We start from the raw sequence: 57,671 nt of genomic DNA on the forward strand, positions 1-57,671 counted from the left end.
GAACGAGTCCCCATACCCTCGTTCGGCCAGACGCGCCGTCGCTGTTTGCGTTTGTGCCGTATAATGACCGTTACCTATGACGCGATACAAAAGAAAGGTGTTTGCCCATGCAGGCACAGAAGGCGGAGGGAACCCGCGACCTTATCGGCGCCGAGATGCGCGCCTGGCAAAAGATGCAGCAGATTGCGGCCGGCGTGTTCGAGCCGTTTGGTTTTAAACCCATCGAGACGCCCGCGATCGAGCAGGTGGATGTGTTTGTCCACGGTATCGGCCAGTCGACCGACGTCGTGCGCAAGGAAATGTTCCGCGTGTTCAGCGGTGCCAACCTGGAGCGCGTCTTTACCGAGGGCACCGACACCAAACTCAAGCCCAAGCAGCGCCTGGCGCTTCGCCCCGAGGGCACGGCCGGCGTGGTGCGCGCCGTCGTCGAGAACAATCTGGTGCCCCAAGGCTCCACGCCGTTTAAGGCGTACTACGCCGAGGCCATGTTCCGTGGCGAGCGTCCCCAGAAGGGCCGCCTGCGCCAGTTCCACCAGGTGGGCATCGAGTGGCTCGGCGCTCCCGATCCGGCGGCAGACGCCGAGTGCATCATCATGCTCATGGAGTTCTACAAGCGCCTGGGCTTCGATCTTTCCAAGCTTCGTCTGCTTATCAACTCGATGGGTGACGCCCAGTGCCGTCCGGCTTACCGCGAGCAGGTTAAGCAGTTCATTCTCGATCACGCCGACGAGATGTGCGATGAGTGCCGTGAGCGCGCCGAGCTCAACCCGCTGCGTGCCTTCGACTGCAAGAACGACCATTGCCGCGAGATCATGGCCGAGGCCCCGCTGATGGGCGACAACCTGTGCGACGAGTGCCGCGAGCACTACGAGCAGGTCAAGCGCTATCTGGATGCCGCCGGTATCGAGTATGTCGAGGATCCCACCTTGGTGCGCGGCCTGGACTACTACACCCGTACCGTCTTTGAGGTCGAGGCCCCTGGCGCCGGCGTCGGCTCCATCGGCGGCGGCGGCCGCTACGACGGCCTGGTCGAGCTCGAGGGCGGCAAGCCTACGGCCGGCGTCGGCTTCGCCGTCGGTTTTGAGCGCGCCCTGCTGGCCTTGCAGGCCTTTGGCAGCGACCTGGGTGCCGATGAGGCCCCGTGTGTTTATGTCGCCAACGCCGGCAAGGAGCTGCGCCAGAACGTCTTTGCCATTACGCAGGAGCTTCGCGCCGCAGGCATCGTGACCGAGGCCGACTATCAGGGCCGTTCGCTCAAGGCCCAGTTTAAGCAGGCCGATAAGGTGGGCGCCAAGCTCATCCTGGTCCTGGGCGGCGACGAGCTTGCCGCCGGCAAGGTCAAGGTGCGCGACATGGAGAGCCATGACGAGGTACTGGTCGATCTGGCCAACGTCGTCGAGGCGGTTCGCGAGCGCCTGTAGCGCATCTTTTGAGCTGCGGACCCGCTTGAGTGTCCCGTTCATTGCGAGCGATTGTTACGGGGGTGTTTCGCATTTATGCGGAATGCCCCCGTTTGTGTATGCCGTCCACCGAGAAATACGACCATTTAGGGCAAAAACCCTTGCAATGCAGAAAATACTTTTGTGTGGTAAAGCGCAATCAGTGTCGAAAGTATTTCTCAAGCGCCTATAATGAATACCGCATGTTACGTGCATAGAAGGAGGAATGGGAGGAAACGTGGCTGAGAACCTAAGCAACCAGTCTGTACCCGAAGCCGCGGCGCGCGTCGCTGCCGTGGTCAACCGCCTCGTTAACCGAATCGGCTCGAATGCCGAGTCCAGGGAGCGTCTCGCCGAGATCGAGATCCCCGAGGAGCTGCGCGACAATCTGGCGTTGTTCCTACGCCTGGAGCGTCGTGTGCTTAGCGAGTATGATCCCGAGATCGCGGACCTGTTCGACAAAATCCTGTCGGCCGAGATTGTGGCCAATGCCGGCAACCCCGGTACCCGCGCTGCCGACGAGGCCGTCGACGAGCAGGGCGTGCCCACCGCCGACGAGCCCACCGCCGTGGCGTTTCGCGAGGTCGTCGATCTGATCGACAGTCTGCCGCTCGATAAGCAGCAGGTCATCGTTCGCGCCTTTACGAGCTTCTTCCACCTGGCAAACCTGTCGGAGGAGAACTACCGTGTGGCGCAGCTGCGCGAGCGCGAGGCCGGTGCGTCGACCGATACCGAGGTCGATCCTGCCAACGAGCTCACCGTCGCCTATCACCAGCTGGTGAATGAGCTGGGCGTCGAGGGCGCCAATGAGCTGCTCGGCAAGCTTGAGTTCCATCCCGTCTTTACCGCGCATCCCACCGAGGCCCGTCGCAAGGCCGTCGAGGGCAAGATTCGCCGTATCTCCAACCTGCTGGAGGAGCGTCCGCGTCTGGGCGGCTCCGACCTGGTGGAGAACGAGCGCCATATGCTGCAGGAGATCGACGCCCTGGTGCGTACGAGCCCCATCGCGCTCAAGAAGCCCACGCCGGTCGAGGAAGCCGATACCATCATCGACATCTTCGATAACACGCTGTTCGACGTCATCCCCGTCATCTATCGTCGCTTTGACGACTGGGTGCTGGGCGACAAGGCCGGTACCGTGCCGCCGCTGTGCCCGGCGTTCTTCCATCCCGGCAGCTGGATTGGTTCCGACCGCGACGGTAACCCCAACGTCACCGCCAAGGTGAGCCGTGAGGTCGCCGCCAAGTACTTCACCCACATGGTGCTCAAGCTCGAGGACAAGTGCCGCCGCATCGGCCGCAACCTCACGCTCGAGGCCACCTACAGCAAGCCGTCTGCCGAGCTCATCAACCTGTGGAACCATCAGGTCGAGATGAGCGCCCAGTACACCGCACGTGCTGAACTGATCTCCGAGCACGAGCCGCATCGCGCCGTCATGCTCGTCATGGCCGACCGTCTGAACGCCACCGTGCGTCGCATCACCGACACCATGTACCACAGCGCCGATGAGTTCCTGGAGGACCTGCGCGTCGTCCAGCGCTCGCTGGCCGCCTGCGGTGCCGTCCGTGCTGCCTACGGTCCGGTCCAGACCATCATCTGGCAGGTCGAGTCCTTCGGCTTCCATATGGTCGAGATGGAGTTCCGTCAGCACTCCGTGGTGCACGCCCGCGCCCTCAAGGATATCCACGAGAACGGTATCCATGGCGACCTGCAGCCCATGACGCGCGAGGTCATCGATACCTTCCGCGCTATCGGCTCCATCCAGAAGCGCTACGGCAAGAAGATGGCGCATCGCTACATCATCTCGTTCACCAAGAGCGCCCAGCATGTGGCCGACGTCTTTGAGCTTGCCCACCTGTCCTTTGCACACGAGGAGGATGTCCCCGAGCTCGACGTGATCCCGCTGTTTGAGCAGCTCGAGGACCTCGAGGGCTGCATCGACGTGCTCGACCAGATGCTTACGCTGCCCGTGGTGCAAAAGCGCCTTGCCCAGACCAACCGCCGCATGGAGGTCATGCTGGGCTATTCCGACTCCTCCAAGGACGCCGGTCCTACCACGGCCATGCTCGCGCTGCACTCCGCGCAGGAGCGCATCGCCAAGTGGGCCGAGAAGAACGATATCGACCTGGTGCTCATGCACGGTCGCGGCGGTGCCGTGGGCCGTGGCGGCGGCCCGGCCAACAAGGCCGTGCTGGCGCAGCCCAAGGGTTCGGTCAACTGCTTCTTTAAGCTCACCGAGCAGGGCGAAGTCATCTTTGCCCGTTACGGCAACCGCACGCTGGCTCAGCGTCATGTTGAGTCCGTTGCCGCCGCAACGCTTTTGCAGTCGGCTCCGAGTGTCGAGAAGACCAACACCGAGACCACGCAGAAGTTCTGGAATATGGCCGAGAAGCTCAACGCAGCAAGCCATGAGCGCTATCTGGACCTGCTGAATACCGAGGACTTTACACCGTGGTTCTCGACCGTGACGCCGCTGACCGAGGTCGGTCTGCTGCCGATCGGCTCGCGTCCCGCCAAGCGCGGCTTGGGTGCCAAGTCGCTCGACGACCTGCGTACCATTCCGTGGATCTTTAGCTGGAGCCAGGCGCGCATCAATCTGGCCGCTTGGTACGGCCTAGGCACCGCCTGCGAGCAGCTGGGCGACCTTGACCAGCTTAAGGCTGCCTACCAGGAGTGGCCGTTCTTCCGCACCTTTATCGACAACATCGAGATGTCGATCGCCAAGACCGACCAGCGCATCGCCAAGATGTATCTGCACCTGGGCGATCGCCAGGATCTGTCCGAGAAGGTCTTTACCGAGATGCAGCTCACCCGTAAGTGGGTCCTTGCCATCGTCGGTGACGAGTGGCCGCTGCAGCGTCGTCGCGTGCTCGGCTGCGCCGTTCGCGTGCGCAACCCCTATGTTGATGCCCTGTCCATCGCCCAGGTCCGCGCCCTTCGCGAGGTGCGTATGAACCAGGACGAGATGGCCGAGGAGAAGAAGGCCGAGTACATGAGCCTGATTCTTTCGACTGTGACCGGCGTCTCGGCAGGATTGCAAAACACGGGGTAATCGATAGCCCTGTAGTCGTCCGGGCCCGCCATTAGTTTACTTTTAGGCACGTCCTCGGACATGCAAGAAGCCCTCGCTGCGCACTTCGTGCGGCGAGGGCTTCTCGCGTCCTGCGGAGTGTGCCTAAAAGTAAACTAATGGCGGGCCCTACGATGTCCGGTCTTCGGCGGATTACTGCTGGGGAAAAGATAGCGCGCTTCGCGCACTTTGATGGGGTTTCGTGCTGCGGAATGCATTCAGAGGGAAACCCATCGGGTCCCTTCGTCCTCGGTCTTCGGGGATTACAGCTGAGGGGAGAATGGCGCGCTTCGCGCGTTTTGGATGGGGTCTATCCTGGTGGCGCATTTGGCGCTTCTCGCCTTACGACTGTTCCGGCCGCGGTCCTTTTTGGGATCGCGGCCGTTTTGTTGAAGGTCAAATATGAACGTTGTGTTAATGAGTCGGTGGACGGTGGTGTTTTTCGGTGAACGGCGTATCCTTCCAACGGTTTGACTAGTGTGTCAGTTGAAAGGAAGAGGGCGCTCGTCAATGTTTGAATGTGAACTGCCGTTTGACCACAAGACGTTGCATCTGGAGCTCGAGGACAAGAACTTCGCGGGTGTGATGGAAGGTCATCAAAACGAGTTTAAGACTACGAAATCGCAGGAAAAACTGGTAGAGGAGTCGCTTGCCAACCCTTATGGCTCACCTTCGCTCGAGGAGCTTTGTGCTGGTAAAAAGAACATCGTCATCATCAGCTCCGACCATACGCGTCCCGTTCCCTCGCGTGTGACGATGCCTATTCTGCTGCATCACATTCATGCCGCTGCGCCCGAGGCTCGTGTGCGTATTTTGGTTGCTACGGGTATGCACCGTCCGTCGACGCACGAGGAGCTCGTCAACAAGTATGGCGAGGACATCGTTGCCAACGAGGAAATCGTTATGCATGTCGCAACCGACGACAGCATGATGAAGAAGATCGGCACCCTGCCTTCTGGTGGCGAGTGCATCATCAACAAGATCGCTGCCGATTGCGACCTGCTTCTTGCCGAGGGCTTCATTGAGCCGCACTTCTTTGCCGGCTTCTCTGGCAGCCGAAAGTCTGTCCTGCCCGGCATCGCCAGCTATAAGACCATCATGTACAACCACAACGGTCAGTTTGTGAACGACTCCCATTCGCGTGCCGGCAACCTGTGCCACAACCACGTGAGCGAGGATATGTTCGCCGCTGCCGAGATGGCTCACCTTGCCTTTGTGCTTAACGTGGTGCTCAACGGCAAGCACGAGGTCATTGGCTCCTTTGCCGGTGACATCCACAAGGCACACGAGGCTGGCTGCGAGTTCGTGAAGAGCCTTGCCGGCGTTGAACCCGTCGAGTGCGAGATTGCCATCACCACCAACGGTGGTTACCCGCTCGACCAGAACATCTACCAGGCCGTGAAGGGCATGTGCGCTGCCGAGGCCACGCTTCCCGAGGGCGGCGTGATCATCGATGTCGCCGGCTGCGCCGACGGTCACGGCGGCGAGGGCTTCTATCACAACATCGCCGACAACGATCCGGCGGAGTTTGAGCGTGCCTGCATCGATCGCCCCAAGGACGAGACCCTGCCCGATCAGTGGACGAGCCAGATTTTTGCTCGCATCCTGGCACATCACCCTGTGATCATGGTTACCGACCTGTGCGACCACCAGATGCTCAAGGATATGCACATGACGCCGGTTAACACCCTCGAGGAGGCGCTCAAGCTCGCCTTTGAGATGAAGGGTGCCGACGCCAAGGTCGCCGTCATCCCCGATGGCCTGGGTGTTGTCGTCGCCCAGCACTAGTGCGCAGCTTAAACGAATCGTTTGTAACCAATAAGAAAGATAAGGTTTTATGCTTACCAAACTCCTCTGCGAATTCGGCGCGACGGCCCTCATGATTGTCTTTGGCGTGGGCGTGCACTGCGATACCGTGCTCAAAGGCACCAAGTATCAGGGCTCTGGCCATATGTTTGCCATCACCACTTGGTCTTTTGGCATCTCGGTCTGCCTGTTTGTCTTTGGCGGCGCCGTGTGCATGAACCCCGCTATGGTGCTTGCCCAGTGCATCGTCGGTCTGGTGCCGTGGGGCAACTGCATCCCCTTCATGCTTGCCGATATGCTCGGCGGCTTTGTGGGTGCTGTGATCGCTTGGTTTATGTATGCCGATGAGTTCAAGGCTTCCGAAGGCGTCGTCGATCCCATTGCCCAGCGCAACATCTTCTCGACCAACCCCACCACCGAGGGTACGAACTATGCCCGCAACTTCTTCTGCGAGGCCATCTGCACCTTTGTGTTCATTAGCGCCATCCTTGCTGCTGCTAGCCGTGCTGGTGAGGACGTTCTGATGCTCGCTATCTGCGTCGGCCTGATCGTTTGGGCCGTTGGCATGGGCATGGGCGGCATCACCGGCTTCGCCATGAACCAGGCACGTGACCTTGGTCCCCGCCTTGCTTATCAGGTGCTGCCGATTAAGAACAAGGCCGACAATAACTGGAAGTACGGTCTGCTTGTTCCTGGTATCGCGCCGTTTGTCGGTGCTATTGTGGCAGCGCTGTTTGTGCATGGCTTCTTGGGCATGTTCTAGTCGAAGGACGGCTCTATAAGGTTCGGGCTCGGCAAGGGTTTACTTTCCAACGCGTCCTCGGACATGCAAAAAGGCTCGCTGCGCACTTTGTGCGGCGAGCCTTTTTGCGTCCTGCGGAATGCGTTGGAAAGTAAACCCTTGCCGAGCCCTGGGCATTCTTGGCTGTGTTCGAACAAGCAACCCAACATATATATCTGAATTTGGATGGGAGGGGCGCTTTGCTTTTGGGTGCTCTTACAAGAAAGCGTAACTTGGGGATGGGGTGGGCGCTTTGTTGGGATGGCACTTTGGGGTGGGGTCTTACTTAGGTGAACAGGGGTTGTATGGCCGATAGGTAGTCTTTGGCTACGTTGGATTTGTTGGCTTGGAAGTTGTTCCAGGCCCACCATTGGACCATTCCTACGAAGCTTGAGGCTATGTGATGGAGGAGGAAGCTGCGGTCCATGGTGCCGGCTGGGCCTGTGGGATCGATGGGGACGGTTTCGGCCGCGAGCGACATGATGGTCTTGCGGAGGCTGTCGGCGAAGACGCGTGAGCCGGCGCCGGATACAAGGGCCCTCACGCCCTGACGGCGTTCCCACAGGTTGCTAAGGATATGCTCGACCTGCACGAATGGGTCGTCGAGCGGTGTGCCATCGTCGTCGAGGGCGTGGGTACAGATGTCGCTCACGAGCTCGGACAGTAGGTCGTCTTTGCTCTTAAAGAGGCCGTAGAATGTCGCGCGGCCTACGTGAGCGCGTGCGATGATGTCGCCGACAGTGATCTTGCCGTAATCTTCCTCGCACAGGAGCTCGGAGAACGCCGCGACGATCGCGGCACGGCTTTTGGCCTTGCGGGCATCCATGGCTATGCGTCTGCGTGAACGAGCAGGCAGCGAAGCATACCGGAGCAACCCTCGTAGGGGCGCTTACCGGCGCCGTAGCCGACGGCCTCGATGCGGTAGCGGGCCGGCAGGTGCTCGGACGTGCGCAGTGCGGCGACGATGGCGGCGCCCGTGGGCGTCACGAGCTCGCCGGCGACCGGTGCGGGCGTGAGGGCGATATTGCCTGCTTGGCATAGGCTGACGACGGCGGGCACCGGGATGGGCATAAGGCCGTGGGCGCAGTGGATGGTACCGTGACCCTCGGAGAGCGACTCAACCACGATGTCTTCGATGCTCAGGTCGTCGAGGCAGATGGCGACCGAGCAGACATCGACGATGGAGTCGACGGCGCCCACCTCGTGGAACATGACGGTCTCGGGCGTTTTGCCGTGTGCCTTGGCCTCGGCGGCAGCCAGCGCGGTAAAGATGGCGAGAGCGCGGCGCTTGGCACCGCCACTCAGCTGCGAGCCGTCGATGATGGCGGTGACGTCTGTCAAAGAACGGTGGTGATGATGGTGGGCGTGATGGTGGCCCTCGTGGCCATGACCGTGAGCCTCATGGCCATGCTCGTGGCAGTGTTCGTGCTCGTGCTCGTCATGGTCATGATGGTGGTGCTCATGCATATGCTCGACAGCTGCTTCGTTGCCGTAGAGCCAGGCCATATCGTGATCGTGGTTCTCGAGCTCCTCTGCAAGCTGGACGTCGAAATCGCAGGCGTCGATGCCATGCTTGTTTACGCGCGTCACGGCGATCGTAAAGCCGTCGACCGGCAGCGTGGCGAGCTGTTCGCGCAGGTGCTCCTCGCTGGCGCCCAGGTCGAGCAGAGCCGCGACGGTCATATCGCCGCTGATGCCCGAGGTTCCGTCGATGATAAGCGTGTGCTGGTGGTTGGACATGGAATGCTCCTTAGCGGGCGCAGGGCGTGCCGGCGCTCAGATGATTGATAAGACTTGCCTGATAGGCGGCGCCAAAGCCGTTGTCGATATTGACGACCGAGACGCCGCTGGCGCAGGAGTTGAGCATGGCGAGCAGCGCGGCCACGCCACCAAAGTTCGCGCCGTAGCCCACGCTGGTGGGAACGGCGATGACCGGGCAACTCACCAGGCCGCCGATGACGCTTGCCAGGGCGCCTTCCATGCCGGCGATGGCGATGACCACCTGCGCCTGGGCAAGTTCCTCAGCATGAGCGAGCAGGCGGTGCAAGCCGGCGACACCTACGTCGTAGAGGCGATCGACTTCGTTGCCGTAGAACTCGGCCGTCAATGCGGCTTCTTTCGCGACGGGCAAGTCGCTCGTGCCGGCGCAGGCGACGACGATACGCCCGTTGCCGGTGGGGGAGGGCTTGCCGCCCACGAGGGCGAGCTGGGCGTCCGGGACATATCCCAGGTCGATGCCGTTGCCGAGAAGCTCAGCGGTGCGCGCGGCTTTTTCGGCATCCAGGCGCGTGACCAGGATGCGCTCCTGGCCGGCATCGCGCAGCGCTTCGATAATGGCGGCAATTTGCTCGGCGGTTTTACCGGCACCGTAGACAACCTCGCCGGCCCCCTGGCGCACCCCGCGCGAAAGATCGAGCTGCGCAAAGCCCAAATCGGCGGTCGGAGCCGTCTGGATGCGTGTGAGGGCGGCGGCAGGCGTGACTGCTCCGTCGGCAACATCGCTCAGCAATTGCTCAAGATCTCGCTTATCCATATATATGTTCCCTTCGACGGCGCAAAGTCTAGCACTCAAAGGGTATATTTCCGAACACTAAGATAAAATTGTTCGGAAACCATAGGACAGACTGATTCAATTGTTAGACGAATCGGCTAGTCACGCAGGATGATGTCCATGGCGAGCATCAGGTTGCGCTCGTCGATGGCAAACGGGGCGGTCTCGCGCGTCTTGGGCTTGGCACAAAATGCGATGCCCGTGCCCGCGGCCTGAATCATGGGGATGTCGTTGGCGCCGTCGCCGATCGCGACGGTATGGGCCATATCGACACCGCACTCAACTGCCCAATCCAGCATCTGGATAAGCTTGGACTCCTTGGTCACGATGTCTGCCGCCAGCTTGCCGGTGAGCTTGCCGTCTACGACTTCCAGGCGGTTAGCCAGGCAAAAGTCGATGCCCGCGGCAGCCACGATCTTGTCGGCAACCTCGTGGAAGCCGCCGCTCACGACGCCGACCTTCCAGCCCTTGCTGTGCGCCGAGCGCACAAGCTCCAGCGCGCCGGGGGTAAACGTCACGCGCTCAAAGGTGCGCTCGAACACGCTCTCGTCCAGGCCGGCAAGCAGCCCCACGCGCTCCTCGAGCGCTTGCTTAAAGTCAAGCTCGCCGCGCATGGCGCGCTCGGTAATCTGCGCCACTTGCTCGCCCACGCCGGCTTCCTCGCCCAACAGGTCGATGACCTCCTGGTTGATGAGGGTGGAGTCGATATCCATAACGATGAGGCGTGCAGACATGTTGGGCCTTTCCGGGTGCAGTTGTATTGGGGCACATTGTCGCACGCGGCGCGCCTCGGCGACAGTCGCGGTGCGCCAATTGTTTCGTCTCCGTCAAGTCTTTGGGCAGGAGCTACTTTTTCGCGGCACATCGACGCGGGTGCGATAAGATAGAACGCCATGTCCGGCTGCGCGGTTTACGCAGGCCGGGCGAATCTGTACGACGCCGCCCGGAACGACACGGGGCGGCACAGATCCATAAAGGAGGATCACTGGTATGAGCCAGACCCGTCCCATCGACGAGCATTCCATGCACACCCGTACCTGCGGCGAGCTTCGCCGCGAGAACGTGGGCGAAGAGGTCACCCTCACCGGTTGGGTGAGCCGTCGCCGCGACCACGGTGGCCTTATTTTCTGCGACCTTCGCGACCGTGAGGGCATTACGCAACTCACCTTCGACCCCGAGCATTCTGACGGCGATGCCTTTAAGATCGCCGAGACCATGCGTCCCGAGTGGCCCATCAAGATTCACGGCGTCGTGCGCGCCCGTGGCGACGAGACCACCAACACCAAGCTCGCCACCGGCGAGATCGAGGTCCTGACCGACCATGCCGAGGTGCTCAATACGTCCGTCACCCCGCCGTTCCAGATCGAGGATGGCATCGAGACCAGCGAGGACACCCGTCTGCGCTATCGCTATCTGGACCTCCGTCGTCCCGAGATGATGGCCAACCTCAAGCTGCGCTCCGACTTCACCTTTGCCATTCGCGAGGCACTGCACAACCGTGAGTTCATGGAGGTCGAGACGCCCTCCCTGTTTAAGTCCACGCCCGAGGGCGCCCGCGACTTCATCGTTCCCAGCCGCATCCAGCCGGGCAACTTCTACGCTCTGCCGCAGTCCCCGCAGCTTCTGAAGCAGCTGCTCATGGTCGGCGGCGTCGAGCGCTACTACCAGGTTGCCAAGTGCTTCCGCGACGAGGACCTGCGCGCCGACCGTCAGCCCGAGTTCACCCAGGTCGATATCGAGATGTCTTTCGTGGACCAGAACGATGTCATGAGCGCGCTCGAAGAGGTCCTGTCCGATGCCTTCGGCCGCATGGGTGTCGAGATGCCCACGCCGCTGCGCCGCATGGATTACTGGGAGGCCATGGACACCTATGGCTCCGACAAGCCCGATACCCGCTATGGCATGCACCTGGTCGACCTGACCGACATCTTTGCCAACTCCAAGTTCAAGGTCTTTGCGACTGCCGCAAACGAGGAGGGCTCTGTCGTCAAGGCCATCAACGCCAAGGGTGCCGGTGCCTGGGCGCGTGCCAAGATCGATAAGCTCGCCGGTGTGGCTTCCACGTTTGGCGCTAAGGGCCTGGCTTGGATCGCCTTCCGCGAGGACGGTTCCATCAACAGCCCCATCGTCAAGTTCTTCTCGGACGAGGAGATGGCCGCTCTGCGCGAGCGCATGGACGTCGAGCCCGGCGACCTCGTGATGTTCGCCGCCGGCCCGCGCCTGCTTTCCGACGAGATCCTGGGCGGCATGCGCTCCCACATGGCCAACGCGCTCGAGATCAAGCGCGAGGGTCACGACTTCCTGTGGGTCGTCAACTTCCCGCTGTTCCACTGGGACGAGGACCGCAAGGCCTATGCAGCCGAGCATCAGCCCTTTACCCTGCCGACCGAGACTGACATCGCCAAGATCGAGGCTGACCCGCTGGCAGCCGGCTCCTGCACCTACGACTTTGTCATGGACGGCTTTGAGGCCGGTGGCGGCGGTATGCGTATCCACAACGCCGAGATGCAGATGTCCATGCTCAAGCTTCTGGGCTTTACCGAGGAGCGCGCCGAGTCTCAGTTTGGCTTCCTCATGGAGGCCCTCAAGTTTGGTGCGCCCCCGATGGGCGGCTTCGCTCTGGGCCTGGATCGCGTGTGCATGCTGCTCACCGGCTCCGACTCCATCCGCGACGTCATGGCGTTCCCCAAGACGGCCAGCGGCTCCGATCTCATGTCGGGCGCCCCGAGTGCCGTTTCCGGCGCCCAGCTCAAGGACGTCAGCCTGCGCCTGATGTAGGCGAGCGGCTACATATTGCCCGCAACGAGGGAAGGACGTGTGCCTTCCCTCGTTTTTTATACGCCGATGTTGCGAGGGTATGGGTTGACCGGGCATAGCGGAAAGCCCGGCCCAGTTTCCTACAGTGAGTCTCTCTGAACGAGCTGCATGTGCATGACGGTGGTGGTGGGCGCGGCACCGTTAATCATATCGAGCGCAATGCCTGCGGCCTTGCGGCCTTCCTCACAAAGCGGCTGACGAATGGTCGTCAACGCGGGGACGCTGCGAGCTGCGACCTCGTGGTCATCGAAGCCCACGACCGAAACGTCTTTGGGTACGCTAATTCCCGCTTCGTTGAATGCGGCGATAACGCCGGTTGCGATACGGTCCGATCCGCATAGCACGCCGTCGGCATGTATTTCGCGCGCGAGCAGCCGCCGCGTGGCTTGGTAGCCGTCTCCGCTGCTCCATCCGGTATAGATGACATTTTCATCTGGAAGGCTTTCGCCCAAAATTGCACGGTAGCCGCGAAGGCGGTCGACGACGGCGGGGTTATCCTGCGGCCCCAGCACGGCAACGATGTCCTTGCGCCCGCGATCTTTCATAGCGAGCGCCGCAAAGCGTCCGCCCTCTTCGTCGTCGGAGTAGACCGTCGAGAACACATCGCGATAGGGGTGGCCCTCGAGCTGGCCGCACAACACGGTGGGTACGCCCAGCTCACGCAGCACCTCGAGCAGCTCACTGCCCTTGTAGGGCGAGACGTCGATGACGGCGTCAAACGAGCGACGCTCAAAATGCTCGCGTGCGCGATTGCGCTCATGCGAGGAAGATGCCTGCAGGATCACGGGTAGGTAAGACGACTCCGAAAGTTCCTCGGTAATGCCGCTTAAAAACTCACTGTAGGTGGGATCGCTAAACAGCTCGCTCAAAGGCTCGGTAACCAGTACGGCGATAATTTCCGTGCGTCCGACGGCGAGCGCCCGGCCGCGTGCGTTGGGTACAAAATTGACTTCCTTGGCAGCCGCGCGGACGCGCTTTTTAGTTTCCTCGCTAATGCGGGGGGAGTCGTTGAGGGCACGCGATGCCGTGGAGCGCGAAACACCGGCAGCTGCAGCAACCTCGGCAAGCGTCGGTGCGGTGCGAACTGGTTGGGTCATGGTGTCTCCTGGAAAAAGCGGTCGATGTTGTCACTGATACGGGCTGGTGCGGATACAGCTTACTATAGTGCGCCTGAACAGCGTTCATGATATCCGGCCACTGGTGGCATTTCACGTTCAAGCTGCTGTTGAACATGGCTTGCAAGGGTGGGGCATAGATGGGCGCGGCCGTTGTCCGCCGCCTGGGAATGCTGTTTTGCGCTGAGTTTCGATACGCAGGGTGACATAAGTTCCGCGGTTGTACAACCGGTTGCACCGTTAATCCGGCGAAATCGACCGTTCAGCGGACAACCGGTTGCACAGGTTTTTGCATCGCCCGTAAGATAAGGACAACCGGTTGCACAAGAATCACTACGATGACGAAGGAGCATCACCATGGACGCCATTAACGATTGGGAAAACCAAGCGCTCACCCACAGGAACCGCCTGGCACCCCATGCGTACTTTATGGGTTATGAGACCGCCGATCTCGCCGCTACGTACAGCCGCGAGCTGTCGCGCGGATTTGTCCAGCTGTCCGGCTCGTGGCAGTTCCGCCTTTTTGAGGGCCCCGCGGCCGTCTCCAACGAGGCACTTTGCACGTACGAGCCCGAGTGGGATCACGTGGAGGTTCCGCACCTGTGGCAGGTAGACGGCTATGGCAACCTTGCCTACACCGACGAGGGTTTTCCGTTCCCAGTGGACCAGCCGTTCGTTCCCTCCGACGACCCCACGGGCGTCTACCAGCGCATCGTCAACCTTCCTGCCGTGCCTGCCGGCGCTCGCGAGATCATTCGCTTCGACGGTATCGAGAGCTACGGCGAGCTGTATGTCAACGGCAAGTTTATCGGCATGACCAAGGGTTCGCGCCTGTCCGCCGAGTTTGACGTAACCGACGCGCTCGTCGAGGGCGACAACCTGATTGCGGTCAAGGTTCTGCAGTACAGCGATGGTAGCTACATCGAGGACCAGGACATGTGGTGGGCATCGGGCATCTTCCGCGATGTGTACCTCATGCAGCGTCCCGCCGCGCATCTGGTCGACTTTAGGTTCCGCACGCACCGCGAGGGCGATGCCGCTCTGGTCACGCTCGATACGGTTGCCGAGGGCGCAAGCCGCGTTGTGTATACGCTCAGCGATGGCCAGAATGTGGTCGCTACGGGCGAGTGCGTCGACGGCCATGCCGAGTGCAGCGTTGCCGATGCCCACTTCTGGAACCCCGAGGACCCCTTCCTCTATGACCTTACGCTTGAGGTCTACGACGGCGACGAGGTCAGCGAGTACGTTCCGCATCGCCAAGGCCTTGCCGAGGTGACGGTCGAGGGCAATCATATCTACCTCAACGGCACCTACTTTAAGATGCATGGCGTCAACCGCCATGACCACGACGATCACAAGTGCCGCGCTGTGGGCCTCGATCGCATGCGCCGCGACCTGGAGCTCATGAAGCAGCACAACATCAACGCGGTGCGCACATCCCACTACGCCAACGACCCGCGCTTCTACGAGCTGTGCGATGAGTATGGCATCATGCTGGTCGCCGAGACCGATATGGAGAGCCACGGCTTCGAGAATATCGGCAACATCGCCCTGGTCACCGACGACCCTGCCTGGGAGCCGGCCTACGTCGACCGTGTTGAGCGCCTGGTGATGCAGGAGCGCAATCACGCCTGCATCATTATGTGGTCGATGGGCAACGAGAGCGGCTATGGCTGCAACATCCGCGCGATGTACGCCAAGGCTCACGAGCTCGACGGTCGTCCGGTCCACTACGAGGAGGACCGCAACGCCGATACCGTCGACGTCATTTCCACCATGTACTCCCGCGTGTCGCAGATGAACGACTTTGGCGAGCATCCGTTCCCTAAGCCGCGCATCAACTGCGAGTACGGCCACTCTATGGGTAATGGTCCCGGAGGCCTGTCCGAGTACCAGGAGGTCTTCGATCGCTGGGATTGCATCCAGGGCCAGTTTATTTGGGAATGGTGCGACCACGGTCTGGCTGCTGTGACCGAGGACGGCGTTGCCTACGACATGTATGGCGGCGACAACGGCGATTACCCCAACAACAGCAACTTCTGCATCGATGGCATGGTGTTCCCTTGGCAGCAGCCGAGCCCGGGCCTTACTGAGTATGGCCAGGTTATCTGCCCGGTTCGCATGGCCTACGATGCCGAGTCGGGCGAGCTGACCGTCACCAACAAGCGTTGGTTCACCACCCTCGAGGATGTTTGCCTGTCGGCCGAGACCCTGGTGGACGGCGACGTGGTCAGCCGCAAGACGCTCATGCCCGGTGCGGTTGCCCCCGGCGAGTCCGTCCAGCTGCCACTGGTGATTCGCGAGGCCGCAGTGGGCGAGACCCTGCTGACCGTGCACGCCTACACAATGGCGGCTCACGCCTGGTGCGAGCCGATGTTCCAGCTGGGTGCAAGCCAGTTTGCCATCGCAAACCATCCGGCGCCGGCCATCGCGGCTCCCATTCGTCCTGAGCTTACGGTCGAGGAGACCGAGCAGGAGATTCGCATTCACTCCCTCAACGGCGAGCTGACCTTCAACAAGGTTAACGGTACCGTGAGCGAGTGGAAGGCATCCGGCCGCGACGTCATCGCCTCCGGTCCCCAGGTTGGTTTTTGGCATCCGCTCGTCGATAACCACGCCCAGGAGTACGACTCCCTGTGGAAGGACAACTTCATCGATGTGATGCAGACGTCTACCCGCAAGGTTTCTTGGAAGCAGGATGGCAACGCGGTCGTCGTTACCGTGAGCCAGCGCATCGCTCCTCCCGTCCGTGCGTTTGGCATGCGCGTCGAGCTTGTCTACACCGTGCTTCCGAGCGGTCGCGTCGACCTCAAGGTTTCCGGCGAGCCCTACGGCGATTACTCGGACATCATCCCGCGCATCGGCATCTCCTTCGAGGTTCCCGGTTGCGATCGTGCCGTTGAGTGGTACGGCCACGGCCCGGGCGAGAACTATCCGGACTCGCTGCGCGCCAACCCGGTCGGTCATTACCGCACTACGGTCGACGACATGTTCACGCCCTACGTTATGCCTCAGGACTGCGCCAACCGCGAGGGCACCCGCTGGGTTGCCCTGCGCTCTAGCCACGGTGACGGCGTGCTGGTGACCCGTCCGGTCGATGCCGCCTCCAACCCGTTCTCGTTCTCGGCATGGCCCTATAGTTGCGAGGCCATCGATAGCGCCAAGCACGTCTACGACCTTGTCAAGGGCGATACGGTCACGGTCAACATCAACGACCAGCTGCTCGGCCTTGGCTCGAACTCTTGGGGTTCCGAGGTGCTCGACTCCTATCGCACCCGTTTTGAGAGCTTCAGCTTTGAGGTGTCCCTGCGACCGCTGACGTCTGCCGATCTGGCTCAGGCGCTGGCACCCATTAAGGAGGCATAAGTCATGCATGTATTTAACTCGCGTGCCGACTTCGACGCCCAGATGAAGTCCGTCAAGAAGTGGATGCGTACCGGACAGGCGCTCGATGGTGTTGCCGACCTGCAGCACGACGTGGCGTACTCCATCGGCGACTCGTTGGTGTACTGGTGGGTCTATGCCCGCGAGGCCGCAACCGCCGATCTGGTCGGTCACCGTCGCTACCATGCCGTGCTCGCCCCGCTCGACGGCGACCTGACCGTCGAGGTTGCCCCCAAGGCAGGCCTCACCTGCACGCGCGCCTACAGCGATATCGATGATCGTGAGCGCTTTGAGGGTACGGGGGAGACCGTGACGATTCCCGCCGGCGGCGTTGCCGTCGTCGAGATCGACGAGGCCTACCGTGTCGTGGACGATGCCGCGGATTCCCGCGTCGTGGTACTGCACGTGACGGTTGAAGGTTATTCCTTCCCCAACAAGTAGTATTCGTCCGTTTGGACGTTTGCTTTGCGCCGTTAAGGGGGATGGCTTTGTTGACTCCCTTTTCCCCATCCCCCCTAGCAGGTGTGCTGTCCACGATTGCGCTTGCAGTCCGGACGGTTTTAGATGAGATATAACGGATGATTGGGAGGGCTTATGAGCTCTGAAAAACGAGGAACGATTGGTTCGTTCGCTCTGCTGGGCATGACGGTCGCCGCCGTGTTCGGTATCAAGAACATCATCAACAACAACGCGGCCATCGGCTTGGCGGCTGCGCCGTCGTTCTTCTTCGCCACACTTTTGTACTTTGTCCCCTATACTCTGGTTACCGCCGAGTTTGTCGGTCTTAATAAGGACTCCGAGTCTGGTGTGTACGCATGGGTTAAGACTTCGATGGGTGGTCGCTGGGCGTTCCTGACGGCATTTAGCTACTGGTTCGTTAACCTGTTCTACTTTGCATCCGTCCTGCCCAACGTCATCATCTACGCGAGCTACGTGTTCCTTGGTGCCAACGCCGAGCTCTCGCAGCTGTGGATCACCATTATCGAGATCGTCGTCTTTGCTATCGCCACGTGGGTTTCGACCAAGGGCGCTAAGTGGATCGGCTCCATTTCCTCCTTCGGCTCGACCGCGGCTCTCGGCCTGACCGCTGTGTTCATCTTGCTGTCCCTGGCTGCTGCCTTTGGCGGCGTCGAGTTCGCTACGGCTCCTACCCCCGCTAACATGGCTCCCGACATGAGCAACTTCGCAACTATGTGGGGCTTCTTCGGTACGCTTGCCTGGATTATCCAGGGCGTTGGCGGCGCTGAGTCTGTCGGCGTGTTCCTTAACGACCTTAAGGGCGGCGTCAAGGCCTTCGTGCGCACCGTCGTTATCGCCGGCCTGACCATCGGCCTTCTGTACGCAGGCGCTTCGCTGCTGGTCAACCTGTTCATTCCCGAGGGCGGCGTTGCCATCTCCACCGGTATCTTCGACGTATTCGGCGCTGTCTTTGCCCACTTTGGCATTCCCATGGAAGTGTCCACGCGCGTCATTGGCCTGATCCTTCTCGCTGCCACGCTGGGCTCCCTCATGATGTGGACCTCTGCTCCCATCAAGGTCTTCTTCACCGAGATCCCCAAGGGCGTCTTTGGTAGCAAGATCGTCGAGCTCAACGAGCACGGCATTCCCGCCCGCGCCGCTTGGCTGCAGTTCGCCATCGTCGTCCCCATCCTGATCATCCCGGCCTTGGGCTCTGGTAACCTCGACGACCTGCTCATGATCGTCACCAACATGACGGCCGCCACTGCTCTGCTCCCGCCGCTGCTGATCCTGCTTGCCTACTTTATGCTGCGCAAGAACTTCGACGCCGCTCCCCGTGACTTCCGCATGGGCTCGCGCAGCTTTGGTCTGGTCGTTGCCGCATTCCTGCTTGTGGTCTTCTGCTTTGTGCTTGTCTGCGGCACCATCCCGCTCGATCAGCCGCTGTGGCTGACGCTGGTCTACAACGTTGGCGGTGTGGTTGTCTTCCTGGGCCTTGCCGTGATGTGGTACAACCGCTATATCAACCGTCTGCGCGAGACCGATCCCGAGGCCGCCGAGAGCGAGCTGCGCCCCTCCGTCCTCGACATGATGGAGTAGCGGCTAGGATTAATCTACGGCTGTGGAATAAATCGATTCCCTTTCCTAAGGAGGGGCCTTACGAGGCCCCTCCCTTTGTGTTTTGGGGCATGGTTTTGGACCCCGTGGTCAAAAAATGCCAAATATGAGTACTGTTGCAAAAGAGGTGTCATATTTTTCGGCCTGTTCTGAGCAAAAACGGGCTTAAAATCAATTTATATAACCCCTTTTAAAGGGCGTTTGACGGCTTTCAACCTCTTCGAATCGCTCAAAGGAGGCAATTTGCTCTCGATTTTGCTGCTACTAAATTGGTGACAGTACTCATATTTGCCACTTTTTGCCCACGAGGTGTTCAGAGGAGCTCTCGACAAGCATCTAACGCTACAATAACTACCACGTGTCTGGGTTTGCCAGCCGAATGAGCGATACCGCGGGAGGGGACATGGTCGAGTTTACAAAGACGATTAAAGATCCGTTGGGACTGCATGCCCGCCCGGTCGCGCTACTCTACGACATCATCGCCAAGCATCGTAGCGACGTGTCGGTCAGCATCGGCGACCGCCATACCGATGGCCGTGACGTGATGGGCCTCATGGCGCTTTACGGCGAATGTGGCGAGGACATCGTCTTTCGCGTTTCAGGCGTAGACGAGGCCTCGTGCGTCACGTCGATCAGAAACCTCTCGCTCTAAACGCAACAAGGGACTGCGGACAGTCCCTTTGTCACATCTCTAGGAGGCGCACTTTGCGGTGCCTCTTTTGTTTCGTATAGGAAACTTTTTCGAAAACTGAATAGAGACCCTTTCAAAAAAGTTAACCACATGTTAGTTTACTAAAGCGAACATAGACGTGGTTAACTTTTACCGCGTCGATGTTGAGGACGAACCGACGTTAGGAGCTCACTCATGTCTTGCGGACCGCAGATGCCGGCCATGCCGCTTTCGATGGTAAAGGCGGGCGAAACCGTGCGCGTGTCTCGGGTAAAGGGCAATGAGGACATGAAGCACCACCTCAAGGACCTTGGCTTTGTCGAGGGCAGCGAGATTCACGTGGTGAGCTCGAGTGGTGCCAATATCATCGTCACCGTGCTGGGCGCACGTTTTGGCATCGATTCCAAGGTTGCCATGCACATCATGACCGTCGGTTAGTCCGCAGCATTTCATTAAAACCGAAAGGGGGACAAGAGGATGAAGACGTTGGGTGACGTTAAGGTAGGCGAGAGCTCTACCATCGTCAAGCTTCACGGTGAGGGCGCGCTGCGCCGCCACCTTATGGACCTGGGGCTCATCAAGGGCACTTCGTTCAAGGTCGTAAAGGTTGCGCCGCTCGGTGATCCGGTCGAGATCAACGTGCGCGGCTACGAGCTTTCCATCCGCAAGGAGGAAGCGGCCGTCGTCGAGGTTCAGTAAGGGCTCGCGGCGTGTATTTCTGCATATAAAGTTAGGTTTTTCTAACTTAATGCAGCATCTTTGAAGCACATTATCCAACCTGCGCGGAGATGACAGCGCGGGCACACAAGGAAGAAGGATTGAATGACGGATTCTCAGATCCATGTCGCGCTTGCGGGTAACCCCAACTGCGGCAAGACCACGCTTTTCAACCTGATCACCGGCGCCAACGGCTACGTTGGCAACTGGCCCGGCGTCACGGTTGAGAAAAAGGAAGCCAAGCTCCTAAGCGACAAGAACGTTACCATCACGGACCTCCCTGGCATCTACTCGCTTTCCCCCTACAGCCCCGAGGAGCAATGCTCGCGCGATTACCTCATGAGCGGCGAGCCCGATGTCGTCGTCCAGGTCGTCGACGCCACCAACCTCGAGCGCAACCTGTATCTGGCACTTCAGGTCATTGAGACCGGTCTGCCCGTGGTCGTCGCCCTCAACATGGCCGACTTGGTCGAGAAGAACGGCGATAAGATCGACACGGACAAGCTCTCCAAGAAGCTCGGTTGCCCGGTCGTGATGATCTCGGCCCTCAAGAACAAGGGCATCAAGGAACTGTTCGAGCAGGTCAAGAAGTCCGCTGCTTCCAAGGGCCAGGTGCCGGAGCACAAGTTCGATTCCTCCATCGAGGACGTTCTGGACCACATCCAGAACAACCTGCCTGCGAGCGTTTCCGCCAGCAAGCGTCGCTACTACGCCGTCAAGCTGTTCGAGCGCGATACGGATGCCTGCAAACTCATCAACCTCACCAAGGAGAAGGCGGCTCGTGTGGAGCAGCTGGTCGCCCAGTGCGAGCAGGATTGCGATGACGATGCCGAGTCCATCATCACCGGTGAGCGCTATGGTGTGATCGCGCACATCGTCGATGAGTGCCTCACCAAGGCTCCGGCCAAGATGAGCACTTCCGAGAAGATCGACCGTGTGGTTACCAACCGCATTCTGGGCCTGCCGATCTTCGTAGTCATTATGTTCTGCGTGTACTACATCGCCGTTTCCACCCTGGGCGGTACGGTGACCGACTTCACCAACGACCAGCTCTTTGGCACCGACGGTTGGTACGTGCTCGGTCAGGGCCGCGACGCCTACGATGCGGCCGTCGAGGCCGTGGGCGAGGACGCTGCCGATTCGATCGACCCGGCACAGTACGGCCCGTATGTTCCGGGTATTACCACCATGGTGCACGATGCCCTCGTGGCGGGCGGCACCGAGGACGGTGGCCTGGTCGATTCGCTGGTCTGCGACGGTATCGTCGGCGGCCTGGGCGCCATCTTCGGCTTCGTGCCGCAGATGTTCCTGCTCTTTGTGATGTTGTCCTTCCTGGAGGATTGCGGCTATATGGCCCGCGTCGCCTTCATCATGGACCGCGTGTTCCGCCGCTTTGGCCTGTCCGGTAAGTCCTTTATCCCCATGCTCGTGTCCTCGGGCTGCGGCGTCCCCGGCGTCATGGCCACTAAGACCATCGAGAACGAGAAGGACCGCCGCATGACGGTCATGACCACCACGTTCATTCCCTGTGGCGCCAAGCTGCCGATCATTGCCCTGCTCATGGGTTCCATCATCGGCGATTCTTCCACCACCGCCGCGTGGATCAGCCCGCTCTTCTACTTCCTGGGCGTCTTTGCCGTCATCGCTTCGGGCCTCATGCTCAAGAAGACCAAGCTCTTCGCCGGCCGCCCGACGCCGTTCGTTATGGAGCTCCCCGCTTACCACTTCCCGGCGATCCGCTCTTGGGCGCTGCACGTGTGGGAGCGCTGCTTCGCCTTTATCAAGAAGGCCGGCACGGTCATCTTTGCGTCCACCGTCGTCGTTTGGTTCCTCTCCAACTTTGGTAGCTACAACGGCGCCTTTGGCTACCTGCCTTCCATGGAGGGCATCCCCGAGGAGTTCATGGATTACTCCGTGCTTGCCATGTTCGGCAACCTGGTCGCTTTGATCTTCGCCCCGCTCGGCTTTAGCACCTGGCAGGCCACCGCACTGACCGTCTCTGGCCTCGTCGCCAAGGAGAACGTTGTCGCCACCGCCGGCTCGCTGCTCTCCGTTGCCGACGCCGGCGAGACCGACCCGAGCCTGTGGACCGCGTTTGCGGCTATGTTCCCGACCATGGGCGCTTGCGTCGCCTTTGGTGCCTTCAACCTGCTGTGCGCTCCGTGCTTTGCCGCTATCGGCACCATCCGTAACCAGATGAACTCCGGTAAGTGGACCGCGATTGCCATCGGCTACGAGTGTGCCTTTGCTTGGGTCATCGGCCTGTTCATCAACCAGTTCTATAACCTGCTTGTTCTTGGGCAGTTTGGTATCTGGACGGTTGTGGCCATCGTGCTGCTGGCTGCGATGCTCTTCCAGATCTTCCGTCCCATGCCCAAGCATGCATGGACCGACGAGGACGAGACCAACACCGCTTCTGCCACGGTTTCCGCCTAAGTCCGAATAAGGATTAGCCCCTTTTCACGAGCCCGGGTGTCCCAGCGACACTCGGGCTTTTTGGTGCAATGGGGGACAGATTGCTTTGCTCCAGAAGTTAAGATGTGACGTTTCCGCAGATAAAACCGACCAAAATAAACCTGTCCCTTTTTGGCAGGTGGAGAATGGGGTAAAGTAAGTGGTGGTTAACTAGAGGAGGCTTTCTATGGCACCTATCGATATTGTTGTGCTGGCCGTTATCGCCATTGCGTTTGTCGCCGTGTGCGTGCGCATTTATCGCAAGGGCACCTGCGCCGACTGCGCTCAAGGTGGCGTTTGCACGGGACATTGCTCCAACAAAAAGACCTGCGCCGCACTTAAGGGCGTAGACAAAATTGCCGAAGACTTGGGCCGCGGTATCAAATAAGGTCTAGACATCCAAGCGCCTCGCGAGCATCCGTTCGCGGGGCGCTTTGCGCATTTGGGCGCGAGCGCGGCGAGTTGAAGAGTATTTTTGGGGTATCGTTACCTGTACTGTTAATTGGCAACTTATCTATAACGGAGTATCCCCATGAGCGCTCGCGTAACCATGAAGGACATAGCCGCCGAGCTTGGCGTTTCCATCAATACCGTGCACAAGGCCCTGACGGGAAAGGCCGGCGTGAGCGAATCCGTGCGCGCCAAGGTGAACGCCAAGGCCGAGGCCATGGGCTATCACCGCAACACAAGTGCCTCAAGCCTGCGCCGCAAGGACATCAATCTGGTGTTTTGCCTGCCCCGCGCATCGCGCGAGGGAGCGTACTTTTTCCGTTACCTGTGGGAAGGCTGCAATCGCTTTGAACAGGAGGTCATCGACCAGGGCATTACGGTTGAGCGTGTTGAATTTGGCGTGGGCGGCTACGCTGATGCGCTCGAGCAAATCGACGAGCGTTTGCAGGTGGGCGAGAAGATCGATGGCTTGCTCGCCTATGCGCCGGGCGACGATCGTGCAACTGAGCTTTTGGGGCAGATTGCCGAGGCGGGCGTGACGATCGAGCTCGTCGACGGCGACCGTCCGCACCTCGACCGTCTGGGCGCCAGTCTGGCTGATTATTCAACGGCGGGCAGCCTGATGGCCGAGCAGGCGGTCAACTTGGTTCACGCCGCTGGTGTCGATGCCCGCGTGCTCCTGCTAGCGGGCGACCCCTATACCGATTCACACTATCTAACCGCCCGTGCCTTCCACAATTACCTGCGCGAACGAGATATTCCATGGCAGGTCGAGGACCTTGCCGGTGCCCATGCGCAAGTCAAACAGCTCAAGCATGAGCTCGAAAAGCGCTTGAGTGCGCCGGACGCCCCTGAGCTCATTTGTAGCGTTTTTGCCGTTGGTTCCGAAGTGGTTGCCGATGCGCTTGTCTCGAGCGGCAAGGCCGGTCAGGTTATGGTGATCGGCAACGACCTGTTTCCCGAAAGCGCCCTGGCCTTGCGCCGCGGTATCTTTACCAATATTGTCTATAAGGACCCGACGAGCCTGGCGTATCGCGGCGCTAAGACGCTGGGCGATTATCTGCTGTGGGGAAGGACCCCGACGGTGCCCGTCCAGAAGGGCGCCGTCGAGATGGTATTTGCCAGCAATGTCGATCGCTACTGCGAACTTGCGGGAATTTAGTCGATCGGGCAGGTACCCCCTCTTGCGACGTGCATTTTTGGGAGTATTCAGCATTGGCATGCCCTGAATGAGGCGCAGAACGACTGTTTTAAGTGCCGCCGGTGGCGTATTTCGCCGTCGGCGGCACTTTTTATGCCGATCGGACGCAATATGCGCACCAAACGGGGCGCCGAGGACGGCGCGCGGCGCGCTTCGATGCTGAATACTCCCAAAAATGCACGTCGGAACATGACCCACCTGAGCAAAAGCGCTCAAGTTCGGTGTTCGGGGACGCCAACCGGTCCGCAATACATGCAAGTCACAGCTCCGGCAACCGTTGAACGGGCAAAACCTACCGTTCACCCCATGGTGGTTAGGTGAACGTTCACCTTTTGAGTTGCAATGGATTAGTATAGTGAACGTTCACCTAAAGGATAACGAGCGCGCCATGCGCCCGCCTTGCCAGCAAAGGGGCTGTTTGATGAAAAACTTTATGGACGATCAGGATTTCCTGCTGAGCACCAAGACCGGCGAGGAGCTGTTCCACAACTTTGCCAAGGGCATGCCCATCGTCGACTACCACTGCCACATTTCCCCCAAGGAGATTTGGGAGGACAAGCGTTTCGAGAACATCACCGAGGTTTGGCTGGGCGGCGACCACTACAAGTGGCGCCTGATGCGCGCCAACGGCGTCGACGAGCGTTTTATCACTGGCGATGCCCCTGCTCGCGAGAAGTTCCAAAAGTGGGCCGAGACCCTGGGTCGCTGCGTTGGCAACCCCGTCTTTGAGTGGAGCCACCTGGAGCTTAAGCGCTACTTTGGCTACGAGGGCGTCCTCAACGGCAAGACCGCCCAGGAGGTCTGGGACCTTGCCAACGCCAAGCTCGCCGAGGCCAGCTTTACCTGCCGCAACCTAATCAAGCAGTCCAACGTCCGCATGATCTGCACTACCGACGACCCCGCCGACAGCTTTGAGTGGCACAAGAAGATTGCTGCCGATGACAGTTTTGACGTTCAGGTCGTTCCCGCCATGCGTCCCGACGCCGCTCTGCGTATCGAGCGCGGTCAGGAGTTTGCCGACTACTGCAAGCACCTCTCCGAGGTTGCCGGCGTTGAGGTCAGCGACTTCGAGGGCATGAAGTCTGCCATCTCCAAGCGCTACGACGTTGCTCACGAGCTGGGCTGCCGCGCCTCCGACCACGCACTCGATTACGTTATGTACGTCCCGGCTACCGCCGATGAGATCGAGGCCATCTTTGCCAAGGGTCTGGCTGCTGAGCCGCTTACCGAGGAAGAGATCCTCAAGTACAAGACTGCCTTTATGCAGTTCGTTGCCGGCGAGTATGTCCGTCTGGGCTGGGCCATGCAGCTGCACTTTGGCTGCAAGCGCGACAACAACCGCGCCATGTTTGCCAAGCTCGGCCCCGATACCGGCTACGATTGCATCTCCAACTACACGCCGTCCGACCAGCTTGCCGATTTCCTCAACTCCATTCAGGAGACCTGCGGCTTGCCCAAGACCATCTTGTACAGCCTGAACCCCATCGATAACACCATGATCGATACCGTGATGGGCTGCTTCCAGGAGGCTCCGACCGCCGGTAAGATCCAGAACGGTTCTGCCTGGTGGTTCAACGACAACGAGGTCGGTATGCGCGAGCAGCTCACGGCCCTGGCAAACGAGGGCGTGCTGGGCAACTTTGTGGGCATGCTTACCGACTCCCGCTCCTTCCTGTCCTACCCGCGTCACGAGTACTTCCGTCGCGTGCTGTGCAGCGTGATCGGCGAGTGGGTTGAGCAGGGCAAGTATCCGGCCGACATGGAGCTGCTGGGCACCATCGTGCGCGACATCAGCTACAACAATGCGGTCCGCTACTTTGGCTTTGATCTGGATACCGTCGAGGCATAAGCCTGCATCGAATCACATCGAACACGGGAGCGCCGTTGCCACACACGGCGCCCCCGTTTTGCCTGCACGCTAACAGCTATCTAAGGAGAGACACAGATGGAGAACATCAGCTACGATGCGCTCGAGAAGATCGGTTACAAGGGCTATCTGCTGCCCAAGGACGCTCCCGAGAAGGTTCTACAGTTTGGCGAGGGCAATTTCCTGCGCGCCTTCGTCGACCGTTTCTTTGACATGGGCAACGAGGCCACCGGCTGGAACGGCAAGGTTGTCATGGTGCAGCCCATCAGCGGCGCCTTTGGCTTTGCCGATGGCATCAATGCTCAGGACGACCTGTACACCGTGCTGGTGCGCGGCAAGGAGAACGGCAATACGGTTGACGAGTCCCGCGTGATCAGCGCCTGCAGCCGCTGCCTCAACCCGTATCGCGAGGACGACTATCGCGCCATGATGGAGGTCGCCGTCTCCGACAGCCTGGAGATCATCGTCTCCAACACCACCGAGGCCGGTATCGCCTACGACCCGTCCTGCAAGGCCGACGACATGCCGCCCGCGAGCTTCCCTGCCAAGCTTGCCCAGGTCCTTCACGCCCGCTGGGCCGCCGGCAAGCCGGGCGTTATCGTGCTCGCCTGCGAGCTCATCGATCACAACGGTGAGGAGCTGCTGCGCATCATGAACCAGTACGTGAGCGACTGGGGCTGGGAGGACGAGTTTGCGCAGTGGATGGCCAACGACTGCACCGTCTGCACCACGCTCGTCGACACTATCGTCCCCGGCCGCATCCGGGACCCCAAGGAGGCCGCTGCCGTGGCCGAGCGCCTGGGCTACGAGGATCCCTTCCTGGCCGTGCGCGAGCCCTTCCAGATGTGGGGTATCCAGGGCGACGAGTCGCTTGCCGAGAAGCTTCCCTTCGTAAAGGCCGGCCTGCCGGGCGTCTTTGTTACCCCCGATGTCACGCCGTACAAGAAGCGCAAAGTCCGCATCCTCAACGGTGCCCATACCGCCTTTGTTCCGGGCTCTTGGGTTGCCGGCTTTGATATCGTGCGCGACTGCATGCATGACGAGACTGTTCGCGGCTTCATGAACACCATGCTCTACGACGAGGTCATCCCGACGCTTGCCGCCGACCTGGACGTCGAGGACTGCAAGGCCTTTGCTGCCGCCGTCGAGAACCGCTTCGACAACCCGTTTATCGACCACGCGCTGCTCTCCATTTGCCTCAACTCCACCGCCAAATGGCGTGCTCGCGACCTGCCCACGCTCAAGGACTATGTTGCCGAGACCGGCAACCTGCCCAAGTGCCTGGCGACGAGCCTCGCTACGCTCATTGCCTTCTATACTCAGGAGCTCGTTGCTCGCGAGGGCGATGGCCTGCACCTGCGCCGTGCCGACGGCACCGAGTACACCGCTCAGGACGATGCCTTCGTGCTCGATTTCTACGCCGCCCACGCCGGTGCAGACGATGCCGAGCTGGTGCACGACGTGCTCACCAATGAGCAAATGTGGGGCGAGGACCTTACGCAGATCACCGGTCTCGAGGAGTTTGTCGTCAACGCGCTCACCGTCGTGCGTGTCGAGGGCGCCAAGCAGGCCTTCGCCAACGCTCAGGCGTAAATTCCCGGTGCAGGCGCCAGACGGCTTGCCCGCGCCTCGACTTCTGCTCAACCTGTAGGGTTAGGACCATTTGTAATGAACACTATCCAGATCAATCCGGCCGATAACGTGATCGTCGCGCTGTCGCCGCTTGCCAAGGGCGCCGCCGTCGCGGTTCCCGGGGTGGGCGAGGTCGTTGCCGCGGAGGATATTCCGCAGGGCCACAAGATGGCCGTGCGTGCCATTGCGGCGGGGGAGGACGTCGTCAAGTACGGTCTTCCTATCGGCCACGTGACGGGCGACATCCAGCCCGGTCAGTGGCTTCATACGCATAACGTCAAGACCAACCTTTCGGGCGAGGTCGAGTACGCTTACAACCCGACGCATCCGGTTGTTGAGCCGGTTGAGCCCGAGACCTTTATGGGCTTCCGTCGCGCCGACGGTCGCGCCGCCACGCGCAACGAGCTGTGGATTATCCCCACGGTCGGCTGCGTCAACGAGGTCGCGCGCGCCATGTGCGAGCAGGCTCAGGATCTGGTCGAGGGTTCGCTGGAGGGCGTTTACTACTTCCCGCATCCCTTTGGCTGTTCCCAGACCGGCGCCGACCACGCCCAGACACGCCGTCTGCTGGTGGCGCTTTCGCGTCACGCAAACGCTGCGGGTGTGCTGTTCCTATCGCTCGGTTGTGAAAACTGCACGCACCAGCAGGTGCTCGACGAGCTCGGTGACTTCGATCACGAGCGCGTTCGCTTCCTCACCTGCCAGGATGTAGCCGACGAGCAGGTCGAGGGCCACAAGATCCTGTCCGAGCTGGCCGACCTGGCCAAGCGGGCCAAGCGTGAGCCCATTCCCGCCTCCGAACTGGTCATTGGCCTTAAGTGCGGTGGCTCTGACGGTCTTTCGGGCATTACCGCCAACCCCACGATCGGTCGCGTGAGCGATATGGTCGTAGCCCGCGGTGGCACGTCGGTGCTCACCGAGGTGCCCGAGATGTTTGGCGCGGAGAGCATTCTGCTCGATCGTTGCGAGAGCCAGGACGTCTTTGACGCCGCCTCCGACATGCTCAACGGCTTCAAGGACTACTTCATTAGCCACGGCGAGGTCGTCTATGAGAACCCGAGCCCCGGCAACAAGGATGGCGGCATCACCACGCTCGAGGACAAGAGCTGCGGCTGCGTGCAAAAGGGCGGATCTGCCCCCATCGTCGACGTGCTGCCGTACGCCGGTCAGGCTACCAAGCATGGTCTGAACATGCTGTGCGGTCCGGGCAACGACATGGTATCCACCACGGCCCTGACGGCTGCCGGCTGCCACGTGATCCTGTTCTCGACCGGCCGCGGCACGCCGTTTGGTGCGCCGGCGCCTACGCTCAAGGTGTTCACCAACCAGCGCCTGTGCGACCACAAGGCCAACTGGATGGACTTTAACGCCGGTGTGGTGGCTACGGGCGAGCGTACGCTCGATGAGGCTGCCGGCGATCTGTATCAGCTGGTGCTGGACACGGCGAGCGGCAAGCTTACCAGCGCCGAGCGTCGCGGCTGTCACGAGATCAGCATCTGGAAGGACGGCGTCTGCCTGTAGCGATGACACGTTGAGCGCGTGATTGAATAAGCTGCTGCAAAGACTGGGCGACCCCGCCGAGGACAATCTCGGCGGGGTCGTTTTTCGTTTCTCGTTGCGTTGTCGTGCACGGCTTTTTTTGGGGAAGGGTGCCCGGCACCTCCCTCATCTCCAGAGAACAATGAACGTTCACCTAGTTGTTGCGTGGTGCTGAATCGACTTGATAATCAAAAATGCAGGGATTTTTTCATTTTCAGGCCCGTTCAACGGCAAAAAACGACCGTTCAAGGATAATATACAAGTGAACGTTCACCTATTATAAGCAATCGCGCATAATCTAGCTAAACGTTCACCCTGAACGGCATGCAGACAGACGTCGGTATGGACTCCAATGTCTTGTTCCAAGACAATCGAGAAAAGAGAGGGAGCTCGATGACTAACAAGATCGGTAAAAAGCGCAAGATCACATTCTGGACGCGCTTGGGCTTTGGTATGGGCGGCATGCTCAACTCTGGTGCCCTGACCTTTACGCACAGCTACATGGTGCTGTTCCTGTCCACGGAGTGCGGTCTGTCCGCAGGCGAGGCTGCGTTGATCAGCTCGTTCGCCATCTATCTCAACGCCATTCTGTGCCCGCTCATGGGCTTTGTGGCCGATAACTTTTACGCTACCAAGATCGGCCGTATCTTTGGCCGCCGCCGTTTCTGGATCTTGCTGGCAATCCCGATGATGGTCGCCGAGCCGCTCATCTTTGTGGCTACGCCGTTTGGTTTCCCGTACTACTTTGTGCTGTACCTGATCTACAACGTCGCGTATACGTTCTGCACCGCCAACCTGTCGCCGCTTACCATCGAGATGACCGACGACTTCAAGGAGCGTACGTACCTCACCGGCTACAAGCACCTCTTTGGTAACGCCGCCGGCTTCCTGATGGCAGCACTCGTCGGCTTTGGCTTTGGCACCTTCGGCGAGACTAACCCGTTCAGCTACTTCATCATCGCTACGGTCAACGCTTCGGTCATGGCAATCTCGCTGCTGTGCGTGTACCTGTCCACGTGGGAGCACACCCCCGAGGAGGTGGCTCAGGAGAAGATCGAGAGCGTCGGCGAGGGTATCAAGAAGTTCTTCATCGACGTTGTCTCTACCTTCCGCAATAAGTCCTTCCGCAAGGTCCTGTATGCACAGGTCTCCACGAAGCTCGCTGCTGCCTGCTGGTCTGCGTGCCTGTCCTTCTTCATCGTCTACTGCCTGCAGATTCCTAAGTCCTATGAGTCCGTGATGGAGATGCCCGGCAAGGTCGTCGCTATCGTCTGCACCGCCATCTGGGTTGCCCTCATGGCCAAGAGGGGCTTCCACAAGTCTTGGTACCTGGCCAACGTCGGTTGCGCTGCGTGCATCATCGCCTACAACTACTTCGCCTTTGGTCAGATTAACGGCACCTCCACGGTCGCCATCGCCATGATCGCCTACCCCATCATCTTCGCCATCTGGAAGTTCTTCTACGTTGGCTTCCAGTATCTGCCCGATGTTCTGCTCAACTACATCCCCGATGTCGATGAGCTCATCACTCTGCGTCGTCGCGAGGGAATCTACAGCTCCGCTCAGCAGCTCTGCCAGCAGATCGCCCAGGCTGTCGCCGTCAACGCATGGGCTATCGTCCTCGCTGCCTCCGGCTTCATTCAGACCGCCGGCAACAGCGACGCTGTGACCCAGCCCGCTACCGTGCCTCTGTACATCTGCGGCTACATGCTCATCGGCTGCGCCGGCTTCTTCCTGCTCGCGGCTGTCCTTGCCCGCGGCATCAAGATCGACAAGGAGCAGTGCGACATCCTCTGCGACGAGATCAAGCGCGTCAAGGAGGGCGGCAAGATGGCCGACGTCCAGCCCGAGGTCAAGGCGCTCTGCGAGGAGCTCTCCGGCTTCAAGTATGAGGACTGCTTCGCTCACAATAACGTTGGCTTCCAGGACGGCAGCGTGACGCCCGCCGAGTAAGGCAAGCGCATCGTCCACATCACAGGGCCGTGCCACCGGATATCCGCCGGCAGGTACGGCCCTTTTTTACAACAGCGTACAATTAACTTTTAGAGAATCTTTTTGAGGGAGAAACCCATGGAGACGAACGTTATCTGGCGCAACGCCCGCGCAGCCGTGATCGAGCTCGACGACGGCGGCTACTTTACCTGCGCCGATACGTGGGAGATCTTTGTCAATGACGAGCCCGCTGGCACCACGAACGCGGTCGAGACCTATGTCGACGGCCTGGTTCCCGGCAAGCGCAACTTGGTCCGCTTTGTTTGCGGCGAGCGCGAGCTGAGTGTGGGCGTCACCACGCCGGCGGAGCCTTTTACCATTAACGTTCGCGACTGCGGCGCCAAGGGCGATGCTGAGCACGACGACACCACCAACATCCAGGCTGCCATCATGGCCTGCCCCAAGGGTGGCCGCGTGCTGATTCCCGCCGGCAACTACCGCATCAAGTCGCTCTTCCTCAAGAGCAATATCAACATCGAGCTTGCCGAGGGCGCCGTGCTGCTGGCTCGCCACGACCGCGCGGCGCTTGCCTACATCCCCGGTACGGTCAAGGGCGACGAGGGCGCCGGTTACGCCGGTACCGACATGACCCCGTTGGGCCGCTGGGAGGGCGAGAGCTTCTCGACCTATTGCTCCACCTTTACGGGCTTAAGCGTGCACGACGTGTGCATCTATGGTCGCGGCGCGATCGACGGTCAGACCGATTTTGCCGAGGACAACTGGTGGAACAAGGACTTTAAGAATATCTTCCGTCCCGAGGAGGGCCGCGAAGTCGCCCGTCCGCGCATGATCTTCCTGTCCGAGTGCGAGAACGTGAGCCTGGCCGGCTTTACCGTCCGCAACAGCCCGGCGTGGAACATCCACCCCATCCTGTGCGAGCACGTCGATGCGCTCTGCCTGTCCATCGAGGGCCCCAAGAACTCCCACAACACCGACGGCTTCGACCCCGAGAGCTGCGGCTTTGTCCGCATCCTGGGCTGCCAGTTCTCGGTGGGCGACGACTGCATCGCCATCAAGAGCGGCAAGTTGGGCATTGAGTCCGAGCTTCGCCCCGCAACGCACGACGTACTGATCTCGCACTGCTACATGCATGATGGCCACGGCGCCGTGGTCTTGGGTTCCGAGGCGGCCGGCGGCATCAAGGACCTCACCGTGAGCAAGTGCCTGTTCGAGCGCACCGACCGCGGCCTGCGCGTCAAGACCCGTCGCGGTCGCGGCAAGGACGCCGTCAACGAGGGCATCACCTTCGAGCACATTCGCATGGACGAGGTGCTCACGCCTTTCGTGGTCAACTCGTTCTACTTCTGCGACAAGGACGGCAAGACCGATTATGTCCAGAACCGCGAGGCGCTGCCCGTCGACGACCGCACGCCCGGCTTTGGTGCCACGACGTTCCGCGATATCGAGGCCACCAACTGCCATGCCGCCGCGGCCTACATCACGGGCCTGCCCGAGAGCAAAGTGACGCGCCTGACGTTCCAGGATGTCCATGTGACCTTCGCGGAGGATGCCGAGCCCTTTGTCCCGGCCATGGCCTGTGGCGTGGAGCCGATGGTGCGCCAGGGCATCATCGCGCAAAACGTCAAGGTGCTCGACCTGCAAAATGTGAGCATCGAGGGCCAGGACGGCGAGGAACTGCAACTCCAAAACGTCGACAAGGTTGTGCGCGCGTAAGCGTCTGCTCTTAAACAATCGAATTCGGCATGTTGTGACGTGCGATGGACGGGGCCTTCCCGACCCATCGCACGCGTTCTTTATATGCCGGAACTGCAGCATAGGCGATCCGCGACGAAAGGGTGTGGCGACTGATGATGATTGAAGAACAAGTTTTTGAAGTATCGACCGAGCGTGAGGGGGCATACCGCAGTATCTCCGAAGCCTTGGAGGCAGCCGATCAGCTCTATTCGGATACTGAGCGGCCGGTGACGATTCATGTCGATCCGGGCGAGTATTGCGAGCGGGTCGAGATTCGTCGGCCGCATGTGACGATTGAGGGAGAGACGGCCGACAGCGTGCGTATCGTTGGCAGTCTATGTGCCAAGATGCCTTCGGAGGACGGCTCGGGCGTCGACGGCACGCTCGGCACCTTTAGGACCTATACCGTTTTGGTCGATGCCGACGACGTGCGGCTCGAGAACCTCACAATCGTCAACGATGCCGGCGACGGTCGCGAGGCGGGGCAGGCGATTGCCCTGTACGCCGACGGCGACCGTTTGGTGGTCGACGCCTGTTGCATTACGGGGCGCCAAGACACGCTGTTTTTGGGTCCGCTGCCGCCGCATGAGGCCAAACCGGGCGGGTTTATAGGACCCAAACAGTATGCGCCGCGCCGGGTGGGCCGTCAGTATTTCCGACGCTGTCGGATTGAGGGCGATGTCGACTTTATCTTTGGCGGCGCGCGTGCCTACTTTGAGGGGTGCGAGATTCGCTCGCTCAACCGCGATATGGACGTGAACGGTTACGTGACGGCGGCATCGACGCCCGAGGGAGAGCCGTACGGCTTCGTGTTCCACGGCTGTTCGTTTACAGCTCCGGATGACGTGGCACCGGATTCGGTCTACCTGGGCCGTCCTTGGCGCGAATGGGCGCAAACCGTGCTGATCGATTGCTGGCTGGGGCAACACATCAAGCGCGAAGGTTGGTGGGATTGGGCTAAGCCAGCGGCGCACGAGAGGGCGCACTACGCTGGTGCAAGCCTACATGGCCCGGCGAATGATGCCGAAAACTGGGCGCCATGGGCGCACGAGCTCGATGCGACAGCCACTACCCGATACGCCCGCGAACAGGTGCTTTCCGGTGCGGACGGCTGGGACCCCGAAGGTGGCCCGGGCGACGCTGCGGAGACCGACAGTCTTTCCGATAACGGTCGCACGGTGCATATCGACACCTATTACGAAGACGAACTGGCATTTCGTGAGCGCCTTAAGCGTGAGGGCCGCTCCGCCGCATTTAAGGGCACGACGCCCGAAGACTTTGAGGCATGGCAGATTGCGACGAGGGTTCGGCTGTTTGACCTGTTGGGCCTATCGATTATGGATCGCGTGTCGATTGAGGCGCGCGAACTCGATCGGGTGCAGATTGCCGGCGGTATCGTGCGCACCCATGCGATGCTGCAGGTGGAGCGCGACGTTTGGATGCCGTTCTACCTGCTCGAGCCGCAGTCGCCTAAGCTCGATGCGCGCGGCCGCAAGTGTTGCTATATCTGCCCGCATGGCCATCAGGGAGCAGGCGCCGCAAGTGTTGCGGGCGTGACGGGCGTGCCGGCGGTCGATGATGCCGCGCGTAAGTTCAATTACGACTACGGTCTGCGTTTGGCACGCATGGGTTACGTGACCGTCTGCCCCGACGCGCGCGGCTGGGGATACCGTCGTGACTGGAAGGGTCAGGGCGATGACGAGAACAGCTACCTGCGCGGTACGTGCCTGAATCAGGCACGTATGGCCGAGCCACTGGGTCTTACGGTCGCGGGCCTCAACGTCTGGGACAACATGCGCTTGATCGATTACTTGGAGGCGCGCGGCGACATTGCCCTGGATGACCTGGGTTGCTTTGGTTTTTCGGGTGGCGGCTACATGACGTTGTACCTGGCCGCACTCGACCCGCGTGTGCGCAAGGCGTTTGTCTCGGGCTATCTGTACGGTGTCGACGATTCGCTGCTGCATCTCAATGGCAATTGCAGCTGCAACTACACACCCGGACTTTGGCGCTTACTCGACATGGGCGATATTGCCTCGCTCATCGCGCCGCATCCGCTGCTGGTGCAAAGCTGCGAAGAGGATCATCTGAACGGTTCGCGCGGGCTGAAAAATGTTGACGAGCAGCTCGAGATCGTGCGCGATGCCTACAAGTTGCTGGGTCGCAGAGATGGCCTGCGGCACGAGGTGTGTCCGGGTGAACACCATCTGGGCGTGGCACATCTTGCCGAGGATATCGAATGGCTCGATTCGCACGTTGCGGAATGCGCCCGTGCATAGCCCCTCGGCATGCTGCGAAGAAACGGTACGTTCCTGTATGACCGCCGATGGGCGGATGAGGAGAAGATTATGGAAACGAAGAGTTTGAGTGAATCGACCATTTGCTGCTTTGGCGACTCAACGACCTGGGGCGACAACGGCTGCGGTGGGGGAGGCAACGACATCTCGTGGACCTCGCATCTGGGCACGCTGCTGGGAGGCGCGGTCGTCGAGAACTTTGGCATCAAGGGTTCGCGTATCGCCATCAAGGCCGACCGTACCGATTCGTTTGTCGAGCGCCTGGACGGTATCGACGATGCGGCCGATATCTACATTGTCTTTGGCGGCGTCAACGACTTTAGCCGCAACGTGCCGCTTGGCGAGTTGGGCAGTACCGATGTGCATGAGTTCTACGGTGCGCTCGATTACCTGATCCGAACCATCACGGCACGCTCGCCTCGGGCAAAGCTCGTGTTTATGACGCCGTGCAAGACGAGCGGTAAGCACGAGAAGGATATCCCGGCAAGCGATGAGGCGAACCATTTGGGCCTGACGCAGGTCGTCTACGTGCGAGCGATGCTCGAGGTCTGTGACCGCTACTCCGTTCCGGTGATTGACCTGTATGCGCAAAGCGGTATCAGCCCGTTTTTGCCGGAGCACCGCGAGCTCTATATGCCGGACGGTCTGCACTACAGCCCGGCTGGCTATGAGCGCCTGGCGCATCGCATCGCCGCGGGTCTCACCGCCGTTTGCCGCTAAAAGTCTGCCGTTTGCGGGGAATATAGGGTTAACGTTCACCCTATATTCCCCGTTCGCGTTACACTAGGGGTAACGTTCACCTATCGTTTATGTCAGAGGGGACAGCAATGGGTTGCAATCAAATCCTGGACCGTTATATCGAGCAGTTGATCGAAACCTCTACGCCGCAGGCGCCGGCTTGGAACATCGAAAAGATTCGCGCCGGCAAGGAGAATACCTGGAACTATATCGACGGCTGCATGATCAAGGCGCTCATCGAGCTGTACGAGATTACGGGTGAGCAGCGCTACTTGACGTTCGCCGATGACTACATCGATTTCTTTGTCCAGGACGACGGTACCATCAAGCATTACAACCCGCAGGAGTACAACCTCGATAACGTCAATGCGGGCAAGACCCTCTACAAGCTGTATGACCTGGTGGGCAAGCCCAAGTACCGTGCCGCCATGGACACCATCTACCGCCAGCTCGAGACCCAGCCGCGCACCAAAGAGGGCGTGTTTTGGCACAAGGCCGTCTATCCCAACCAGATTTGGCTCGATGGCATGTACATGGCACAGCCGTTCTACATGCAGTACGAGCTGAGCTTCCACAACCGTCGTGCCTGCTCGGACAGCTTCCATATGTTCCAGGTCGTGCATGACCTGATGCGCAACCCCCTCAACGGTCTGTACTATCACGCTTACGACGCGAGCCGCAAACAGTTCTGGTGCGACCCGGTCACCGGTCTTTCGGCTAACTTCTGGCTGCGCGCCGAGGGCTGGTTTGCCATGGCGCTCATCGACACCTGGGAGCTTATGCCGCCTTCGATGTCAGCCGAGAAGGACGAGATCCGCAAGATGTTCCACGATTTGATCGACGCCATGCTGCCGTATCAGGACGAGAAGACCGGCATGTGGCACCAGGTCATCAACCTGCCCAATATCGCCCCCAACTACCTGGAGGAGTCGGGCAGCGCCATCTTTGCCAATGCCATCATGAAGGGTGTGCGTCTGGGCGTGCTGGGCGAGCGTTACTACCAGTACGGTCGTCGCGCCTTCGACGGCATCTGCGAGACCTGCCTGTCCGAGTATGACGGGCAGCTGGCGCTCGACAACATCTGCCTGGTTGCGGGCCTGGGCAACACCGCGCACCGCGAGGGCACGTTTGATTACTACATGAGCGAGCCCGTGGTCAAAAATGATGCAAAGGGTGTGGCGCCGCTGGTGCTTGCCTATATCGAGACCATGCATCACGACAAGCTGGCCGGTAAGCGCGATCCGCTCGCCCCCTCGGGCGTGTGCTCCATCGAGGACCCGTTTGGCGGATACACCCCGGGCATCAACGCTCATAAGGGATGTGAATAACGTGGGGGCTGTTACTCCGGGTGTACGTTTGCACGACCTTCCGCAGGGGACCGTCGAGGAACGCATTCGCATGGCGGGAGAGCTGGGCTTTTCGTGCATTCAGCTGCCGAGCAAGGTGCTCTACGCATCGATGGGGATCGATCGAGGCGGCCTGACCCGCGAGCTTGCCGACCATTTGCGTGCCGTGCTCGATGAGTCGGGCGTTTCGGTCGCCGTGCTCGGCTGCTATAAGAATTTGGCGACGCCCGATCGCCAACAGCTCATGGATAACATTGCCGAGTACGAGGCATGCCTGAACTTTGCCCAGATGCTCGGCGGCTGCCCGGTGGGTACCGAGACCGGTCGCCCCAATGCGCAGAACCGCGTTGCTGACGACCGCATGACCGATGAGGCGCTTGAGGCTTTTATGGACGGACTCGCACGCGTCTGCGAGCGCGCCGAGGCCGTGGGCGGGCAAATACTGATCGAGCCTGGCTGGAACGAGACGGTCAACACGCCGGATCGCTGCCGCGAGGTGCTGGAGCGCGTCTCGAGCCCGTCGCTCGGCGTGATCTATGACCCGGTATCGCTGCTGCACCCCAGCGTCGTTGACGAAGCGCAGGAAATCACAGCACGCGTGCTCTACTTATGCGGCAGTAAGATCCGCGTGCTGCACGCCAAGGATTTTGAGGTCGTTGATAACGAGGACAAAGCAGGTTGGTGCGACGGTACGGGTTCGCGCCTGGTGTGTCATGGCGTGGGGGAGACGGGGCGATACGACTTTGAGCCCGTGGTGGCCTGGGCGGCTGCCGCCTGCCCTGGGATTCCCTGCGTGGTCGAGAACAGTGTGCCGGCGACGGCGGCTGACTGCCTGGCGACACTCGAGCACATGTCCGCTCGCTGCGGGGCTTCGCATCGCGAGTTATAGCATTGGCTTTTGCCGTGGCGGTCGATTAAGTTTGCCTGACTGGGGCAGCGGTGAAGGATCTTTATCGTCGCCCCATTGGATTGAATCAAAAAGGGGAGCTGCGTGGCTATCCACATTGTCGAAGAGGCGAATCGTTGCCTAGGTTGCAAAAGGGCATTCTGCCAGATTAAGGGCTGCCCGGTTCAGACGCCTATTCCGCAGGTCATCGACCTGTTCAAACAGCGTCGTCTAGAAGAGGCGGGCGAGCTGCTGTTCCAGAACAATCCCATGAGCGCGGTCTGCTCCATGGTGTGCAACCATTCGGGCCAGTGCGAGGGCGCGTGCATCCAGGGCCGCAAGGGCACACCCGTGCATTTTTCGAGCATCGAGAACTATATCTCGACAGCGTATTTGGACCGTAAGGAGTGGAAGCCCGCGCCGTCGTGCGGTAAGCAGGTCGCTGTGGTCGGCTCCGGCCCAGCCGGCATTACCGTGGCAATTAAGATGGCGCAGCTGGGTTGCGCCGTCACTGTTTTTGAGCAGCGGCCCGAGATCGGCGGCGTGCTGGAGTACGGTATCCCCGAGTTCCGTCTGCCGCGCTCGCTCGTGCAAAAGTACCGCCACGTGATGTGCTCGCTCGGCGTGCGCGTTCGCCCCTCGACCACCATCGGCGGTGCGCTCCACATCGACGACCTGCTGCGCGACGGCTACGATGCGGTCTTTGTGGGCACCGGCACTTGGCGTGCCCGCAAGCTGGGGATTCCCGGCGAGTCGCGCGGCAACGTGCTGTTTGGTATCGACTATCTGGTCGACCCCACGAGTGTGGCGATCGGACAGAACGTGGCGGTCATCGGCGCCGGTAACGTTGCCATGGATGTGGCCCGCACGGCACTGCGTTCGGGTGCCCGCAAGGTTACCGTGTATGCCCGTTCGCGCCATATCTCTGCCATCGATGACGAGGTCGAGTTGACCGAGCTCGACGGCGCCGAGATCGTGTGTGGCAAGGCCATCTGCGCTATCGACGATAACGGCCCTGTGTTCGAGACGGCTATCTTTGACGAGGGCAACAACGTGGTGGGCTACGAGGAAGAGCTCGACCATGCCGCGGCCGATACCATCGTCATCGCGGCCTCTCAGGTGCCCAAGGACAAGCTCGTGCTTACGACGGGCGGTCTGGAGACCGACCATCGCGGCCTGCTTTCGGTCGACGAACATGGAATGACTACCGTGCCCGGCGTCTTTGCCGCTGGCGACGTGGTCAATGGCCCGCTCACGGTCGTCCATGCCGTAGCCGGCGCCAAGCTCGCCGTCGAAGGCATGACATCCTACCTGGGCCTCTAACCCACCCCACCCTTATCGGTTGCGGTGAAATAGTTCCTGTTTGGTGCGCCAAGAGCCTCATTCAGGAACTATTCCACCGCAACTTTTTTATGGGTCGAGCAAAAGGTGGGGGAGTGCGTGCGGCTGTGCGCCGGGCGGATACTGATACGATAGGGGAATCAGCAAGTGCCGCCACGCGGCTCAAACGAAAGGAAACCTGTATGGAGTCCTCCGCCTATCCGATGCTCTTTAGCCCCATCAAGGTCGGTACGACCGAGGTCAAGAACCGTGTCTTTATGCCGCCGGTGTCCACCAACCTGGCCGACCACGGCTATGTGACCGATGACCTGGTCGATCACTACCGCGCTCGTGCCAAGGGCGGCGTGGGCCTCATCATCACCGAGGTCGTGACGGTCGAGCCCACCTACACCTACCTGCCGGGCGATATGTGCTGCTATGACGACACGTTCATTCCCGGTTGGGAAAAGCTCGCCGCCGCCGTGCACGAGTACGGCTGCAAGATCATGCCGCAGCTCTTCCACCCCGCCTATATGGCCTTTAACATCCCGGGCACGCCGCGCCTGATCGCCCCGTCCTTTGTGGGCCCGTCCTACGCCCGCGAGGCACCGCGCCCCATTACAGTTGACGAGATTCACGAGCTCACGCACCAGTTTGGCGACGCTGCTGTGCGTATGCAGAAGGCCGGCGTCGATGGCGTCGAGGTCCATGCGGCACACGCCCACGGCATGCTCGGTGGCTTCTTGACCCCGCTCTACAACAAGCGTACCGACGAGTACGGCGGCTCGCTCGATGCCCGTATGCGCTTCTTGCTCGAGGTCATCGCCGAGATTCGCGAGCGCTGCGGCAAGGACTTCATCATCGACGTCCGCATTTCGGGCGACGAGTACACCGATGGCGGCCTGACCCTCAACGACATGATCTATGTCTCGCGTCGCCTGGAGAAGGCCGGCGTCGACATGATCCACGTGTCGGGCGGCACCACCATCAAACGCGGCTCCGCGATTCCCGCCGCAGGCACGCAGCAGGCTTCGCATGCCGCCTGCTCGCGCGAGATCAAAAAGCACGTCAACATTCCCGTCGCCACGGTCGGCCGTATTAACGAGGCGTGGATTGCCGAGGAGCTGATCGAGGACGGTGCCGCCGACATCTGCATGATGGGCCGCGCCAACCTGTGCGATGCCGAGTTCTGCAACAAGGCGGCTGCCGGCAACGCCGACGAGATTCGCCCCTGCATCGGCTGCCTGCGCTGCCTGAACGGCATCATGTTTGGCAAGCGCATCTCCTGCACCGTTAACCCCGATGTCGAGCGTGACGAGGCTGGCTACGAGCCCGCCATCGAGGCCAAGAACGTGCTCGTTGTGGGCGCCGGTCCCGCGGGTATGGAGGCGGCGTTCATTGCTGCCAAGCGTGGCCACCACGTGGTGCTCGTGGACAAGCAGGATGAGCCGGGCGGCGAGATGCGCATCGCTGCCGTTCCGCCGGCAAAGCAGGAGCTCACCCGCGTGATCAAGTACCAGTATCGTCGTCTGGCCGAGGCCGGCGTGAAGTGCGTCTTTGGTACCGAGCTTTCGGCCGAGGACATTCAGCGCGACTACGCCGGGTACAAGGTTGTCCTGGCCTATGGCGCCGAGCCTATCGCTCCGGCCTTTATGCAGGGCTTTAAGCAGGTCATGACGGCTGACGACCTGCTGGGCGGCAATGCCTTCCCGGGCAAGAAGATCGTCATTGTGGGCGGCGGCACCGTCGGCTGCGAGACGGCCGACTATCTGGCTCCGCTGGTCAACGACCTGTCGCCGGCCAACCGCGACGTCACCGTCATCGAGATGACCAAGACCCTTGCCGCCAACGAGGGCGGCGCCGGTCGCGCGGTGCTCATCACGCGCATGCTCTCTAAGGGCGTCCACGTGCTGACCGAGGCCAAGGTGACCGAGATCACCGAGGACACCATCAGCTACGAGAAGGACGGCGAGATTCACACCATCACCGGTGCGGATACGCTGGTGCTGGCCATGGGCTATCGTCCCAACACTAAGCTCGCCGACGACCTAGCTGCAGCCGGTGTTACCACCCACGTGCTGGGCGACGCCAACAAGTGTGGCAACATCCGCGACGCCATCGGCGACGGCTACAACGTGGCCTGCGCCCTCTAGTCAACCCCTTGGTGCATGGGGGTCAGGTTACTTTGCACTAACTTGATGCATGTAAACCTGACCCCATTGCACCAGTCGATAGCAAAAAGCGGCGGTCGTCCCCTTGTTGGGACGGCCGCCGCTTGCGTCCGCTGCGATGGGTCGTGCGATTAGAGACCCAGGAGCCCCTTGACCTTGGCGATGATGGTCTCGTCGGTGGCGTTGGCGAAGAAGTACTCCTGGAAGTGCTCGCCAGCCAGGGCGCCCTTGACCAGATTCTGGTCGATCTCGCCCAGGACGTCGACGAGCGGACGCATGGTCACAGCGCGGACGCCGTCGAGAATCTTCTTGTTGCGCTGCTCGGGCTCGACGCGCTCGGCAGGATAGCCGTTGCCCGAGCCAAAGCCGAAGAGCTTCTCGAAGGTGTACTCGAGGTTGAGCTCCTGGCCCCAGCCGTTCTTGAGGGCGAAGGGCATGGCGACGGCGTTACCGTCGTTGACCTGGGCGAAGGTGTAGGCATCCAGCGGGTCGGCGACATGTCCGCACAGCACGCCGGGGAAGGAGTTGCAGGCGAGCATGGCGCCCTCGCCGGTACCGCAGCCGGTCACGACATAGTCGGCAGCGCCGGAGTTGAGCAGCACGGCGGCAAGGATGCCGTTCTGAACGTAGGTGAGCGGCTTGGAGTCGGCATCGGCATACATACCGTAGTTAAAGACAGTGTGGCCCATGGGCTCGACGACCTTCTTGAGGGCAGCCTCGATCATGGGATTCTTGGAGTTCTGAGAGTTCTCGTTGATGAGAGCGATCTTCATTGCGAAATACCTTCCTATTTCTAACTTGCGGTGAAATACAGACTGTTTTGCCTGGTAGAAGCCAAAATCAATCCCTATTTCACCGCAACTACTAAATGAACCTAAATGTGGGAGCGCAGCGCCTAAGCAGGTTGTTTGCCGATGTATGCGAGAATACCGCCGTCGACGTAGAGGATGTGGCCGTTGACGAAGTTCGAGGCGTCGGAAGCCAGGAACACGGCGGGGCCCTTCAGGTCCTCGGGCGTGCCCCAACGGGCGGCCGGGGTCTTGGCGATGATGAACTGGTCAAACGGGTGACGGCTGCCATCGGGCTGCGTCTCGCGCAGCGGCGCGGTCTGCGGCGTGGCGATGTAGCCAGGCCCAATGCCGTTGCACTGGATGTTGGCCTCGCCAAACTCGGAGCAGATGTTCTTGGTGAGCATCTTGAGTCCGCCCTTGGCAGCGGCGTAGCCAGCGATGGTCTCGCGGCCAAGCTCGCTCATCATCGAGCAGATGTTGATGATCTTGCCGTGACCCTTGGCGATCATGCCGGGCAGGCAGGCCTTGGAGACGATGAACGGGGCGTTAAGATCGATGTCGACGACGCGACGGAAGTCCTCGGCGCTCATGTCGAGCATGGGGGTGCGCTGGATAACACCTGCATTGTTGACCAGGATGTTGGGCGTGGTGCCAAAATCGGCCTCGATCTTGGCGACGAGCTCGGCGACGACGGCCTCGTCAGTGACATCGGCCACGTAGCCGTGAGCCTCAAAGCCCAGCTCGCGGTAGTGCTTCTCGGCCTCGGCGACCTTGTCGGCGTGGCGGGCGTTAAAGGCGATCTTGGCGCCGGCCTCGCCGAGCGCCTCGGCAATGGCCATGCCAATGCCGTAGGTGGCGCCGGTCACGAGTGCGACCTTGCCATCCAGGCGGAAGCTGTCCATAAGATCAGACATAGCGATCCTTTCAAAAGAAACGTTCATCTATATAAGTCTTGCTTTTAATACAAGCTCAGTATAGGAGAAGCGGAGGAATTGACGCCCCTATTCTCCTAAAAATAGGTGAACGTTCACTTTTAAAAGGTGAACGGTTGAAATCGGTTGTCGCGATGCCTCTTACTCGCTTTTCGCCATCGCGCCTTCCGCGATCATGTTGCGGTTGTAGACCAGGTGCAGATACATGGCGTCGTGCGCGGCGGTGGGGTTGCGCGCCTCGATGGCGTCGGCCACGCCGCGGTGCGTGCGGATAGTCTCCTCGACCAGCTTTTTGCCCGTTACATCGATAAATAGGGGAACGGAGGCTTTGAGCACGCCCATCAGGCGGGGAACGACAAGGTTTCCGCAGCTCTCGGCAATGGCATTGTGAAACGCGGTGTCGGCGGCGGAATAGTCTTCGCCAAGGGCGGCCAGGCGCTCGGACTCGTCGCAGAGTTCCTTGATGCAGGCAATCTGGTCGTCGGTCGCGTGCTCGGCCGCCATGCTGGCCATCTGCGGCTCGATCATAAAGCGCACCTCGAGCAGGTCGCGCGCCAGGCGCTGCTTGTCATCGATAAAGGTAAAGCCCAGCGGGTCGTCGGCAACGCCGGGGTTCGACGCCACATAGGTGCCCGAGCCCTGCTTAATGCGCACGATATTGCGCGACTGCAGCAGTTTCATGGCCTCGCGCACGGTGCTTCGGCCGGCGCCTGTCATCTCGACGAGTGACGACTCGTTGGGGAGCCGGTCGCCCGCGCCGAGCTTGTTGTCGATGATGTAGGCCGAGATCTCGTCGGCGAACCGTTCGGGCAGGCTCTTATCGGGGCTTGTGGCCATGGCGGTCCTTTCTCGGGAGCCGATCAGCGCGGGGGTGACGGCCCGCATTCCCTCATCCTACTCTAGGAGAACGAGAGGCGCTGGTATTCGTCCATCAGATACTCGATCAGCGCGATGCATCGGGCGAAATACAGCGTGAAGTCGGTGTTACGGTCATCGAGCGCCTGCTCGTCCGCGACAAGGATGGGGAAGTCGCAAGCGTCCCGCAGAGGGCTCGGGCGGTCTCCGGTGAACGCGACGGTGCATATTCCCTCCTCGCCGGCGATCTTTACGCGGTCGAGCACGCGCGGCGTGCGTCCGGATCGCGAGAACACGATGAGCGCATCGGTCCGGTCGAGATTGTTCTCGAAGATGGCGATCGAGTCATCCGCGGACGAATGCAGCGCCCGCACGCCGAGACCGAGCAGCTTCTTGGACAGGTACGCGGCGGTAAGGGATGAGAACCCGCATCCGTAGATGTGAACGAAGCCGATGGAGTGGCGCAGTACCCGGGCAACATCGGGCAGCGCCGCCCCGCCCGCCGGCGATGGGGCGAGATCCGGCGCCCGTGAGTCCAGGTTGCTGGCGGCCCCGTTCGGCTTGACGACGGACGGTGGACACCCCGTATATTCCGCCTGCAGCCGATAGCACATGTCCACGAACCCATTGTATCCGAGCTTGCGCGTGAGCCTCATGACGGTCGAGGGGGACGTGAAGCACCGGCGCGCGATCTCGCGCACGCCGAGGGTCCGGGCCTCCGCCAGATGGGCCGCGACGAACTGGAGCACCGCCCGCTCGGCATCGGAAAGACGGCGGTCGCCGATGATCTTCGACAGGTCGATTTCTCGTGGCACGTCGGGCCTCCGCATCGCGCGCTCGTGATTACCTATAGGGCATTGTAGGGCATGTGCATGGAAATGTGGTCTTATCGATATAGAAAAGCGACCCCCTGCGTTGCAGATGAGATCGCTTTGGAATGCCGGCTCGCCCGGTCCATGTGCTTGCGCCGACGCAAGGCCCTGTTCAGCCTCGCCGCCGCGAGCGCTTCGGGGCTCGCGGCGGGACCTCCGTTGCCGCCCCGCGCGGGCCTCGCGGCGCAGGGTTTACTTGAGCTCCGGCCAGTACGCCTTGTTCGCCTCGATGAGGTCGTCGAGGATCAGCTTCGCCACGCCCGCGGAGGGGACGGTCTTGGAGAGAGTGAGCGCCTGCCATAGTTTGAGATAGCTTCCCTCGGTGTACGCCTCGACCACGAGCTTCTCAACCGCGACCTGCTCCTGCATCATGCCACGCTCGAACGTGGGGATCTTGCCCTGGCACATGGCCTCGGGGCCGTTCATACCCACGACGCAGGGGACCTCGACCATGGCGTCGTCGTCGAAGTTCGCGATCGCCCCGTTGTTCTCGACGATGCAGAGCATGATCTCGTGCGTGTTGTACGCGATGGCGCGCGCCAGCGACACGATGAACGACGCATGGTTGTCGACCGTGAACTCGCCACCGGTCGCCGTGCCCTTGCGCACGATTTCGCGCGCTGCCCCGAAGACCTCCTTCTCGCGCCCCTCGATGACCTCGTCGGCGCGCGTGTGGTCGGGGTCGGAGTGCTCGACCACGTAGTCCGGGTAGAGATAGTACTTGAGGTACGTGTTGGGCAGGAACTGCGGGTCGAGCTTCAGCAAGTCGGCCGCCTTCTTGTGCGTGGCGATCCAGCTGGCGTCCATGTGCTGCGTGTCGATCGCCTTCTGGGTGAGGTAACCGTTCTCGCCCACGTACTCGAGCAGGCGCGGCATGTAGTCCTCGCCGGTGCGGACGTCTTTCACCGAGGTCCACCAGCCAAAGTGGTTGAGGCCGAAGTAGCGTACGTCGAGGTCATCGTAGTCCTTGCCCACGATGTAGGCCATGCGGCGACGCGTACCTACGGGCATGTCGCAGATGTTGATCACGCGCGAGGTGGGGCGCAGCACGCGGCAGGCCTCGGCCACGATCGCGGCGGGGGTGGAGTAGTTGAGCATCCAGCACTCGGGGGAGTAGCGCTCCATGTAGTCGATGATCTCGAGCATACCGGTGATGGAGCGCATGCCGTAGGCAATGCCGCCGGGGCCGCAGGTCTCCTGGCCGAGCACGCCGTACTTCAGCGGAATGCGCTCGTCGAGCTTGCGCATCTCGTACTTGCCCACGCGGATGTGAGCCATGCAAAAGTCCTTGTTTGTGAAGGCCTCTCCGGGGTCGGTCGTGTAGGAGAACGCGACGTTAGGAGCGTCCTCGCGCATCACGATGGCGAGGGCCTCGCCGAGGACGGCCTGGCGCTCGCCATCATTGTCGTAGAGGGTGATGGAGCTCAGCGGGAAGCTGTCCTGGTGCTCGAGCATCATCTTCACGATGCCCGGCGTGTAGGTGCTGCCGCCGCCGGCGATGACGATGTTGAATTTCTTGCCTTCGGTCATGGTGGTTCCTCCAATGGCTTGCAGAGTGGATTGGATAGAGGCGAAATCGGGGTGGATGGTGTTGCTTGAGGGATGAGTCACGCCGCGGATGGGCGGGGATGGTGTTCAAGGGGGGCCGGCGGTGGGGATGCGCCGGCCCGCAAGGGGAAAGGGCTACTCCTCGTCGTCGAGACCGAGGTGCTCGTCCACGGCGGCGCGGACCTGGCGCACCTGGGGACCGTAAACCACCTGGACGTTCTCGCCCTTCTTGATCACGGCCACGGCGCCGGTGTCGCTCTTGAGCGTCTCTTCCTGGACCTTGTCGGTGTCCTTCAGGATCAGGCGCAGGCGGGTGTAGCAGTTATCGACCTTCTGGATGTTCTCGGCGCCGCCGAGTGCTTCCACGATGAGGGCGGCGTTCACACCGGACTCGCTGCTGGCAGCGGAGATTTCGCCCGCCGCGGCGCCCTCGCCGGCGACCTTGGCCTTGTACTCGGTCTTGCTGTGGAGCTTGACCTCGTCGCCATCGTCCTCGCGACCGACCGTCTTGAGGTTGAGCTTGGTGATGAGCACGCGGAACACAAGGTAGTAGACGATGAACTCGGCGATGCCGATGGCGATGTAGATGGGCCAGTGCGTCTTGCCGATGCCCAACGGGAGGTTATAGAGCAGAAAGTCGATGAAGCCGTTCGGTCCGATCGCACGGCAGCCGAGCACGTTGAAGGCGACCATGCCGAGGCCGGAGAGACAGGCGTGCACCACGAACAGGATCGGCGCGACGAACAGGAACGAGAACTCGATCGGCTCGGTGACGCCTGCGATGAACGAGCAGAAGGCGGCGGGGATGAGGATGGCCTTGACCTTGCCCTTGTTCTCGGGCTTGGCGGTGTGGTACATGGCAAGGCAGGCGCCGATCAGGCCGAACATCTTGGAGAGGCCGCGGGCGTCCCACACCACGGATGCGGAGAGGACCTGGGTCGCGGGGTCGGCGATCTGCGCGTAGTAGATGTTGCGAGCGCCCTCGTAGACCTGGCCGGCGACCTCGGCGGTGCCGCCGAGCTTGGTGTAGAGGAACGGCGTGTACACGAGGTGGTGTAGGCCGGTGGGAATGAGCAGGCGATCGAGCATGCCATAGAGGAAGATGCCGAAGTTGCCCGCCTGGTTGATGAAGAAGCCAAGGCTGTCGATGCCGCCCTGGATGACCGGCCACACAAAGGTCAGGATAACGGCGAGGATGATGACTGTGGGGATCGAGACGATGAAGACGAAGCGCGGGCCGCCGTAGATGGAGAACGCGTTGTCGAATTCGGTGTCGATGAAGCGGTTGTGCACGGCCGCGACGATGAGGCCGAGGATGATGCCCAGAAAGACACCCATGTCGAGGACCTGGATGCCGAGGACGTTCGTCTGGCCGGAGCCCTGAAGGGCAGTGGGGTCGACGAGCATACCCTGCAGCGCCATGAACTTGTTCATGGCATTGATGAACACGAGGAACGCCAGGACCGCGTTGAAGCCCGACTCAGCCTTCTTCTTACGGGCGAGTCCCACGGCGATGCCCACGCAGAAGATGAGGCCGAGGTTGTTCAGGATCGAGACGAGCGACCCCGAGAGGATCGTGCCGAAGCCCGTGGTGACGGGGTTGTTCATGAACGGGAATGTTTGCAGGAGTTGGGCGTTGGTGAAGATGTTGCCGAATGCGATCAAGAGACCGGCGATCGGCAGGATGAGGACAGGGATGAACATCGCCTTGGAGAAGGCCTGCATCGCCCCCATTGCCTTTTCTTTCATGGTGTTTCCTCTCGTTGTCGTGGTGTCTGGCCGGATCCGTTGGCCCGCTGCGCGCACGGGGTGCGCAGCACGGCTTGCATCATAGGTGCCAGTACATGGACGATTAAAGGTCTGATGTAATTTGCGGTACCTGTTTCGCGATTTCGGAACTTGTACCCGTTTCAATCGTGCGCTGATATTGATCTACATGAGAATTGCCGTAACGCTGTGCTCGTCCTATACTTTCTCCATCAGTTAATTCATCTGATGAATTTGGAGTACATGATGAACACCGCGAACAATTCCGCCGATCATCCGCTGCGCAGCCAGAAATACCGCAAGCTCTCGCCCGAGCTCGACCCGTTGCGCATCGGCAGCGGGTGGAAACCCGAGGACCTGTCAAAGCCGCAGGTCATCATCGAATCGACGTTCGGTGACTCGCATCCGGGGTCCGCGGGCCTGTTCGAGCTCGTGGAGGAGGCCCGCGCCGGCGTCGCCGAGGAGGGTGGCCACGGCGCGAGGTACTTCACCACGGACATCTGCGACGGTGAGGCACAGGGGCACGACGGCATCAACTACTCGCTTGCCAGCCGCGACTACATCGCCGACATGATCGAGATCCACACGAATGCGACGCCCTTCGACGCCGGCGTGTTCGTGGCCAGCTGCGACAAGGGCATGCCCGCGCATCTCATGGCCGTGGGTCGCCTGAACATCCCTTCGGTGGTGGTGACCGGCGGCGTGATGGACGCCTTCGACGACGCCCCAGGCGGCGACCACGCATGCGGCAAGAACCTGCTCACCCTTGAGCAGCTCGGTATGTACTCCGCCCAATACGAGCGCGGCGAGATCTCGCACGACCGTCTGCTCTGGGCACAACAGAACGCCTGTCCCAGCTGCGGCGCCTGCTCCTTCATGGGTACCGCGAGCACGATGCAGGTAACGGCCGAGGCGCTCGGCCTTGCGCTCCCGGGCGCGGCGCTCCTACCCGCCACGAGCCCCGACCTGCGTGAGTTCGCGCGCGAGTCGGGCCGGCAAGCGGTGCGCCTCGCCCGCATGGGCCTGTGCCCGCGCGATATCGTGACCAAGGAGTCCTTCGAGAACCTTATCATGGTCCACGGCGCCATTTCCGGTTCCACCAACTCGCTGCTGCACATCCCCGCGATCGCCCGTGAGTTTGGCATCGAGATGTCTGCCGACGACTTCGATCGCCTGCATCGCGGCGCCCATTACCTGCTCAACGTTCGTCCCGCAGGTGAGTGGCCGGCGCAGTTCTTCTACTATGCGGGTGGCGTGCCGCGCATCATGGAAGAGATCAAGTCGATGCTCCACCTCGACGTTATGACCGTCACGGGCAAGACCCTCGGCGAGAACCTCGAGGATCTCAAGGCACGCGGTTATTACGAGAAGTGCGGCCGCTACCTGGAGAAGTGGAACCTCAAGCGCGAGGACATCATCCGTCCGTTTGACCAGGCCTTCGGCACCGACGGCTCCATCGCCATCCTGCACGGCAACCTTGCTCCCGAGGGCGCTGTCGTTAAGCACACCGTTGTTCCGCGCGAGATGTTCCAGGCTACGCTCAAGGCGCGCCCGTTCGACTGCGAGGAGGACGCCATCCACGCCGTCCTGACGCACGAGGTCAAGCCCGGCGACGCCGTCATCATCCGCTACGAGGGCCCCAAGGGTTCCGGCATGCCCGAGATGTTCTACACCACCGAGGCCATCGCCAGCGATCCCGAGCTGGGCGCCAGCATTGCCCTGATCACCGACGGCCGCTTCTCCGGCGCCTCCAAGGGCCCGGCTATCGGTCACGTTTCGCCCGAGGCTGCCGTGGGCGGACCGATCGCCCTGATCGAGGAGGGCGACCTGATCCAGATCAATATCCCCGAGCGCACGCTGTCCATCGTGGGAATCGCCGGTAAGGAGATGGAGCCGGCCGAGGTCGATGCCGTCCTGGCCGAGCGTCGCGCTGCTTGGAAGCCCAAGGCTAACCGCTACACCTCCGGCACGCTCAAGTTCTTTACCGAGCACGCCGTTTCCGCGATCCAGGGTGGCTACATGGAGTAGCGCCCTTACGCATCGAATTCTCCTCTCATGGATACGTGGCACAAAGAGCCCCGAGTTCAATACGAGCTCGGGGCTCTTTTTGTCTGAATTGCAGGCGTATTGCCGGACGAAAGCGTGTTGCGTCTGGCGCAAAACCGTACGAAAGCGCAATTTGCGTCTTAATTCCGGACGTAAATCAAGACGAAAACCGTTTGCGTCTGGCTAAAATTCGTACGCAAACACTTTTCGTCTTATAATACGGTCATGAATAGTACGAAACGAGGGGTTATGCATATGGTTGTTAGAGAGAGCCCTACAGTCGAATACAAGGAAAGCGTTACGCCGACCTTTCTTAAAACGGTGAGTGCCTATGCAAACTACGGGACGGGCAAGATCGAGTTTGGCGTTAATGACGAGGGCATTGCTGTCGGTCTCGCAGATCCGGTCGCTGAATGTCTGCGCATCGAAAATATGATTAATGACAGTTTGGACCCCGCGCCTCGTTACTCGCTAGAGCCCGATGAGAAACACGGGACCGTAATCCTTACGGTTTATGAGGGCCGGGACAAACCCTATCGAAGCAAGGGAAAGGCCTACAGACGAAACGATTCGGCGACGGTGGAGGTCGACCGGTTTGAGTATGGCAGACTGACGCTCGAAGGCAGCAACGTAACGTTTGACGCGCTCGCGTCGGCTCGCCAGGACTTGAGTTTTCACACGCTTGAGCATAAGTGCGTTGAACACCTCGGCATTTCCGAACTAACGCCGGATATCATGCGTACGCTTCGCTTGCTCGGCAAGGATGGCTATACCAATGCCGCGGCGATTTTGGCGGATAAGAATGATTTTCCGGGCATCGACTGCGTCCGTTTTGGTGATACCGAGGATGTGATCTTGGATCGCGAGACGGCGACAGGTCTATCCGCAATTGAGCAGGTGGACAGGGCGGTGGCCATGTTTGTACGCTACTACCGTTATGAGCGTATCGAGGGGATGGAACGCGTCCAAACCGATCGAATTCCCCTTGAGGCGTTCCGCGAAGCTGTCGCAAATGCTTTGGTGCATCGGACGTGGGACGTTCGGGCGAACGTTCAAATTGCCCTGTACGACGATCGCGTCGTTGTGACTTCACCCGGACCGCTGCCCGCCGGTTTGACGACGGAACAATACCTGTATGGGCAGATATCCGTGCTCAGAAACCCAATTGTCGCCGAGGTCTTTCTAAAGCTGGATTACATCGAGAAATTTGGTACGGGAATCGCGCGAATCAGGCGTGCGTATCGAGATTCTTTGAGCCAGCCGGTATTTGATGTTCGCGGCGGCATGGTGGCCGTCACATTGCCCGTTATCGATGCCTTTGAAGGGTCTGAGGAAGAGGTCCAGGTTCTCAAGGCTTTGTCAGGCGGACGAATACTGTCGCGGGGCGAGATTGAGCAACAGACAGGATTGAGCCGCACGCGCACGTTGACGGCGCTTGAATCTTTGCTCAACCGAAACTCGATCGTAAGGCGGGGGACAGGACGCGCCACGAAATACGAGCGCGCATAGCTCAAAAGAGCAAAGCTACAAAACAGGCCCCAAGCCTACACCGGCTTGGGGCCTGCTGTCCTCTGGGATATTGGCGCCTCTACAGTTCAGCCTCCAGTTCGGCTTTGTGTTCGTTGAGGTAGTCGCGCATGTAGGGGATGGCAAATGAGACCTTGCCGTACGAGGGCGCCTCAATGATCGACTCTCTCAGCAGACGACTGCGGATGGAACTTACCTGTTGAGGTGTCTTGTTTAAGTCATCGGCAACCATGCTGGTCGAGCTCGTCTGCCCTAAGGACGCCATGCTCAGCAGATAAGCGATGCACGTGGGCGGAATGCGCTGCAGCGCGGGCTCAATCACCATTGCGCAGAAGCGTTCGCGTGCTGTTGCGATGCCTCGCTTTGCCTCTTCCTCTCCAATTACAGTTGTATGGGCGCGTCGTGCCAGTTGCCATGCGTAATATCCAACGAGCTGAATCATAAAGGGGTAGCCTTGCGTTGCCTCGGCAAGTTGGCCGGCAATACCTGGTTGCAGCTCCATGCCAGACGCTTCAATGGTTTCTTCGAGGGAGTACGACACTTCGGTTACTGCCACAGCCTTCAGATCAAAGGGGAGGGCACGGCGCAAAAACGTAAGTGTCTTTCCGTTGATGACGCTTTCTATCATCGAAGGCAGCCCCGCAAAAACAAAGGCGATATCAAGGTCTTCGCCGATAACCTGCTGAATCGCAATGGAGAGCGTTCGGACCTCTTCGAGCTCTGCGTCTTGGACCTCATCGAGGGTGATGAGCAGACCATTGCCGTTCTTTGATATTGCCTGCCTCATGGCGTCACGCAGCGATGGGCCGATTCGCTCAATGTCTATGCTGCCGATGGATATGCCAGCTACGCTTGGCTCAAATCTGGCGTGTTTGGCCTGGAATTTGGGCTGCAGCTGCTCGAGAATGCGCTGACAAAGTCCTTCGGTTGCGACTTCTTTTATGACCGTCCAGCCATGGCTTTGCGCCAAACGTGAGCACTCGTCAAGGAGGACCGTCTTGCCCGTTCCGCGGACGCCGGCTATGCGCATAAGGCGTCCCGGGGCGCCAGGCCCGTTGACGAGGCCTTCATTGAATTCCTCGAGGACATCTTCGCGGCCGATAATCGTGGGAGGTGTTTTGCCTGCTGTGGGCTTAAAAGGGTTTGTTTGCATGCGAGCCACCTTTGCTCAAGATATAGCAAGATATAGCAAAGTATAGCAACATATAGCAAGATATAGCAAAGTATAGTGAGATATAGCAACGTATAGCGCTGCTCGCGAGTTCTTGCGGTGGCGCTATTTTCCAAAGGCCACGCGGATAAAGCGCTGGGCGAAGAGCTTATTGGCGACGTTGATGACATGGCCCAGGAACAGTGCCGAGATGGCGGTCGTGACGCCAAAGCCGCCCAGGTTGTGCATAAAGACCAGCGACAGCGCGAGCGAGGCGGCGACGTGCGAGCAATCGAATACGACCTTCACATCGCCAAAGCGGCATTTGAGCTTTTCGGCAATGACCTGTACCAAGCCGTCGGGTGCGTTGGGAACGACGCCCATATTGACGACGAGGCTTACGCCAAACGCGGTGATGGCAAGCGAGAGCAGCATGGTTACGACCTGTGCCGGCAGCGCGGTGGGGTGCAGAGGGTTAACGTTCATAAAGAAATCGGTAAAGCCGCCGATCAGCGTTGAGAAAAAGAGCTCGAGCAAAATGCGCGGCTGAAACTCGCGGCGCAAGATGGCTGCCTGTGCGGCAATGTAGGCGACATAGGTCGCGGTAATCCAAAAGCCGAGCGTCTTGCCGGTGAGCATGGACAGCGTCGTGGCAAAACAGGTAAGCGCTGCCACGCCTAGGCCCGACGCAGTCTGGATGCTCATGCCGAGGGCGAGCGTCGCGACGCCTGCTAAATACATCAACATCCTGATGACGGTATGGCACCAATCGATCTTCTCGCCATTCATAATGATGAGCGGTCGCATGCTGCTACCCGTCCTTTCGGTTGTGAAGAAAAGGCTGACCTGGGCCGGCAAAAGAGGGTTATCGGAGGCACTGCTGTAAAAGCAGAAAAGCCGGCCCCACGGTCAGTCGTCTAGGAAATGTCTCGCTGTGCCGGAATGGGACTGAAGGGCCAACGAGACGGGAGGAAAGCAAATGACATAGCGTGGGCAATAGGATGCCAAGATGGTAGGGTGCGTCTTAGCATCCTATTGCCCACGCTTAACGAAATCGGTTTCGTTTGAGCCTTAGTATACGCACGGGATTCTATTTGCAAAGAGAAAAATAATAAAAAGGTGAACGTTCACCTAATCGCAACAACTCGTTGGCTGTATTATGACAAGGACATACTCGAAACCGATTTCGCAACGGTTAGAGAGTGCATTGTACGTTCGTCGTAGATTGCCGGGCAGCTTGGTCGCGCCCGCCGGTCGCATTGCGGCGAACGCCTTCACCCGGATCGAAAGGATCACCATGGAACAGCACACCGATTGCTCGTACTGCATGTGCGGGACCGACAACACGCTCGTCGATGCCTTTGGCATCCCCATGCTCGACCTGCCCGCCAGCAAGCTCATCTTGTTTAAGGAGCAGAGCCACAAGGGCCGCGTGATCGTGGCCTCCAAGCAGCACGTCGATGACATTTCCTGCATGTCCGAGGAGGACGCTGCCGCCTTTATGGCCGATGTCCGCCACGTCGCCGCCGCGCTGCACAAGGCGTTCAACCCCGACAAGATCAACTTTGGTGCCTACGGCGACACCATGCATCACCTGCATGTGCATATCGTCCCCAAGTACAAGAGCGACCCGTTTGAGTTTGGCGACGTGTTTGCCATGAACCCCGGTCGCGTCACGCTCGAGCCGGCTCAGTACGACGAAATCGCCCAGGCAATCATCGACAACCTGTAAAACTTCGTCCCCTATAAGTTGCGGTGAAATACGGACTGTTTAGCGGCTTAGCTGGCTCCAATAGTCCGTATTTCACCGCAACTTATGGGGGGCGGCGTTGCGATAGTATTACGTGTTGGTATTCGACTAACCGAGGACTTATCCGAGGGCTTTATGGAACAGCACCAGCATTATCAGAGTCTGCAAGATCAGGCATACAACGCATTGCGCTCCAAGATCATCTATGCCGAGCTCAAGCCCGGCACGCGCCTTTCGGCGATTGGTCTGGAAAAGGAGACGGGGATCGGGCGTACGCCCATCCGCGAGTCCTTTGTGCGCCTGCGCGAGCAAGAGCTGGTGGAAACGCGTCCCAAGAGCGGCACCTATGTCTCAAAAATTAGCATGGAGCGTGCCGAGAACGCCTGCTTTTTGCGCGAGAAGCTCGAGAGAAGTGTGCTGATCAAATGCTGTTCGGCCGCCACGCCCGAGCAAAAGCGCCAGCTTGAGCAGATTCTCGCCGAGTCCGAGTCGCTCGACCACAGCGAGACGCGTCGCTTCTTTGACCTGGACAACCTGTTCCACGAGACGTGCTTTGAGATTGCCGGTCGCCACATGCTGTGGGATTGGATGAAGAGCATCAACACGCATTTTGAGCGATATAACTGGTTGCGTGCGGTGTCGCAGGATCTGGACTGGGAGCCGATTCGTCGGCAACACCGCCGAATCCTCGAGGCCATTAAAGAGGGCGACACCGATACGGCGAGCTATCTGGCGCAGACGCATCTGCATCTAATGCCAGAAGAGCAGGGCCCGGTCATCGCCTTGCATCCCGATTACTTCGAGCTGCCCAAAGACCCGTCCATCTAATCTATCCCCTCATACGTTGCGGTGAAATAGGGATTGTCTTGCGGCCCAGGCGGCGCAAACAGTCCCTATTTCACCGCAACTACGTTGGGGCGTGACCGAGGCACATAAATACGGTGCCGTTTGGAGGAACAGACCGGAAGCAAGGGGTCGATTCCTCCAGACGGCACCGCGTTTGTTTTGGCGCTCTGGATTATGTTAGGGCAAAGATTTAGCCGAAGAAAAAGCGGCTCGGGGGCGTGTCGCTTCCGTCACGTTCTATCAGCATACAAGACGGTTTCGGTTCTTGTCCGTGACGGAAACGGCACGCTTCCGAGCCGCTTCAAAAAAGAGGGCGCGGTCTAGGTCGCGCCCTCCACGATAGAGAGCTGGATTAGGCGCGGACCTTCTTGACGACGTCCATGGCCTCGCGAGCGATCTGCTCGACCTTGGAGAAGTCGCCGTCGGCGAACAGGGCCGGCTTGACCATCCAGGTGCCGCCGCAGGCGATGATGGCGGAGGAGCTCAGGTACTCCTCGACGTTAGCGGTGCTCACGCCGCCGGTGGGCATAAAGCGGTGACCGACAAACGGAGCGGCGAGGGCCTTGATGGTGTTGAGGCCGCCGTACTGGGCTGCCGGGAAGAACTTGGTGACCTTGAGGCCCAGGTTGACGGCAGCGGTGACCTCGGAGGGGGTCACGGTACCGGGCAGCACAGGCAGGTCGATATCGATGCAGTGCTTGACGACGTCCTCGTTGTAACCCGGGGAGACGATGAACTTGGCACCGGCGGCACGGGCCTGCTCAACCTGCTCGACAGTCAGGACGGTGCCGGCGCCCACGCACATCTCGGGCTCGGCCTCGGCCATAGCGGCGATGCACTCGGCAGCGCAAGCGGTGCGGAAGGTGACCTCGGCGGACTTCATGCCGGCGGCCATCAGGGCGTGGGCGAGCGGAGCGGCGTCCTCGACCTTGTCGAGCACGACGACCGGCACGATGCCCAGGGACTCAAGCGTGGTGTAGAACTGATTGAACATGATGTTCCTTTCGATGTGCGGCGCGCGAGTGCGCGTAATTGCTAAAGAAGATTGGCCATGGGCCGGTTCCGGATTGGTTATCGGAGGTACTGCTTGGGTCACAAGCAATTTCGGAACCGGCTACGAGGCCAGTCGTGAAGGAAATGCCAGGCGGAGCCGGAATGGGACTAAGTGGTTCTACCTGGCCGGGGAAAGCGGGGAGCGGGCTGCAGGGGTATGGGTATGGGAAACTGCAACCCGCGGAATGGGGAACGAATTAACGGGCGACGCGGGTGCCACCGTCGGCGGCGTTGGCCACGGCGGCGATCTCGTCGGCGGTCACCAGGTTGGAATCGCCCTTGATGGTGAGCTTGAGAATCGAGGCCGCAATGGCGTAGTTGACGGCGTCCTGCGGGTCGAAGTCGTTGATGAGGGCATGGACGAGGCCGGCGTTGAAAGCGTCGCCGGCGGCAACGCCCTCGAGCACGTGCACGTCGTGAGCAGGGGAGAACCAGTGCTCGCCGCTCTCGGCGTCATAGAGCATGCCCATCCAGATGGAGCGCTCGACGCAGGAGATGTTGCGGACGACCGAGGCGACCT

General features: G+C 60.4%; 44 protein-coding genes (1 of these 44 running past the window's edge). 29 read left to right on the forward strand and 15 right to left on the reverse strand.

Annotated elements, in window-relative coordinates; genetic code table 11:
* The first annotated feature begins 107 nt into the window (after window positions 1–107).
* The 4 genes from hisS to larD all read left to right on the forward strand — a co-directional run bounded on the left by hisS (window position 108) and on the right by larD (window position 7,078).
* Window positions 108–1,421: a histidine--tRNA ligase gene (gene hisS / locus DXB98_RS03570; protein ID WP_117743175.1), complete on the forward strand. Its 1,314-nt coding sequence runs from the start codon at window positions 108–110 to the stop codon at window positions 1,419–1,421.
* A 256-nt stretch (window positions 1,422–1,677) separates the two neighbouring features.
* The gene (locus DXB98_RS03575; RefSeq protein ID WP_369831383.1) at window positions 1,678–4,491 is read left to right on the forward strand and encodes a phosphoenolpyruvate carboxylase; all 2,814 of its coding nucleotides are present in this window, start codon (window positions 1,678–1,680) and stop codon (window positions 4,489–4,491) included.
* Between the two features lie 528 nt (window positions 4,492–5,019).
* The gene (gene larA, locus DXB98_RS03580; RefSeq protein ID WP_117734679.1) at window positions 5,020–6,297 is read left to right on the forward strand and encodes a nickel-dependent lactate racemase; all 1,278 of its coding nucleotides are present in this window, start codon (window positions 5,020–5,022) and stop codon (window positions 6,295–6,297) included.
* A gap of 49 nt (window positions 6,298–6,346) precedes the next feature.
* Window positions 6,347–7,078, forward strand: coding sequence for a D/L-lactic acid transporter LarD (gene larD / locus DXB98_RS03585; RefSeq protein ID WP_117583384.1), 732 nt, complete (start codon window positions 6,347–6,349; stop codon window positions 7,076–7,078).
* 304 nt (window positions 7,079–7,382) lie between these two features.
* On the opposite strand, the gene DXB98_RS03590 is transcribed toward larD, so the two are convergent.
* The 4 genes from DXB98_RS03590 to serB all read right to left on the reverse strand — a co-directional run bounded on the left by DXB98_RS03590 (window position 7,383) and on the right by serB (window position 10,381).
* On the reverse strand, window positions 7,383–7,922 hold the full coding sequence (locus tag DXB98_RS03590; protein ID WP_117743177.1) for a TetR/AcrR family transcriptional regulator: 540 nt from the start codon (window positions 7,920–7,922) through the stop codon (window positions 7,383–7,385).
* Between the two features lie 2 nt (window positions 7,923–7,924).
* Window positions 7,925–8,836 (reverse strand): LarC family nickel insertion protein, encoded by a 912-nt coding sequence (locus DXB98_RS03595; RefSeq protein WP_117743178.1) that lies wholly within the window; start codon window positions 8,834–8,836, stop codon window positions 7,925–7,927.
* Window positions 8,837–8,846: 10 nt separating this feature from the next.
* Window positions 8,847–9,629 carry a nickel pincer cofactor biosynthesis protein LarB gene (gene larB / locus DXB98_RS03600; protein ID WP_117743179.1) on the reverse strand — a complete coding sequence of 261 codons (783 nt, stop codon included), beginning with the start codon at window positions 9,627–9,629 and terminating at the stop codon, window positions 8,847–8,849.
* Window positions 9,630–9,745: 116 nt separating this feature from the next.
* Complete coding sequence (gene serB / locus DXB98_RS03605; RefSeq protein ID WP_117743180.1) at window positions 9,746–10,381, reverse strand: phosphoserine phosphatase SerB; 636 nt, start codon at window positions 10,379–10,381, stop codon at window positions 9,746–9,748.
* A 256-nt stretch (window positions 10,382–10,637) separates the two neighbouring features.
* Between serB and aspS the strand changes: the two genes are divergently transcribed.
* Window positions 10,638–12,425 carry an aspartate--tRNA ligase gene (gene aspS / locus DXB98_RS03610; RefSeq protein WP_117743181.1) on the forward strand — a complete coding sequence of 596 codons (1,788 nt, stop codon included), beginning with the start codon at window positions 10,638–10,640 and terminating at the stop codon, window positions 12,423–12,425.
* Between the two features lie 119 nt (window positions 12,426–12,544).
* On the opposite strand, the gene DXB98_RS03615 is transcribed toward aspS, so the two are convergent.
* On the reverse strand, window positions 12,545–13,561 hold the full coding sequence (locus tag DXB98_RS03615) for a LacI family DNA-binding transcriptional regulator (protein WP_117743182.1): 1,017 nt from the start codon (window positions 13,559–13,561) through the stop codon (window positions 12,545–12,547).
* Window positions 13,562–13,936: 375 nt separating this feature from the next.
* On the opposite strand from DXB98_RS03615, the gene DXB98_RS03620 reads away from it, so the two are divergent.
* From DXB98_RS03620 to DXB98_RS03720, 20 genes are all read left to right on the forward strand, one after another.
* Entirely contained in the window at window positions 13,937–16,945 is a 3,009-nt protein-coding gene (locus DXB98_RS03620) for a glycoside hydrolase family 2 TIM barrel-domain containing protein (RefSeq protein ID WP_117743183.1), read from the forward strand.
* Between the two features lie 3 nt (window positions 16,946–16,948).
* Window positions 16,949–17,404 (forward strand): hypothetical protein, encoded by a 456-nt coding sequence (locus DXB98_RS03625; protein ID WP_117743184.1) that lies wholly within the window; start codon window positions 16,949–16,951, stop codon window positions 17,402–17,404.
* A gap of 153 nt (window positions 17,405–17,557) precedes the next feature.
* A complete protein-coding gene (locus DXB98_RS03630) occupies window positions 17,558–19,021 on the forward strand; it encodes an amino acid permease (protein ID WP_117743185.1) in 1,464 nt (487 codons plus the stop codon).
* Between the two features lie 421 nt (window positions 19,022–19,442).
* Window positions 19,443–19,691 carry an HPr family phosphocarrier protein gene (locus DXB98_RS03635; RefSeq protein ID WP_035136856.1) on the forward strand — a complete coding sequence of 83 codons (249 nt, stop codon included), beginning with the start codon at window positions 19,443–19,445 and terminating at the stop codon, window positions 19,689–19,691.
* 213 nt (window positions 19,692–19,904) lie between these two features.
* Window positions 19,905–20,147: a FeoA family protein gene (locus DXB98_RS03640; protein WP_040358815.1), complete on the forward strand. Its 243-nt coding sequence runs from the start codon at window positions 19,905–19,907 to the stop codon at window positions 20,145–20,147.
* Window positions 20,148–20,186: 39 nt separating this feature from the next.
* A complete protein-coding gene (locus DXB98_RS03645; RefSeq protein WP_006234774.1) occupies window positions 20,187–20,408 on the forward strand; it encodes a FeoA family protein in 222 nt (73 codons plus the stop codon).
* 123 nt (window positions 20,409–20,531) lie between these two features.
* Complete coding sequence (locus tag DXB98_RS03650) at window positions 20,532–22,862, forward strand: ferrous iron transporter B (protein ID WP_117743186.1); 2,331 nt, start codon at window positions 20,532–20,534, stop codon at window positions 22,860–22,862.
* A gap of 205 nt (window positions 22,863–23,067) precedes the next feature.
* Window positions 23,068–23,268, forward strand: coding sequence for a hypothetical protein (locus DXB98_RS03655; RefSeq protein ID WP_117637971.1), 201 nt, complete (start codon window positions 23,068–23,070; stop codon window positions 23,266–23,268).
* 144 nt (window positions 23,269–23,412) lie between these two features.
* Entirely contained in the window at window positions 23,413–24,492 is a 1,080-nt protein-coding gene (locus tag DXB98_RS03660; protein WP_117743187.1) for a substrate-binding domain-containing protein, read from the forward strand.
* A 460-nt stretch (window positions 24,493–24,952) separates the two neighbouring features.
* Window positions 24,953–26,380 carry a glucuronate isomerase gene (gene uxaC / locus DXB98_RS03665; protein WP_117743188.1) on the forward strand — a complete coding sequence of 476 codons (1,428 nt, stop codon included), beginning with the start codon at window positions 24,953–24,955 and terminating at the stop codon, window positions 26,378–26,380.
* A 96-nt stretch (window positions 26,381–26,476) separates the two neighbouring features.
* Window positions 26,477–27,991 (forward strand): tagaturonate reductase, encoded by a 1,515-nt coding sequence (locus DXB98_RS03670; protein WP_117743189.1) that lies wholly within the window; start codon window positions 26,477–26,479, stop codon window positions 27,989–27,991.
* A gap of 75 nt (window positions 27,992–28,066) precedes the next feature.
* The gene (locus DXB98_RS03675; protein WP_117743190.1) at window positions 28,067–29,551 is read left to right on the forward strand and encodes a UxaA family hydrolase; all 1,485 of its coding nucleotides are present in this window, start codon (window positions 28,067–28,069) and stop codon (window positions 29,549–29,551) included.
* Between the two features lie 411 nt (window positions 29,552–29,962).
* The gene (locus tag DXB98_RS03680) at window positions 29,963–31,522 is read left to right on the forward strand and encodes an MFS transporter (protein ID WP_158553136.1); all 1,560 of its coding nucleotides are present in this window, start codon (window positions 29,963–29,965) and stop codon (window positions 31,520–31,522) included.
* A gap of 117 nt (window positions 31,523–31,639) precedes the next feature.
* The gene (locus DXB98_RS03685) at window positions 31,640–33,235 is read left to right on the forward strand and encodes a glycoside hydrolase family 28 protein (protein ID WP_117743192.1); all 1,596 of its coding nucleotides are present in this window, start codon (window positions 31,640–31,642) and stop codon (window positions 33,233–33,235) included.
* Window positions 33,236–33,369: 134 nt separating this feature from the next.
* Window positions 33,370–35,535 carry a pectinesterase family protein gene (locus DXB98_RS10270; RefSeq protein WP_199407112.1) on the forward strand — a complete coding sequence of 722 codons (2,166 nt, stop codon included), beginning with the start codon at window positions 33,370–33,372 and terminating at the stop codon, window positions 35,533–35,535.
* 69 nt (window positions 35,536–35,604) lie between these two features.
* On the forward strand, window positions 35,605–36,273 hold the full coding sequence (locus DXB98_RS03700; RefSeq protein WP_233505077.1) for an SGNH/GDSL hydrolase family protein: 669 nt from the start codon (window positions 35,605–35,607) through the stop codon (window positions 36,271–36,273).
* Window positions 36,274–36,380: 107 nt separating this feature from the next.
* The gene (locus DXB98_RS03705) at window positions 36,381–37,619 is read left to right on the forward strand and encodes a glycoside hydrolase family 105 protein (RefSeq protein ID WP_195543847.1); all 1,239 of its coding nucleotides are present in this window, start codon (window positions 36,381–36,383) and stop codon (window positions 37,617–37,619) included.
* 1 nt (window position 37,620) lies between these two features.
* On the forward strand, window positions 37,621–38,526 hold the full coding sequence (locus tag DXB98_RS03710) for a sugar phosphate isomerase/epimerase (RefSeq protein ID WP_147330295.1): 906 nt from the start codon (window positions 37,621–37,623) through the stop codon (window positions 38,524–38,526).
* A 102-nt stretch (window positions 38,527–38,628) separates the two neighbouring features.
* Window positions 38,629–39,846, forward strand: a complete 1,218-nt coding sequence (locus DXB98_RS03715) for an FAD-dependent oxidoreductase (protein WP_117743195.1) — start codon at window positions 38,629–38,631, stop codon at window positions 39,844–39,846.
* A gap of 200 nt (window positions 39,847–40,046) precedes the next feature.
* On the forward strand, window positions 40,047–41,996 hold the full coding sequence (locus DXB98_RS03720; RefSeq protein ID WP_117743196.1) for an NAD(P)/FAD-dependent oxidoreductase: 1,950 nt from the start codon (window positions 40,047–40,049) through the stop codon (window positions 41,994–41,996).
* Between the two features lie 149 nt (window positions 41,997–42,145).
* On the opposite strand, the gene DXB98_RS03725 is transcribed toward DXB98_RS03720, so the two are convergent.
* The 6 genes from DXB98_RS03725 to DXB98_RS03750 form a co-directional block, all read right to left on the reverse strand.
* Window positions 42,146–42,787 carry an RpiB/LacA/LacB family sugar-phosphate isomerase gene (locus tag DXB98_RS03725; RefSeq protein WP_117743197.1) on the reverse strand — a complete coding sequence of 214 codons (642 nt, stop codon included), beginning with the start codon at window positions 42,785–42,787 and terminating at the stop codon, window positions 42,146–42,148.
* 122 nt (window positions 42,788–42,909) lie between these two features.
* Window positions 42,910–43,719 (reverse strand): gluconate 5-dehydrogenase, encoded by an 810-nt coding sequence (locus tag DXB98_RS03730; protein WP_117743198.1) that lies wholly within the window; start codon window positions 43,717–43,719, stop codon window positions 42,910–42,912.
* 159 nt (window positions 43,720–43,878) lie between these two features.
* The gene (locus DXB98_RS03735) at window positions 43,879–44,574 is read right to left on the reverse strand and encodes a FadR/GntR family transcriptional regulator (protein WP_117743199.1); all 696 of its coding nucleotides are present in this window, start codon (window positions 44,572–44,574) and stop codon (window positions 43,879–43,881) included.
* 62 nt (window positions 44,575–44,636) lie between these two features.
* Entirely contained in the window at window positions 44,637–45,407 is a 771-nt protein-coding gene (locus DXB98_RS03740) for a MurR/RpiR family transcriptional regulator (protein ID WP_158553137.1), read from the reverse strand.
* A gap of 249 nt (window positions 45,408–45,656) precedes the next feature.
* On the reverse strand, window positions 45,657–46,994 hold the full coding sequence (locus tag DXB98_RS03745; RefSeq protein WP_117743201.1) for a 6-phospho-alpha-glucosidase: 1,338 nt from the start codon (window positions 46,992–46,994) through the stop codon (window positions 45,657–45,659).
* Window positions 46,995–47,147: 153 nt separating this feature from the next.
* A complete protein-coding gene (locus DXB98_RS03750; RefSeq protein WP_117743202.1) occupies window positions 47,148–48,761 on the reverse strand; it encodes a PTS transporter subunit EIIC in 1,614 nt (537 codons plus the stop codon).
* Window positions 48,762–49,025: 264 nt separating this feature from the next.
* Here DXB98_RS03750 and ilvD point away from each other — a divergent pair, with 264 nt between their 5' ends.
* Both ilvD and DXB98_RS03760 read left to right on the forward strand, forming a co-directional pair.
* Window positions 49,026–50,807, forward strand: coding sequence for a dihydroxy-acid dehydratase (gene ilvD, locus DXB98_RS03755; protein WP_117743203.1), 1,782 nt, complete (start codon window positions 49,026–49,028; stop codon window positions 50,805–50,807).
* Window positions 50,808–51,074: 267 nt separating this feature from the next.
* The gene (locus DXB98_RS03760; RefSeq protein WP_199407114.1) at window positions 51,075–52,334 is read left to right on the forward strand and encodes an ATP-binding protein; all 1,260 of its coding nucleotides are present in this window, start codon (window positions 51,075–51,077) and stop codon (window positions 52,332–52,334) included.
* A 79-nt stretch (window positions 52,335–52,413) separates the two neighbouring features.
* Here the strand turns inward: DXB98_RS03760 and DXB98_RS03765 are convergent, their stop codons facing one another.
* Window positions 52,414–53,505 carry an ATP-binding protein gene (locus DXB98_RS03765; protein WP_117743204.1) on the reverse strand — a complete coding sequence of 364 codons (1,092 nt, stop codon included), beginning with the start codon at window positions 53,503–53,505 and terminating at the stop codon, window positions 52,414–52,416.
* A 123-nt stretch (window positions 53,506–53,628) separates the two neighbouring features.
* A complete protein-coding gene (locus DXB98_RS03770; RefSeq protein WP_117743205.1) occupies window positions 53,629–54,309 on the reverse strand; it encodes a YitT family protein in 681 nt (226 codons plus the stop codon).
* Between the two features lie 490 nt (window positions 54,310–54,799).
* Here DXB98_RS03770 and DXB98_RS03775 point away from each other — a divergent pair, with 490 nt between their 5' ends.
* Together DXB98_RS03775 and DXB98_RS03780 are read left to right on the forward strand one after the other, a co-directional pair.
* Window positions 54,800–55,234 (forward strand): HIT family protein, encoded by a 435-nt coding sequence (locus DXB98_RS03775; RefSeq protein ID WP_117743206.1) that lies wholly within the window; start codon window positions 54,800–54,802, stop codon window positions 55,232–55,234.
* A gap of 153 nt (window positions 55,235–55,387) precedes the next feature.
* Complete coding sequence (locus DXB98_RS03780; RefSeq protein WP_158553138.1) at window positions 55,388–56,080, forward strand: GntR family transcriptional regulator; 693 nt, start codon at window positions 55,388–55,390, stop codon at window positions 56,078–56,080.
* A gap of 370 nt (window positions 56,081–56,450) precedes the next feature.
* Here DXB98_RS03780 and eda read toward each other — a convergent pair whose 3' ends face one another.
* Together eda and DXB98_RS03790 are read right to left on the reverse strand one after the other, a co-directional pair.
* Window positions 56,451–57,092, reverse strand: coding sequence for a bifunctional 4-hydroxy-2-oxoglutarate aldolase/2-dehydro-3-deoxy-phosphogluconate aldolase (gene eda, locus DXB98_RS03785; protein WP_117743208.1), 642 nt, complete (start codon window positions 57,090–57,092; stop codon window positions 56,451–56,453).
* A gap of 256 nt (window positions 57,093–57,348) precedes the next feature.
* Window positions 57,349–57,671: the end of a sugar kinase gene (locus DXB98_RS03790; RefSeq protein ID WP_117743209.1), read on the reverse strand. Its footprint extends 712 nt past the window's final position; only the last 323 of its 1,035 coding nucleotides appear in the window; the start codon falls outside the window, past its right edge; it ends in the stop codon at window positions 57,349–57,351.

Source organism: Collinsella sp. OM07-12 (assembly GCF_003438275.1).
Taxonomy (GTDB): Bacteria; Actinomycetota; Coriobacteriia; order Coriobacteriales; family Coriobacteriaceae; genus Collinsella.

What these genes read in the sequence shown, in the direction of transcription:
- DXB98_RS03745 (WP_117743201.1), bottom strand. Translation starts at nt 46,994, where the DNA reads ATGACCGAAGGCAAGAAATTCAACATCGTCATCGCCGGCGGCGGCAGC.
- DXB98_RS03630 (WP_117743185.1), top strand. Translation starts at nt 17,558, where the DNA reads ATGAGCTCTGAAAAACGAGGAACGATTGGTTCGTTCGCTCTGCTGGGC.
- DXB98_RS03705 (WP_195543847.1), top strand. Translation starts at nt 36,381, where the DNA reads ATGGGTTGCAATCAAATCCTGGACCGTTATATCGAGCAGTTGATCGAA.
- DXB98_RS03655 (WP_117637971.1), top strand. Translation starts at nt 23,068, where the DNA reads ATGGCACCTATCGATATTGTTGTGCTGGCCGTTATCGCCATTGCGTTT.
- larB (WP_117743179.1), bottom strand. Translation starts at nt 9,629, where the DNA reads ATGGATAAGCGAGATCTTGAGCAATTGCTGAGCGATGTTGCCGACGGA.
- DXB98_RS03620 (WP_117743183.1), top strand. Translation starts at nt 13,937, where the DNA reads ATGGACGCCATTAACGATTGGGAAAACCAAGCGCTCACCCACAGGAAC.
- DXB98_RS03685 (WP_117743192.1), top strand. Translation starts at nt 31,640, where the DNA reads ATGGAGACGAACGTTATCTGGCGCAACGCCCGCGCAGCCGTGATCGAG.
- DXB98_RS03675 (WP_117743190.1), top strand. Translation starts at nt 28,067, where the DNA reads ATGAACACTATCCAGATCAATCCGGCCGATAACGTGATCGTCGCGCTG.
- DXB98_RS03770 (WP_117743205.1), bottom strand. Translation starts at nt 54,309, where the DNA reads ATGCGACCGCTCATCATTATGAATGGCGAGAAGATCGATTGGTGCCAT.
- hisS (WP_117743175.1), top strand. Translation starts at nt 108, where the DNA reads ATGCAGGCACAGAAGGCGGAGGGAACCCGCGACCTTATCGGCGCCGAG.
- DXB98_RS03640 (WP_040358815.1), top strand. Translation starts at nt 19,905, where the DNA reads ATGTCTTGCGGACCGCAGATGCCGGCCATGCCGCTTTCGATGGTAAAG.
- DXB98_RS03780 (WP_158553138.1), top strand. Translation starts at nt 55,388, where the DNA reads ATGGAACAGCACCAGCATTATCAGAGTCTGCAAGATCAGGCATACAAC.
- DXB98_RS03765 (WP_117743204.1), bottom strand. Translation starts at nt 53,505, where the DNA reads ATGCAAACAAACCCTTTTAAGCCCACAGCAGGCAAAACACCTCCCACG.
- DXB98_RS03775 (WP_117743206.1), top strand. Translation starts at nt 54,800, where the DNA reads ATGGAACAGCACACCGATTGCTCGTACTGCATGTGCGGGACCGACAAC.
- uxaC (WP_117743188.1), top strand. Translation starts at nt 24,953, where the DNA reads ATGAAAAACTTTATGGACGATCAGGATTTCCTGCTGAGCACCAAGACC.
- DXB98_RS03720 (WP_117743196.1), top strand. Translation starts at nt 40,047, where the DNA reads ATGGAGTCCTCCGCCTATCCGATGCTCTTTAGCCCCATCAAGGTCGGT.
- DXB98_RS10270 (WP_199407112.1), top strand. Translation starts at nt 33,370, where the DNA reads ATGATGATTGAAGAACAAGTTTTTGAAGTATCGACCGAGCGTGAGGGG.
- DXB98_RS03660 (WP_117743187.1), top strand. Translation starts at nt 23,413, where the DNA reads ATGAGCGCTCGCGTAACCATGAAGGACATAGCCGCCGAGCTTGGCGTT.
- DXB98_RS03725 (WP_117743197.1), bottom strand. Translation starts at nt 42,787, where the DNA reads ATGAAGATCGCTCTCATCAACGAGAACTCTCAGAACTCCAAGAATCCC.
- larD (WP_117583384.1), top strand. Translation starts at nt 6,347, where the DNA reads ATGCTTACCAAACTCCTCTGCGAATTCGGCGCGACGGCCCTCATGATT.
- DXB98_RS03635 (WP_035136856.1), top strand. Translation starts at nt 19,443, where the DNA reads ATGGTCGAGTTTACAAAGACGATTAAAGATCCGTTGGGACTGCATGCC.
- DXB98_RS03735 (WP_117743199.1), bottom strand. Translation starts at nt 44,574, where the DNA reads ATGGCCACAAGCCCCGATAAGAGCCTGCCCGAACGGTTCGCCGACGAG.
- DXB98_RS03680 (WP_158553136.1), top strand. Translation starts at nt 29,963, where the DNA reads ATGACTAACAAGATCGGTAAAAAGCGCAAGATCACATTCTGGACGCGC.
- larA (WP_117734679.1), top strand. Translation starts at nt 5,020, where the DNA reads ATGTTTGAATGTGAACTGCCGTTTGACCACAAGACGTTGCATCTGGAG.
- DXB98_RS03615 (WP_117743182.1), bottom strand. Translation starts at nt 13,561, where the DNA reads ATGACCCAACCAGTTCGCACCGCACCGACGCTTGCCGAGGTTGCTGCA.
- DXB98_RS03730 (WP_117743198.1), bottom strand. Translation starts at nt 43,719, where the DNA reads ATGTCTGATCTTATGGACAGCTTCCGCCTGGATGGCAAGGTCGCACTC.
- serB (WP_117743180.1), bottom strand. Translation starts at nt 10,381, where the DNA reads ATGTCTGCACGCCTCATCGTTATGGATATCGACTCCACCCTCATCAAC.
- DXB98_RS03650 (WP_117743186.1), top strand. Translation starts at nt 20,532, where the DNA reads ATGACGGATTCTCAGATCCATGTCGCGCTTGCGGGTAACCCCAACTGC.
- DXB98_RS03670 (WP_117743189.1), top strand. Translation starts at nt 26,477, where the DNA reads ATGGAGAACATCAGCTACGATGCGCTCGAGAAGATCGGTTACAAGGGC.
- ilvD (WP_117743203.1), top strand. Translation starts at nt 49,026, where the DNA reads ATGAACACCGCGAACAATTCCGCCGATCATCCGCTGCGCAGCCAGAAA.
- aspS (WP_117743181.1), top strand. Translation starts at nt 10,638, where the DNA reads ATGAGCCAGACCCGTCCCATCGACGAGCATTCCATGCACACCCGTACC.
- DXB98_RS03700 (WP_233505077.1), top strand. Translation starts at nt 35,605, where the DNA reads ATGGAAACGAAGAGTTTGAGTGAATCGACCATTTGCTGCTTTGGCGAC.
- DXB98_RS03590 (WP_117743177.1), bottom strand. Translation starts at nt 7,922, where the DNA reads ATGGATGCCCGCAAGGCCAAAAGCCGTGCCGCGATCGTCGCGGCGTTC.
- DXB98_RS03625 (WP_117743184.1), top strand. Translation starts at nt 16,949, where the DNA reads ATGCATGTATTTAACTCGCGTGCCGACTTCGACGCCCAGATGAAGTCC.
- DXB98_RS03750 (WP_117743202.1), bottom strand. Translation starts at nt 48,761, where the DNA reads ATGAAAGAAAAGGCAATGGGGGCGATGCAGGCCTTCTCCAAGGCGATG.
- DXB98_RS03595 (WP_117743178.1), bottom strand. Translation starts at nt 8,836, where the DNA reads ATGTCCAACCACCAGCACACGCTTATCATCGACGGAACCTCGGGCATC.
- DXB98_RS03760 (WP_199407114.1), top strand. Translation starts at nt 51,075, where the DNA reads ATGCATATGGTTGTTAGAGAGAGCCCTACAGTCGAATACAAGGAAAGC.
- eda (WP_117743208.1), bottom strand. Translation starts at nt 57,092, where the DNA reads ATGTTCAATCAGTTCTACACCACGCTTGAGTCCCTGGGCATCGTGCCG.
- DXB98_RS03645 (WP_006234774.1), top strand. Translation starts at nt 20,187, where the DNA reads ATGAAGACGTTGGGTGACGTTAAGGTAGGCGAGAGCTCTACCATCGTC.